Source organism: Zobellella iuensis, assembly GCF_016746085.1.
Classification (GTDB): Bacteria; Pseudomonadota; Gammaproteobacteria; order Enterobacterales; family Aeromonadaceae; genus Oceanimonas; species Oceanimonas iuensis.
In genome coordinates this window covers 454,069-510,754 of the sequence record NZ_JAERTZ010000025.1, presented here as the reverse complement: position 1 = coordinate 510,754, position 56,686 = coordinate 454,069, and the positions used below count along the sequence as shown (strand labels likewise).

General features: G+C 61.5%; 54 protein-coding genes, 2 tRNA genes and 1 other RNA gene (2 of these 57 running past the window's edge). 38 read left to right on the top strand and 19 right to left on the bottom strand.

All coding sequences use genetic code 11. The annotated features are described in order from the left end of the window. Nucleotides 1-1,246 carry the 3' portion of a replication-associated recombination protein A gene (locus JKV55_RS13260; protein ID WP_202086250.1) on the top strand. 104 nt of this gene lie to the left of the window's left edge, so only the last 1,246 of its 1,350 coding nucleotides appear in the window; its start codon lies off the left edge, out of view; its stop codon occupies nt 1,244-1,246. Between the two features lie 72 nt (nt 1,247-1,318). After that, a complete protein-coding gene (serS, locus tag JKV55_RS13255; protein ID WP_202086248.1) occupies nt 1,319-2,617 on the top strand; it encodes a serine--tRNA ligase in 1,299 nt (432 codons plus the stop codon). 45 nt (nt 2,618-2,662) lie between these two features. Here serS and JKV55_RS13250 read toward each other — a convergent pair whose 3' ends face one another. Then, nucleotides 2,663-2,890, bottom strand: a complete 228-nt coding sequence (locus tag JKV55_RS13250; protein ID WP_202086246.1) for a DUF2798 domain-containing protein — start codon at nt 2,888-2,890, stop codon at nt 2,663-2,665. A 330-nt stretch (nt 2,891-3,220) separates the two neighbouring features. On the opposite strand from JKV55_RS13250, the gene JKV55_RS13245 reads away from it, so the two are divergent. The 3 genes from JKV55_RS13245 to purF all read left to right on the top strand — a co-directional run bounded on the left by JKV55_RS13245 (nt 3,221) and on the right by purF (nt 7,017). Next, entirely contained in the window at nt 3,221-4,837 is a 1,617-nt protein-coding gene (locus JKV55_RS13245; protein ID WP_202086244.1) for an AbgT family transporter, read from the top strand. A gap of 153 nt (nt 4,838-4,990) precedes the next feature. Further along, nucleotides 4,991-5,476 (top strand): CvpA family protein, encoded by a 486-nt coding sequence (locus JKV55_RS13240; protein ID WP_202086909.1) that lies wholly within the window; start codon nt 4,991-4,993, stop codon nt 5,474-5,476. A 20-nt stretch (nt 5,477-5,496) separates the two neighbouring features. Beyond that, complete coding sequence (gene purF, locus JKV55_RS13235) at nt 5,497-7,017, top strand: amidophosphoribosyltransferase (protein WP_202086242.1); 1,521 nt, start codon at nt 5,497-5,499, stop codon at nt 7,015-7,017. A gap of 63 nt (nt 7,018-7,080) precedes the next feature. On the opposite strand, the gene JKV55_RS13230 is transcribed toward purF, so the two are convergent. From JKV55_RS13230 to JKV55_RS13215, 4 genes are all read right to left on the bottom strand, one after another. After that, on the bottom strand, nt 7,081-7,680 hold the full coding sequence (locus JKV55_RS13230; protein ID WP_202086241.1) for a Yip1 family protein: 600 nt from the start codon (nt 7,678-7,680) through the stop codon (nt 7,081-7,083). 265 nt (nt 7,681-7,945) lie between these two features. Further along, on the bottom strand, nt 7,946-8,593 hold the full coding sequence (locus JKV55_RS13225; RefSeq protein WP_202086239.1) for a hypothetical protein: 648 nt from the start codon (nt 8,591-8,593) through the stop codon (nt 7,946-7,948). Nucleotides 8,594-8,608: 15 nt separating this feature from the next. Continuing rightward, nucleotides 8,609-9,409 carry an alpha/beta fold hydrolase gene (locus JKV55_RS13220; protein WP_202086236.1) on the bottom strand — a complete coding sequence of 267 codons (801 nt, stop codon included), beginning with the start codon at nt 9,407-9,409 and terminating at the stop codon, nt 8,609-8,611. Beyond that, nucleotides 9,406-10,434 (bottom strand): DUF2817 domain-containing protein, encoded by a 1,029-nt coding sequence (locus JKV55_RS13215; protein WP_202086234.1) that lies wholly within the window; start codon nt 10,432-10,434, stop codon nt 9,406-9,408. Before JKV55_RS13215 ends, JKV55_RS13220 begins: the two co-directional genes overlap by 4 nt. A 323-nt stretch (nt 10,435-10,757) precedes the next feature. Here JKV55_RS13215 and JKV55_RS13210 point away from each other — a divergent pair, with 323 nt between their 5' ends. Continuing rightward, nucleotides 10,758-13,412, top strand: a complete 2,655-nt coding sequence (locus tag JKV55_RS13210; RefSeq protein ID WP_202086231.1) for an EAL domain-containing protein — start codon at nt 10,758-10,760, stop codon at nt 13,410-13,412. A gap of 63 nt (nt 13,413-13,475) precedes the next feature. Here the strand turns inward: JKV55_RS13210 and ssrA are convergent. Together ssrA and smpB are read right to left on the bottom strand one after the other, a co-directional pair. Then, nucleotides 13,476-13,834, bottom strand: a transfer-messenger RNA (tmRNA) gene (gene ssrA, locus JKV55_RS13205). Between the two features lie 45 nt (nt 13,835-13,879). After that, entirely contained in the window at nt 13,880-14,365 is a 486-nt protein-coding gene (gene smpB / locus JKV55_RS13200) for an SsrA-binding protein SmpB (RefSeq protein ID WP_202086226.1), read from the bottom strand. Between the two features lie 136 nt (nt 14,366-14,501). Here smpB and JKV55_RS13195 point away from each other — a divergent pair, with 136 nt between their 5' ends. Continuing rightward, a complete protein-coding gene (locus JKV55_RS13195) occupies nt 14,502-14,951 on the top strand; it encodes an SRPBCC family protein (RefSeq protein ID WP_202086219.1) in 450 nt (149 codons plus the stop codon). Continuing rightward, nucleotides 14,932-15,273, top strand: coding sequence for an RnfH family protein (locus JKV55_RS13190; protein ID WP_369409651.1), 342 nt, complete (start codon nt 14,932-14,934; stop codon nt 15,271-15,273). The genes JKV55_RS13195 and JKV55_RS13190 overlap by 20 nt, the downstream gene beginning before the upstream one ends. A 70-nt stretch (nt 15,274-15,343) precedes the next feature. Here the strand turns inward: JKV55_RS13190 and JKV55_RS13185 are convergent, their stop codons facing one another. After that, complete coding sequence (locus JKV55_RS13185; RefSeq protein ID WP_202086210.1) at nt 15,344-15,682, bottom strand: outer membrane protein assembly factor BamE; 339 nt, start codon at nt 15,680-15,682, stop codon at nt 15,344-15,346. 167 nt (nt 15,683-15,849) lie between these two features. Here JKV55_RS13185 and udp point away from each other — a divergent pair, with 167 nt between their 5' ends. Then, on the top strand, nt 15,850-16,608 hold the full coding sequence (udp, locus tag JKV55_RS13180) for a uridine phosphorylase (protein WP_202086208.1): 759 nt from the start codon (nt 15,850-15,852) through the stop codon (nt 16,606-16,608). Between the two features lie 38 nt (nt 16,609-16,646). Here the strand turns inward: udp and recN are convergent, their stop codons facing one another. Beyond that, the gene (recN, locus tag JKV55_RS13175) at nt 16,647-18,317 is read right to left on the bottom strand and encodes a DNA repair protein RecN (protein ID WP_202086206.1); all 1,671 of its coding nucleotides are present in this window, start codon (nt 18,315-18,317) and stop codon (nt 16,647-16,649) included. Between the two features lie 171 nt (nt 18,318-18,488). Continuing rightward, nucleotides 18,489-19,373, bottom strand: coding sequence for an NAD(+) kinase (gene nadK, locus JKV55_RS13170; protein WP_202086204.1), 885 nt, complete (start codon nt 19,371-19,373; stop codon nt 18,489-18,491). 187 nt (nt 19,374-19,560) lie between these two features. Between nadK and grpE the strand changes: the two genes are divergently transcribed. From grpE to greA, 4 genes are all read left to right on the top strand, one after another. After that, complete coding sequence (gene grpE, locus JKV55_RS13165) at nt 19,561-20,163, top strand: nucleotide exchange factor GrpE (protein WP_202086202.1); 603 nt, start codon at nt 19,561-19,563, stop codon at nt 20,161-20,163. A 124-nt stretch (nt 20,164-20,287) separates the two neighbouring features. Beyond that, the gene (gene dnaK / locus JKV55_RS13160) at nt 20,288-22,210 is read left to right on the top strand and encodes a molecular chaperone DnaK (RefSeq protein WP_202086200.1); all 1,923 of its coding nucleotides are present in this window, start codon (nt 20,288-20,290) and stop codon (nt 22,208-22,210) included. 92 nt (nt 22,211-22,302) lie between these two features. Further along, on the top strand, nt 22,303-23,436 hold the full coding sequence (gene dnaJ / locus JKV55_RS13155) for a molecular chaperone DnaJ (protein ID WP_202086192.1): 1,134 nt from the start codon (nt 22,303-22,305) through the stop codon (nt 23,434-23,436). Nucleotides 23,437-23,570: 134 nt separating this feature from the next. Continuing rightward, on the top strand, nt 23,571-24,047 hold the full coding sequence (greA, locus tag JKV55_RS13150; protein ID WP_202086190.1) for a transcription elongation factor GreA: 477 nt from the start codon (nt 23,571-23,573) through the stop codon (nt 24,045-24,047). Between the two features lie 35 nt (nt 24,048-24,082). Here greA and JKV55_RS13145 read toward each other — a convergent pair whose 3' ends face one another. After that, complete coding sequence (locus JKV55_RS13145) at nt 24,083-24,682, bottom strand: PilZ domain-containing protein (protein WP_202086188.1); 600 nt, start codon at nt 24,680-24,682, stop codon at nt 24,083-24,085. A 156-nt stretch (nt 24,683-24,838) separates the two neighbouring features. Continuing rightward, nucleotides 24,839-25,135: a ribosome assembly RNA-binding protein YhbY gene (gene yhbY, locus JKV55_RS13140; RefSeq protein WP_202086186.1), complete on the bottom strand. Its 297-nt coding sequence runs from the start codon at nt 25,133-25,135 to the stop codon at nt 24,839-24,841. Nucleotides 25,136-25,220: 85 nt separating this feature from the next. On the opposite strand from yhbY, the gene rlmE reads away from it, so the two are divergent. The 15 genes from rlmE (at nt 25,221) to pnp (ending at nt 40,866) form a co-directional block, all read left to right on the top strand. Next, nucleotides 25,221-25,850, top strand: a complete 630-nt coding sequence (gene rlmE, locus JKV55_RS13135; RefSeq protein ID WP_202086180.1) for a 23S rRNA (uridine(2552)-2'-O)-methyltransferase RlmE — start codon at nt 25,221-25,223, stop codon at nt 25,848-25,850. A 44-nt stretch (nt 25,851-25,894) separates the two neighbouring features. Continuing rightward, the gene (gene ftsH, locus JKV55_RS13130) at nt 25,895-27,844 is read left to right on the top strand and encodes an ATP-dependent zinc metalloprotease FtsH (protein ID WP_202086178.1); all 1,950 of its coding nucleotides are present in this window, start codon (nt 25,895-25,897) and stop codon (nt 27,842-27,844) included. 70 nt (nt 27,845-27,914) lie between these two features. Continuing rightward, a complete protein-coding gene (gene folP, locus JKV55_RS13125; RefSeq protein WP_202086170.1) occupies nt 27,915-28,748 on the top strand; it encodes a dihydropteroate synthase in 834 nt (277 codons plus the stop codon). A 5-nt stretch (nt 28,749-28,753) separates the two neighbouring features. Continuing rightward, nucleotides 28,754-30,079 (top strand): phosphoglucosamine mutase, encoded by a 1,326-nt coding sequence (glmM, locus tag JKV55_RS13120; protein ID WP_202086168.1) that lies wholly within the window; start codon nt 28,754-28,756, stop codon nt 30,077-30,079. Between the two features lie 316 nt (nt 30,080-30,395). Further along, entirely contained in the window at nt 30,396-30,731 is a 336-nt protein-coding gene (gene secG / locus JKV55_RS13115) for a preprotein translocase subunit SecG (RefSeq protein WP_202086166.1), read from the top strand. Nucleotides 30,732-30,738: 7 nt separating this feature from the next. Next, nucleotides 30,739-30,825 (top strand) — tRNA-Leu (locus tag JKV55_RS13110). A gap of 58 nt (nt 30,826-30,883) precedes the next feature. After that, nucleotides 30,884-30,960: transfer RNA gene (locus JKV55_RS13105), tRNA-Met, on the top strand. A gap of 177 nt (nt 30,961-31,137) precedes the next feature. After that, on the top strand, nt 31,138-31,596 hold the full coding sequence (gene rimP / locus JKV55_RS13100; RefSeq protein ID WP_202086164.1) for a ribosome maturation factor RimP: 459 nt from the start codon (nt 31,138-31,140) through the stop codon (nt 31,594-31,596). 14 nt (nt 31,597-31,610) lie between these two features. Beyond that, on the top strand, nt 31,611-33,113 hold the full coding sequence (nusA, locus tag JKV55_RS13095; RefSeq protein ID WP_202086162.1) for a transcription termination factor NusA: 1,503 nt from the start codon (nt 31,611-31,613) through the stop codon (nt 33,111-33,113). 19 nt (nt 33,114-33,132) lie between these two features. Next, a complete protein-coding gene (infB, locus tag JKV55_RS13090; RefSeq protein WP_202086160.1) occupies nt 33,133-35,826 on the top strand; it encodes a translation initiation factor IF-2 in 2,694 nt (897 codons plus the stop codon). 82 nt (nt 35,827-35,908) lie between these two features. Next, entirely contained in the window at nt 35,909-36,319 is a 411-nt protein-coding gene (gene rbfA, locus JKV55_RS13085; protein WP_202086158.1) for a 30S ribosome-binding factor RbfA, read from the top strand. Between the two features lie 2 nt (nt 36,320-36,321). Next, nucleotides 36,322-37,257 (top strand): tRNA pseudouridine(55) synthase TruB, encoded by a 936-nt coding sequence (truB, locus tag JKV55_RS13080; RefSeq protein WP_202086150.1) that lies wholly within the window; start codon nt 36,322-36,324, stop codon nt 37,255-37,257. A 116-nt stretch (nt 37,258-37,373) separates the two neighbouring features. Further along, nucleotides 37,374-37,643: a 30S ribosomal protein S15 gene (gene rpsO, locus JKV55_RS13075; protein WP_202086149.1), complete on the top strand. Its 270-nt coding sequence runs from the start codon at nt 37,374-37,376 to the stop codon at nt 37,641-37,643. A 202-nt stretch (nt 37,644-37,845) separates the two neighbouring features. Then, nucleotides 37,846-38,622, top strand: a complete 777-nt coding sequence (locus JKV55_RS13070; protein ID WP_202086145.1) for a dioxygenase family protein — start codon at nt 37,846-37,848, stop codon at nt 38,620-38,622. A gap of 96 nt (nt 38,623-38,718) precedes the next feature. After that, the gene (pnp, locus tag JKV55_RS13065; protein WP_202086143.1) at nt 38,719-40,866 is read left to right on the top strand and encodes a polyribonucleotide nucleotidyltransferase; all 2,148 of its coding nucleotides are present in this window, start codon (nt 38,719-38,721) and stop codon (nt 40,864-40,866) included. A gap of 134 nt (nt 40,867-41,000) precedes the next feature. On the opposite strand, the gene trhP is transcribed toward pnp, so the two are convergent. From trhP to JKV55_RS13030, 7 genes are all read right to left on the bottom strand, one after another. Next, complete coding sequence (trhP, locus tag JKV55_RS13060; RefSeq protein ID WP_202086141.1) at nt 41,001-42,374, bottom strand: prephenate-dependent tRNA uridine(34) hydroxylase TrhP; 1,374 nt, start codon at nt 42,372-42,374, stop codon at nt 41,001-41,003. A gap of 92 nt (nt 42,375-42,466) precedes the next feature. Further along, the gene (locus tag JKV55_RS13055; RefSeq protein WP_202086139.1) at nt 42,467-42,826 is read right to left on the bottom strand and encodes a YgiW/YdeI family stress tolerance OB fold protein; all 360 of its coding nucleotides are present in this window, start codon (nt 42,824-42,826) and stop codon (nt 42,467-42,469) included. Between the two features lie 59 nt (nt 42,827-42,885). Then, nucleotides 42,886-44,190 (bottom strand): ATP-binding protein, encoded by a 1,305-nt coding sequence (locus JKV55_RS13050; RefSeq protein WP_202086137.1) that lies wholly within the window; start codon nt 44,188-44,190, stop codon nt 42,886-42,888. Further along, nucleotides 44,187-44,843, bottom strand: coding sequence for a response regulator (locus tag JKV55_RS13045; RefSeq protein WP_202086132.1), 657 nt, complete (start codon nt 44,841-44,843; stop codon nt 44,187-44,189). The genes JKV55_RS13050 and JKV55_RS13045 overlap by 4 nt, the downstream gene beginning before the upstream one ends. Continuing rightward, the gene (locus tag JKV55_RS13040) at nt 44,824-45,681 is read right to left on the bottom strand and encodes an aldose epimerase family protein (protein ID WP_202086131.1); all 858 of its coding nucleotides are present in this window, start codon (nt 45,679-45,681) and stop codon (nt 44,824-44,826) included. Before JKV55_RS13040 ends, JKV55_RS13045 begins: the two co-directional genes overlap by 20 nt. A 75-nt stretch (nt 45,682-45,756) precedes the next feature. After that, on the bottom strand, nt 45,757-46,752 hold the full coding sequence (gene gapA / locus JKV55_RS13035) for a glyceraldehyde-3-phosphate dehydrogenase (RefSeq protein ID WP_202086130.1): 996 nt from the start codon (nt 46,750-46,752) through the stop codon (nt 45,757-45,759). Between the two features lie 261 nt (nt 46,753-47,013). Next, nucleotides 47,014-47,763 carry a DUF2989 domain-containing protein gene (locus JKV55_RS13030; protein ID WP_237332843.1) on the bottom strand — a complete coding sequence of 250 codons (750 nt, stop codon included), beginning with the start codon at nt 47,761-47,763 and terminating at the stop codon, nt 47,014-47,016. A gap of 189 nt (nt 47,764-47,952) precedes the next feature. Here JKV55_RS13030 and JKV55_RS13025 point away from each other — a divergent pair, with 189 nt between their 5' ends. The 10 genes from JKV55_RS13025 to JKV55_RS12980 all read left to right on the top strand — a co-directional run. Then, nucleotides 47,953-49,383: a glyceraldehyde-3-phosphate dehydrogenase gene (locus JKV55_RS13025; protein ID WP_202086128.1), complete on the top strand. Its 1,431-nt coding sequence runs from the start codon at nt 47,953-47,955 to the stop codon at nt 49,381-49,383. Between the two features lie 100 nt (nt 49,384-49,483). Further along, complete coding sequence (locus tag JKV55_RS13020) at nt 49,484-49,762, top strand: YeaC family protein (RefSeq protein ID WP_202086126.1); 279 nt, start codon at nt 49,484-49,486, stop codon at nt 49,760-49,762. 149 nt (nt 49,763-49,911) lie between these two features. After that, nucleotides 49,912-50,865, top strand: a complete 954-nt coding sequence (locus JKV55_RS13015; protein WP_202086124.1) for a YbgA family protein — start codon at nt 49,912-49,914, stop codon at nt 50,863-50,865. Beyond that, complete coding sequence (locus tag JKV55_RS13010; RefSeq protein ID WP_202086123.1) at nt 50,855-51,700, top strand: MerR family transcriptional regulator; 846 nt, start codon at nt 50,855-50,857, stop codon at nt 51,698-51,700. Before JKV55_RS13015 ends, JKV55_RS13010 begins: the two co-directional genes overlap by 11 nt. Continuing rightward, nucleotides 51,672-53,081: a deoxyribodipyrimidine photo-lyase gene (gene phrB, locus JKV55_RS13005; RefSeq protein WP_202086907.1), complete on the top strand. Its 1,410-nt coding sequence runs from the start codon at nt 51,672-51,674 to the stop codon at nt 53,079-53,081. The genes JKV55_RS13010 and phrB overlap by 29 nt, the downstream gene beginning before the upstream one ends. Further along, complete coding sequence (locus JKV55_RS13000) at nt 53,078-53,500, top strand: nuclear transport factor 2 family protein (protein ID WP_202086120.1); 423 nt, start codon at nt 53,078-53,080, stop codon at nt 53,498-53,500. The genes phrB and JKV55_RS13000 overlap by 4 nt, the downstream gene beginning before the upstream one ends. Further along, nucleotides 53,497-54,225, top strand: coding sequence for an SDR family NAD(P)-dependent oxidoreductase (locus JKV55_RS12995; RefSeq protein WP_202086118.1), 729 nt, complete (start codon nt 53,497-53,499; stop codon nt 54,223-54,225). Before JKV55_RS13000 ends, JKV55_RS12995 begins: the two co-directional genes overlap by 4 nt. After that, nucleotides 54,222-55,469 (top strand): NAD(P)/FAD-dependent oxidoreductase, encoded by a 1,248-nt coding sequence (locus tag JKV55_RS12990; RefSeq protein WP_202086113.1) that lies wholly within the window; start codon nt 54,222-54,224, stop codon nt 55,467-55,469. Before JKV55_RS12995 ends, JKV55_RS12990 begins: the two co-directional genes overlap by 4 nt. Then, nucleotides 55,466-56,185, top strand: a complete 720-nt coding sequence (locus tag JKV55_RS12985; protein ID WP_202086102.1) for a DUF1365 domain-containing protein — start codon at nt 55,466-55,468, stop codon at nt 56,183-56,185. The genes JKV55_RS12990 and JKV55_RS12985 overlap by 4 nt, the downstream gene beginning before the upstream one ends. Nucleotides 56,186-56,195: 10 nt before the next feature. After that, nucleotides 56,196-56,686 carry the beginning of an SAM-dependent methyltransferase gene (locus tag JKV55_RS12980; RefSeq protein ID WP_202086100.1) on the top strand. 763 nt of this gene lie beyond the right edge of the window, so the window shows 491 of its 1,254 coding nt (coding positions 1-491); its start codon is at nt 56,196-56,198; the stop codon falls past the right edge of the window.

Genomic DNA, 56,686 nt, shown 5'->3' with positions numbered 1-56,686 from the left:
GGGGCCGGGCAAGCCGCTGCGCCGGGCGCTGGAGGCGGGGCATTGCCATTCGATGATCCTCTGGGGGCCGCCGGGCACCGGCAAGACCACCCTGGCCGAACTGGTGGCCGCATACTGCGACGCCCAGGTGGAGCGGGTGTCGGCGGTTACCTCCGGGGTCAAGGAGATCCGTGCCGCCATCGAGCGGGCGCGGGAGCACAAGCTGGCCGGGCGACGCACCATCCTCTTCGTGGACGAGGTACACCGTTTCAACAAGTCCCAGCAGGACGCTTTCCTGCCCCATATCGAGGACGGCACCGTCACCTTTATCGGCGCTACCACCGAGAACCCCTCCTTCGAACTCAACAACGCCCTGCTGTCCCGGGCCCGGGTCTATCTGCTCAAACGGCTGGAAACGGCCGAGGTGGAGGCGATGATCGAACAGGCCCTGCACGATGAGCGGGGCCTGGGCGGCCAGGCCATCGAGCTGGCGCACGGCGTGCAGCGGGCCCTGGCCGAGCTGGTGGACGGGGACGGCCGCAAGGCACTCAACTACCTGGAGCTGCTGGCGGACATGGCCGAGGAGCGGGAGGGGCTGCGCCGGATAGACAAGGCGCTGCTGGCGGACGTCACCGGCGAGCGGCTGGCCCGCTTCGATAACCAGGGCGACCTCTATTACGATCTGATCTCGGCGGTGCACAAGTCGATCCGCGGCTCCAACCCGGATGCCGGCCTCTACTGGTACGCGCGCATGATCAGCGCCGGCTGTGATCCGCTCTATATCGCCCGCCGCTTGCTGGCCATCGCCTCGGAGGATGTCGGGTTAGCCGACCCCAGGGCCATGGAGGTGGCGCTGGCGGCCTGGGACTGCTTTACCCGGGTGGGTCCGGCGGAAGGGGAGCGGGCCATCGCCCAGGCCATCGTCTATCTCGCCTGCGCGCCCAAGAGCAATGCGCTCTATACCGCCTGGAAGGCGGCCTTGCAGGACGCGAGGGAACTGCCGGACTTCGAGGTGCCCATCCACCTGCGCAACGCCCCCACCAGGCTGATGAAGGAACTGGGCCACGGCGCCGAATACCGCTACGCCCACAACGAGCCCGGGGCCTATGCCGCCGGCGAGAGCTACCTGCCGGCGGCGCTGCAGGAACGGCGCTACTACCAGCCCAATGAACGGGGCTTCGAACAAAAGGTCAAGGCCAAGCTCGACTACCTCAAGGGCCTGGACGAACAGGCCGGCGGCCAGTTGGCCCCGGGCCGTCGAAGCTGATAAACTGAAGCCGACTTAGTGACTTCCGACCCTGCGTGTCATACGCATTACAAGCATCAAATAAGGTAACTCATGCTGGATCCCAAATACCTGCGCAGCGACATCGCCGACACGGCCGCGCGGCTGGCAAGCCGTGGTTTTACTCTGGACGTCGAGCTGTTCAACCGCCTCGAGGAAAAGCGGAAGTCTCTGCAATCCCGTACCCAGGAACTGCAGGCCGAACGCAATGCCCGCTCCAAGGCCATCGGCCAGGCGGCGCGCAGCGGCGAGGACATAGCCCCGCTGAAGGCGGCGGTGTCGCAAATCAACGATGAGCTGGATGTGTGCAAGGTCGAGCTGGACAAACTGCTGGCCGAGATCGAGGCTTTCTGTGCCGCCATTCCCAACCTGCCCCACGAATCGGTGCCGCCGGGCCGGGACGAAAATGACAACGTCATGGTACGCCACTGGGGCCAACCCTCCGAGCTCGGCTTCGAACCGAAAGACCATGTTGCCCTGGGCGAGGCCCTGGCCGGCCTGGACTTCAAGGGCGCGGTAAAGATTGCCGGCTCCCGCTTCGTGATCATGCAGGGGCAGATAGCCCGGCTGCACCGGGCCCTGGCCCAGTTCATGCTGGATCTGCACACCACCGAGCACGGCTACACCGAGTGCTATGTGCCTTACCTGGTGAACAGCGACAGCCTGTTCGGTACCGGCCAGTTGCCCAAGTTTTCCGCCGATCTCTTCCATACCGCCATCGAAGGCGAAGGGGACGAGGAAGGCAAGGTACGCCGTTTTTCCCTGATCCCCACCTCCGAAGTACCCTTGACCAACATCGGCCGGGACGAAATCTTCGAGGCGGATCAACTGCCGCTCAAATTCACCGCCCATACCCCCTGCTTCCGCTCCGAGGCGGGCTCCTACGGCCGGGATACCCGTGGCCTTATCCGCATGCACCAGTTCGACAAGGTGGAAATGGTACAACTGGTACATCCTGATACCTCCTGGGACGCGCTGGAAGAGATGGTGGGCCACGCCGAGAAGGTGCTGCAGAGCCTGTGCCTGCCCTATCGGGTGATGGCCCTGTGCACCGGTGACATGGGTTTCGGTGCCGCCAAGACCTACGATCTGGAAGTCTGGCTGCCCGCCCAGAACACCTACCGGGAGATTTCGTCCGTGTCCAACTGCGCCGATTTCCAGGCGCGCCGCATGCAGGCCCGGGTGCGCGGCACCGACGGCAAACCCCAGTTGCTGCATACCCTGAACGGCTCCGGCCTGGCGGTGGGCCGTACCCTGGTGGCGGTGCTGGAGAACTACCAGCAGGCCGACGGTCGCATCGCCGTACCCGAGGTGCTGCAGTCCTATATGGGCGGTCTGAAGTACATCGGCTGATCCCTTGACCGAGCCAATAAGCCGGGGCCATGGGCCCCGGTTTTTTTATTGGCGCACCAGGCGGCCGACCAGTTGCTGCAGCCGCGGAGCGCCCGCCAGGATCAGCATGAAGGCCACCGGCCAGGCGATATAGAAGGCCCGCCACCAGCGGGCGAGGAAGTCGCCGGCCAGGCCGGTGTTCACCCAGGTGATCACCCCGGTCATGATGCTCACCATGTAGAGGGACATCAGTACCGCGAACAGCAGTCGGGCATAGCGGGCAGGGAAAAGCATAAGGAGTCTCTTTATATTAGATTTTTCTTAATGTTGATTTTAACAGCTCGGCTCCCGGTTGGCATCCTCCCTGCCGGGCATCCCTGACCTCTTCCGGCATATTTACCCTTCTCTATCCTTTAAAAAATAGTTAATAAGTCTGAGAAAAATAAACATTTTGGCATCATATTTCGTTGATGACAGAAAATACCAGTGTATAATCCGTCGCCTGTTTGATTGGGTTTAGCATTTACGTTCAATTTTGGTGGCAAGACTGGTTTTTTTGTCTCGTTAATCCTTTATTTTCGGTTGCTTGACCTGTTTTACGACCATGCTGATGGAGAAAAAGACATGACGTCCCGTTCAACCGACTACAACGGCAGTCCATCCGGGAACGAAGCCCAGGAACCAAAAAAGGGCGCCTTCACCCGTTTCCTTGACACAGTGGAATGGCTGGGCAACCTGCTGCCCCATCCCATCACCCTGTTCGCCATCTTCTGTGGCGTCATCCTGGTGGCCTCCGGCATTGCCGGCTATTTCGAGGTCAGTGTGGCCGATCCCCGGCCCGAAGGCGCACCCGGCCGGGCCGCCGACGGCATGATCCAGGTGATAAGCCTGCTTAACGCCGAGGGCCTGTCCCGCATCGTCAGCAGCCTGGTGACCAATTTCACCGGCTTTGCCCCGCTTGGCACCGTGCTGGTGGCCCTGCTGGGGGTCGGTATCGCCGAGCACTCCGGGCTCTTGTCCGCCACCATGCGCGCCCTGGTGATGAACGCCTCCAAACGCATGGTTACCGTGACCATAGTGTTCGCCGGCATCGTCTCCAATACCGCCTCCGAGCTGGGCTACGTGGTGCTGATCCCGCTGGCGGCGATGATCTTCCACTCCCTGGGCCGCCATCCGCTGGCCGGCCTGGCCGCGGCGTTTGCCGGCGTGTCCGGCGGCTACAGCGCCAACCTGCTGCTGGGCACCGTGGATCCGCTGCTGTCGGGCATCACCCAGACCGCGGCCCGTATCATCGATCCCGACTATGTGGTGGGGCCCGAGGTCAACTGGTACTTCATGTTCGTCAGCACCTTCGTGATTTCGGCCCTGGGTGCCTTCGTCACCGAGAAAATCGTCGAGCCCAAGCTCGGCAAGTACCACAAGGACGATGCCGCCGTCGATCTCGATGCCGCCGATATGGGCAAGGTCACCGCGGCTGAAAAGCGGGCGCTGAAAGGGGCCGGCCTGGCCGCCCTGGTGGTCAGCGCCCTGCTAGCCCTGACCATAGTGCCGGAAAACGGCATACTGCGTCACCCGGTGACCGGCGCCGTGTCCGGCTCGCCCTTCCTGCAGGGTATAGTGGTGTTCATCTTCGTGTTCTTCGCCATCCCCGGTTATGTCTACGGCCGCATGATGGGCACCATGAAGAGCGATCGCGACGTGATCGATGCCATGTCCAAGAGCATGGGCTCCATGGGCATGTACATAGTGCTGGTGTTTTTCGCCGCCCAGTTCGTGGCCTTCTTCAGCTGGACCAACTTCGGTACCGTGATCGCGGTGCAGGGAGCTACCTTCCTGCAGAGCGTGGGCCTGACCGGGCCGGTACTGATGCTGTGCTTCATCCTGCTGTGCGGCTTCATCAACCTGATGATCGGCTCCGCCTCGGCCCAGTGGGCGGTGACGGCGCCCATCTTCGTGCCTATGCTGATGCTGGTGGGCTATGCTCCCGAGGCCATACAGGCGGCTTACCGTATCGGGGACTCGACCACCAATATCATCACGCCCATGATGAGCTACTTTGGCCTGATCATGGCGGTGGCGGCCCGTTACCAGAAGAACATGGGTATCGGCACCCTGATGGCGATGATGTTGCCGTACTCCATAGTGTTCATGGTCGGCTGGAGTGCACTCTTCTACCTCTGGGTATTCGTGTTCGGCCTGCCGGTCGGTCCGGGGGCGGCGACCTTCTATAGCGGTCTGTAACCCTTGCGGGGCCGGAGATGGAAATCCTCTCCGGCCCCTTGTCCATTCAGGGGATAGTTTGATATTGAATGAAATTTATCCGCTTTTTCTTCGCCTTTTGCCGGGCTCCTTTGGTAGAATGCGCGGCAATTAAGAGGTCCCCGGCAATAAATGATGGTTTGGATAGACTACGCAATTCTCGGCATTATCGGCCTGTCAGCACTCATCAGCCTGGTCAGGGGCTTTGTGAAGGAAGCGATGTCGCTGGCCACCTGGGTGGCGGCTTTTTTCATTGCCAGCCGATTCTATGCCGACCTGGCCGTTCACCTCGATATTTCCGACCCTTTATTCCGCAATGGTGCCGCCATTGCCATTCTGTTTGTGTTAACCCTGATCCTGGGGGCCCTGGTCAATTACATTGTCGGTGAGTTGGTCACCAAAACCGGCTTGTCCGGTACCGATCGGGTCCTTGGCGTATGTTTCGGAGCTGTGCGGGGCGTCTTTATCGTCGCTGCCATGCTGCTGTTTATCGATACCATGACCGCCTTCCCGCAAAGTGTGTGGTGGCGGGAGTCCCGGTTAATCCCGGAATTTGGTATAGTGATCCAGTGGTTTTTCAGCCTGGTGCAGAATTCATCCAGCTTTTTACCCAAGCCATAGCGAGTTGAGGAAATTAGGACATGTGTGGGATTGTCGGTATTCAAGGTACGACCCCGGTAAACCAGGCGCTGTATGACGCTCTGACGGTACTTCAGCACAGAGGTCAGGATGCAGCCGGCATCGTTACCATTTCGGGTGATACCTTCCGCCAACGCAAGGCCAATGGTCTGGTACGGGACGTATTTGAAGAACGCCATATGGAGCGGCTGATCGGTAACGTCGGCATCGGTCATGTACGTTACCCTACCGCCGGCAGCAGCAGCGTGGCCCAGGCCCAGCCGTTTTACGTGAACTCGCCCTTCGGCATCGCCCTGGCCCACAACGGTAACCTGACCAACGCCAAGGAGCTGAAGGAAGAGCAGTTCCGGGTGGCGCGCCGCCATATCAACACCACTTCCGACTCCGAAGTGCTGATCAACGTGCTGGCTCATGAGCTGGATCAGCAGACCCAGAAGCTGCATCTGGAGCCCGGTCATGTGTTTGCCGCGGTCAGCCGGGTGCATGAGCAGGTGAGGGGAGCTTACGCGACCGTGGCGGTGATTATCGGCCAAGGCATGCTGGCGTTTCGCGATCCCAACGGGATCCGTCCGCTGGTGCTGGGTAAGCGGGAAGCGGAAGAGGGGGGCGTCGAATATATGGTGGCCTCCGAAAGCGTGGCACTGGATGCGGTCGGCTTCAGCCTGATCCGCGACGTGGCACCGGGCGAGGCTGTCTATATCACCGAGCAGGGTGAACTCTTTACCCAGCAGTGCGCCGCCGAGCCTCAGCATCAGTCCTGCATCTTCGAATATGTTTATTTCGCCCGCCCCGACTCTTTTATCGACAAGGTGTCGGTCTATGGCGCCCGGGTACGGATGGGCCAGAAGCTGGGCGCCAAGATCGCCCGGGAATGGGAAGATCTGGACATCGACGTGGTGATTCCGATCCCGGAAACCTCCTGTGACATCGCCCTGGAGATCGCCCAGAACCTGAATATTCCCTACCGCCAGGGCTTCGTGAAAAACCGCTATATCGGCCGTACCTTCATCATGCCCGGTCAGCAGCAGCGCAAGCAGTCGGTGCGCCGCAAGCTGAACGCCATTCCTTCGGAATTTGCCGGCAAGAATGTATTGCTGGTGGATGACTCCATCGTCCGTGGCACCACCTCCGAGCAGATCATCCAGATGGCACGGGAGGCTGGCGCCAGGAAGGTGTATTTTGCCTCCGCCGCTCCGGAAATCCGTTTCCCCAACGTCTACGGTATCGACATGCCTTCCGCCAACGAGTTGATCGCCTATGGCCGTGAAGTCGAAGAGATATGCAAGCTGATCGGTGCCGATGGTTTGATTTTCCAGGATCTGGAGGACTTGGAGGACGCGGTGCGTCACTTCAACCCGGAGCTGCGCCGGTTCGAGACCTCGGTGTTCACCGGGGAATACGTGACTCAGGACGTGAACCAGGAATATCTGGATGACCTGAATGCTCAACGCAATGACGGTGCCAAGCAGAAGGACAGCATCGACAACAGTCACCTGGAAATCTACAACGAAGGCCAGTCTTGAGCGAAGCGTTCCGGACATCAAAAAGGGGTCGCAAGACCCCTTTTTCGTAGCTGTTATCTGCCCTTACTGGGTGTAGACGGGCCCCAGCCCCCAGCTCCAGACGATAACGGAGCCGACCATGATGCATACCAGCAGCACCAGGCCGCAGGTCACCACCGAGCTGGCGTAGATAAAGCCGCGCTCTTCGGGGATGTGCATGATGATGGGGACGCCGGAGTAGAGCAGATAGACCGAATAGGCCAGCCCCGCCAGGCCCACCAGCATCAGGAAGATGGGCTCGGGGTAGAGTACCGCCAGCCCGGTCATGAACAGCGGGGTGGCGGTGTAGGCCGCCAGTTCCATGCTCTGGGTAAAGTTAGGGCTGGCGCCGAAGGTCTTGGCCATCCAGAAGGTCAGGTAGGCCAGGGCGAACACCCCGGCGATCAGGGTGAAATACATGCCCACCGACATCATCAGGGCGCTCTGGGTGGTCAGCATGATGGTATTGCTGGTGCCGAAGCTCCAGCCGATCATGGTGGCGGAAATAAAGGTACAGACCGCCGGAATCAGCGCAATGAACGCGAGGTGGATCAGGCTGTAGTTCAAACTTTCGTGATGGTGGTCTATGGTATGCCACTCTTCTTTGGGGTGCGCATACAGGCCCCAGATATGGTTTAAAATCATAGCGTTATCCCCTTAACTATCGCTACCGACAAGCGGCTGGTCCAGGGTAAAAACCGTTTTCATCCGTTTTTACCTCTCCCTAAGTTTGGTCAGACTCCGCAGAGCGTCAAGCTCCGTTACGTATAAACCACAATTTTGCAACCTGGCTCAAATACCGGGGGGAAGCGGCCGTTGAGCCCGGTCATGATGCCGGCTCAGGTCAGGCGACTGGGCAGGCGGTAAGGATGGCAGTAGCGCCTTGGCGCGGGGAGCGATAAGGATTTGCTCAGCCCTGGTCGGCGGGCGCCAGCACCCGGAAGTGGCTCAGGGAAAAATCCGGGCCCGAACTCAGCATCTCCTGGCCGTCGGCCCGGTACCAGTGGTGCAGCATCAGCCGGGCATCCCGCTCCTGGCCGAGATCGGCGCTGCCCGGATGGATGGCCACGCCGAAGGCGACGGCGGGGGTATCGTCATCGAAGAAGTTCCGGCAGGCTTCTTCTCCGGCAAACAGCAGGGAAACCGGGCGCTGTTCTGTCCGCAGCAGTTGCTGCAACCGCTCCTTCTGGTCACCTTCCCGGGTGCGACGATTGGCCAGCAGCAGGCCGCAATGTTCATATAGAAAGTCGGCGAAGGCGAGGGGGCTGACGCCGCTCTCGGCCAGCCAGGCGGCGATGGCCCAGCCCCGCTGGGGACGGCCGCAGAGCAGGCTCAGCAGGGCCTCCATGCCGGGTTCCATTTTGGCCCAGTTTGCCACCAGCATGGCGACGTTGTCGGTTTCCCGGTAATAGGGGGTCAGGGCGTCCTTGCCGGTAACGGCCAGGCACTGGGTGCCCAGCCGCAGGGCATAGGGTGCCCTGGCCACCACCAGCCTGAGCCGCTCGGTATCGGGTTGCAGCCGAAACAGTCGGATAAAGGAGGATTGCCAGTCGTGCATGATTTTTCCGTCAGGTTAACAGGAGGTGACGGGATTGTAACTCATGTTACCCCCGTTTGGCTCCTCCTCCGCCAGCCAGTCGGCTATCTGGCGACATACCCACTCCGGCTCGTCCAGGGGCAGGTCATGGCCGGCATCCGGATGCCGGCGCAGCGGCAGTCGCCAGACCTCGGCCAGGGCTTGGCTGCAACGGGGGCTGACCAGCCGGTCCGCCAGGCCATTCAGCACCAGCGTGGGCACCGGAGGAGGTTGTGCGGGCGCTCGGTAGCGCAGGGCGGCGAGCAACTGGCACAGGGTGCTGCGCCGGCTGGCGGGCAGCTCTCGGGCATAGCCGGCCCAGCGAGCGAGGAGGTCCGGGTCGGTGGCGAAGCGCTCGCTGGTCAGACGCAATATGGTGGCTTCCTGGGCCTGCGGATCCCGCTGCCACAGCAGCCATGTCAGCAGGGGCCAGTAGGCGCGGGGCCTGAGCCGCTGGTAGAAGGGAGTCAGGCCGGCGAGGCTGGTGTTGAGCAGCACCAGGCCGGCAACCTGCCGTGGATGCCGGCTGGCCCAGTCGATGGCGACCATGCCGCCCAGGGACAGGGCCAGCAGGTGGACAGGTCCCTGCCGCAACCAGGGATGCCAGCGCAGCCGCAACCGCTCCGTGATGCCGACGATGGAGAGGGGGCCGGGTTCGCCATGCTCGGCGCCGAAACCGGGCAGATCCGCCAGGAGCAGCTCGTCTTGCGGAAAATGCTGCCGGAAGCGGTCGGGAAAGCCTTCCCAGTGGCGCCGTTCGCGCATCAGCCCCCGCAGCAGTATCCAGCGCCTGGTCATGGGCGTTGCTCCCCGTCGAACCAGAGCCGGCGCGCCTCCTGCCGGAGCCGATCCCGTTGCGGCGCGTCCGGCAGCCAGAGGGCGTGACTTTCCACCGCCCGGGCCAGAAAATCGATCAGGACAAGGTGGCGGCGCAGCACCCGCTGGTGGCGATGGGGCTTGACCGGATTGAACAGGCCGGTCAGGCGCAGCAGTTGCAGGGGGTTCTTGCGCACCCACAGCCAGGAGCCCATTTCCAGGGTGAAGGAGAGGAAGGTACCCGGGCTGTCCCTGTGTTGCAGGGTGAGATGATCCCAGAGGTCGCCATGGGTCATGTAGTGCAGCCACTGGGGCTCGATATCGTAGTAGTTGTGGTTGGGATAGGTGCTCAGGAACAGCTCCCGCAGGGCCATGGTTTCCGCCAGGCGGGGCGGTGCCGCCTTGCTGCCGGCAAAGGGAAACCAGAGCCTGTCCCGGTGGCCGTAGCCGGAGTGGCAGTCCAGCGCCAGGGCGAAGGGGCGACCGATCAGATGGCGCTCCACCGCCTGGCACAGGGCGGCGGCTTCCGGCTCCAGGGCTGAGCCCCGGTACCAGGGCAGCCGCCGGCTCAGGCGCTGGCCGCCCAGGGGCCAGGGGACCTTTTCACTGGCTTCGACCGGGCTGTTGCGCATCAGATCCACGCCATGGACGTTGGCCCGGGTGCCCCTCAGCATGCCGACCGGGTTCACGACCGGCATAAACACCAGGCTGACCCGCTCCAGCAGGCTGTGGGTCAGGCCGGACCAGCGCAGGCTGGCGACCAGGGAATGCAGGTAGGCCAGCACCACGGCGCTGCCGATCCGCTCTATGCCGTGGACACCGCCGAACAGCCCCAGGGCCGGCGCCTCGGCCGCACGGGTGCCGAGCCGGAGCAGTTGCAGCGGCAGTTGCTGGCCGGCGTATGGCAGCCAGGCCAAGGTTTCCAGTTGGGCCTGGGCACCGGCACGCCGGGCCAGCTCGGCCAATTGGTCGAGTTCGGGCAGCAGGAAAGGCGAGGGAGCCGGCATCTGGCCCTCCACAAAAGGGGACTCTCTCCAGTGTATGCAATAAAGCATGACGCTTTGAGGACAGGCGTTTTCTGATGGAGCCAATCCTGGCTCCCTGGGCCCTCGCCACCCTGGCCGGCAGCGTCGGTCTGGACCGGGTTCGGATCCGCCGAGCCTGGCCGGCAATATGCAGATTTCCATGACAAAACGATGTCACCATGTGCTTTGTATGGGAATTAAATGTTACACTACTACCGCTTTATTAGTAGCTGCTAACAATAACCAGCAGCCGTGTCACAGACCGGCTCCCGTCCACCTAGCTTGTTGCCCCTATTCCATCGCTCATGCTGACAGCCATTATCGAACAAGCCATCCTCCTCCTTGCCCTGGGCTGGTTGCTGACCCTCAATATTCGCCGGGGACTGCATTATCCCCGGCTGGTGATCCTGACTTCCGGCCTCTGGTTTGGCGCCCTCGCCATCGTCTGCATGCTGATGCCCTTTACGGTGACGCCAGGGGTGCTGCTGGATGCACGCAATACGGTGTTGTTCGTGGCCGGCCTCTTTGGCGGGCCGCTTTCCGGGGGAATGGCGCTGGTGATGGCCGGCGGTTTCCGGCTCTGGCTGGGCGGGGAAGGGGCCGTACCCGGGCTGTTCAACCTGGCGCTGGCACTGGTGCTGGGACTGGGAATGCGCCATGCCCTCAGGCGGGGCTGGGCCCGGCTCGAGCTCTGGCATCTGTTGCCGGTGGTGGTGCTGCTGCACCTGACCACGGTGGCCTTGATCTCCTGGCTGCTGTCACCCGCAGAGCGCACCCAGTTGCAGCCGCTGATCGGCCCCTTCCTGCTGGTGATGGTGCCCCTGACCCTGATGCTGGTATTTATCCTGAAGGATGCGGAGCAGCGCCGGCGGGAGCAGCTGGCCTTGCGTGCGAACGAATCCCGGCTCAGGGCCATTACCGGTGCCTTGCCGGATCTGTTGCTCGTGATGGACGAGGAGGGGCGTTGCCTGGAAGTGGCGGCGTCGGATCCGGGCCTGCTGTTTGCCGACGGACCGGTGATCGGCAAAAGGGTGGACGATCTGTTCGCGCCCGAGCTGGCCGGGCGCTTCCTCGATTTTATCCGCCAGACCCTGCGGCAGAAAACCGTGAACACCCTGGTGTACGCGCTCGAGACCCGCAGCGGGCCGCGTACCTTCGAGTGCCGGGGCCAGGCCCTGGACGGCCGCCTGGGCGGCAAGCCGGCGGTGGTGCTGCTGAGCCGGGACATCAGCGCCCGGGTCAGGCATGAAACCGAGCTGCGCATCGCGGCCGTGGCCTTCGAGAGCTTCCAGGGCATGCTGGTGACCGACGCCCACAACCGCATTCTCCGGGTGAACCGGGCCTTTACCGAAATCACCGGCTATAGCTCCGACGAGGTGATAGGCCGGACGCCCAACCTCTTCAGCTCCGGCAAGCACGGACCCGAATTCTACCGCCAGATGTGGCAGAGCATAGCGCGGCAGGGGCACTGGCAGGGGGAGATCCACAACAAGCGCAAGTCCGGCCATCTCTACCCCCAGTGGCTGTCCATCAGCGCAGTCAAGGATGGCGAGGGCAGGGTGAGCCATTATGTGGCCGCCCTCAGCGACATCACCGAGCGCAAGCGGGACGCCGAGAGGATCAATCACCTCGCCTTCTACGATGCCCTCACCGGCCTGCCCAACCGGCGCCTGCTGGCGGAGCGGATCAAGCAGGCCCAGGCGGTGAGCAGCCGCGGCGGCAAGCTGGGTGCCCTCATCTTCATCGATCTGGACAACTTCAAGGACATCAACGATCTCTGGGGACACCAGGTGGGGGATCAGCTGCTGCAGCAGGCGGCGCAACGGCTCAACAAGGTGGTCAGGGAAACGGATACCGTGGCCCGCCTCGGGGGCGACGAGTTCGTGGTATTGCTGGGCGATCTGGCCGAGGAGCCGGCCCTGGCCGCGACCCGGCTGGAGCAAGTCGGCCACAAGCTGCTGGAAGTGCTGGAGCAGCCCTATGTGCATGAGGCCCATGTTCTGCGTGGCAGTGCCTGCCTGGGCCTGGTGACCCTGGACGATCACCGCCAGTCTGCCGATGAGTTGCTGCAACAGGCGGAGTTGGCCATGTATGAGGCCAAGGCGGCCGGCAAGGGCCGGCTGCGCTTTTTCGATCCCGTCATGCAGGAGGCGATTGCCCGCCGGCTGCGACTGGAAGAAGAGATCCTCCGTGGACTGGAGGCACACCAGTTCTGCGTGTATTTCCAGCCCCAGTTCGATGAGCGGCGGAAGATGGTAGGCGCCGAAGCCCTGGTGCGCTGGCGCCATCCGGAGCGGGGTGTGCTGGCCCCGGGCGCCTTTATCGAGGTGGCCGATGCCGCCGGGCTGATGGAGCGCATCGATCGCATCGTGCTGTTGCGGGCCTGCGAACAGATGGTGCTGTGGGCCCGGCTGCCGGCGTTGAGCGGGGTGACGGTATCGGTCAACATCAGCGCCGCCCAGCTGTACCAGGACAGCTTTATCGAGGATGTGCTGCAGGTACTGGCGCAGACCGGAGCCGATCCGGCCAGGCTCAAGCTGGAACTGACCGAGTCCATGCTGATCACCGACATGCCGAGGGCGACGGAGCGGATGCGGACCCTCAAGCAGCATGGCATCCGTTTCGCCATCGACGACTTCGGCACCGGTTATTCTTCGCTGCATTACCTGCAGCAACTGCCCCTGGATCAGCTGAAGATCGATCAGTCCTTCGTCCGGGCCTTGCCTGACGACGCCAACAGCCTCGGCATCATCCGGGCGATCATCGCCATGGCCGGCAGCCTGGGTCTGGAAGTCATCGCCGAAGGGGTGGAGAACGACGCCCAGCGCGACCTGTTGCAGCAGGACGGCTGTCATCTCTACCAGGGCTACCTCTTCGCCCGCCCGGCCCCGGCGGAGGAGATAGCAGCGATGATGCCGTTGCACGAGGCGGAGCCTGAGGAAGTTGAACCGAGCGCCTGAGGCTGTATCCAACTGGCTGATTTTAAAATAAAAAAAGCCGCCTTGCGGCGGCTTTAGAGGGTTTGGTGGAGCTGGCGGGAGTTGAACCCGCGTCCGAAAAACCTACGTCGTCGGTACTACATGCTTAGTCAGTCATTAATTTCGCCAGCTGCTGCGGACAGACACGCCACAGAATGACTATCCTGAATTGGATTTAACGCTTCAACCGTCAGGCACGGCATCCACGCGATCCTGTGAAGGATGACCTTCCGATTCCCTAAGTCACAGGCAAGCTAGGGTAGAAGGGCTCTTGCAGGTTATTAAGCTGCTAGTGCGTAGTTTTCGTCGTTTGCGACTATTTTTTGCGATTGTTTAACGAGGCCTATCGCACCTCGGCATGCACCTTGGAGTTCGAGAGTCTCGTCGAATCCTGAATCAGCCCCAAGTTGTGCAACCATGATATTTCAATGGTTGCTAAATAACAAGCCCTAGCGTGCCTTGTGTTTCATCATCCGGTCTTTTTCCCGCTGCCAGTCGCGCTCTTTCACGTCCTGGCGCTTGTCGTGGGCCTTCTTGCCTTTTACCAGGCCAATCTCGGCCTTGACCCAGGACTTGGACCAGTACAGGGACAGCGGCACCAGGGTGTAGCCTTCCCGTTCAATAAGACCAGTGAGGCGGTCCAGCTGGCGCTTGTGCAGCAGCAGCTTGCGGGTGCGCAAGGGATCACAGACCACGTGGGTGGAGGCCATGTTGAGCGGGGTAATGGTGGCGGCAAACAGAAAGGCCTCGCCGTTTCGCATGAACACGTAGGCCTCGCCGATGTTGACCTTGCCGGCCCGCAGCGCTTTGACTTCCCATCCTAGCAACTCGACACCGGCTTCGAATTTTTCCTCGATGGAGTATTCGTGCCGTGCCTTGCGGTTAACGGCGATGGTGTTGGAGCCGGGTTTCTTCTTGGCTTTGTTTTTTGTCATAGTGGCGGCATTATACGGTGCCGATAGAAGCTTGGGAATTGGTGAAAGGGCAACCGTCGGTTTTTTGTACAGTGTTGGCGATGAGCCCGACCCGGATTGGTGTTAACATCAAGGGGTTTTGGTGGCAGGAGAGGTTATGCCCAGTATTACCCGCAGCGCACTGGTGATGTTCAGTGCGCAACAGATGTATGAGTTGGTTAACGACGTGGATGCCTACCCTCAATTTTTACCGGGTTGCGTGGCCAGTCGTATTGTGTCCGAGTCGGGCAACAGCATTACCGCAGCCTTGGATGTGGCCAAGGCCGGGATCCGCAAGACCTTTACCACCCGTAATCGACTGGAACCTCATCAGCGCATCGAGATGGAGTTGGTGGACGGTCCCTTTAAGTCGCTCAGTGGCGGCTGGACTTTCACCCCCCTGGACGTCGATGCCTGTAAGGTGGAGCTGAAGCTGCATTTCGAGTTTACCTCTCGCCTGGTGGAGCTGGCCTTCGGCGGGGTATTCAAGGAGCTGACCAATGCCATGGTGCATGCGTTCAGCGAACGGGCGAGGGAGGTCTACGGCAGTGAATCTTATCCGGGTTGAAGTGGTATATGCCCTGCCGCACCAGCAAACGGTGCTGAGTCTGAAGGTGCCCGCCGCCGATACGGTCAGGCAGGTGATCGAGCAGTCGGGTATTTTGCAGCAATATCCGGAGATCGATCTCGACACCGATATGGTCGGTGTATTCGGGCGTCAGGTGAAGCTTGGGCAGCCACTGCACGATGGCGACCGGATAGAAATCTACCGGCCTTTACTGGCTGATCCCAAAGAGATCCGTCGGCGCCGTGCCGAGCAGGCAAAAGAGGAAGGGCGGGCCGACAAGGTGACCGGCGGCAGGCCAGATCCGAAGAGAACCAGAAAATAAATTGACGGGGCCGGCGCGGGGTGACCCTCAAGGCCATGCGGGCATCAGTGACCTTCAGCCCGCCACTTCCTTACAGTCCCCGATGAAAATCCTCAGACACCGGGAAGTCGCCTTGAACCGATACCAGGGCATCGTTGCTGAAGTCCAGCGTCAGCTGCTTTTGTTCGATGTCGCCCCGGCCCGGCTTGAAGTAATAGAGATAGACCCACTTGTCATGATTGAAGCCATCCAGGCTCATGGGATTACCCAGCAAAAAACGCACCTGTTCCTTGGTCATGCCCTGGCGCAGCTGGGCTACCTGCTTTTCTTCGATGTAGTTGCCCTGGGGGATGTCCACCTTGTACACCAGGCCGCAGCCGGCCAGGGGAAGAGCTAAAAATAAAGGTAAAATCAAGGTTTTGAGTTGCATAGCTGGATAATATCCTGTGTGACCTGGGGGCATCATAGCCGTTGGTGCTTGGGTTGTAAAAGCTAGACCCGCAAACCATCAATTGGTTCAGTGAGCTGGGTCATGGTCATTTCTTTGCTGCTGGCCTAATATCTTCACCTCTAACTATACCTTTAAGGGGTGAGGCGATGACAAAGCATGTGTTTCATTTGGGTATTACTGATGCGGATCTGCAGGGGGCGAGGTTAGCCATTGTTCCGGGCGATCCGGAGCGGGTACAGCGTATTGCCGAGCAGTTGAGCAATCCCCGCCATCTGGCCAGCAAGCGCGAATTCACCTCCTGGCTCGGCGAACTGGATGGCAAGCCTGTCGTGGTGTGCTCTACCGGTATCGGCGGGCCTTCCACCTCTATCGCGGTGGAGGAATTGGCCCAATTGGGGGTGTCCACCTTCCTGCGCATCGGCACTACCGGGGCTATCCAGACTCATATCAATGTCGGTGACATGATTGTCACCATGGGCTCGGTGCGATTGGACGGCGCCAGCAGCCATTTTGCCCCCATGGAGTTTCCGGCGGTGGCCAACTTCGATTGTACCTGCGCTCTGGTGGATGCCGCCCGGGATATGGGCATCGCTCCGCATGTAGGGATCACCGCTTCTTCGGATACCTTCTACCCCGGCCAGGAGCGCTACGATACCCATTCCGCCCGGGTATTGCGCAAATTCCAGGGCAGTATGAAAGAGTGGCAGGCGATGGGGGTACTGAATTATGAAATGGAGTCTGCCACCCTCCTTACCATGTGTGCCAGCCAGGGGTTGCAAGCCGGTTGTGTGGCCGGGGTGATCGTCAACCGTACCCAGCAGGAAATTCCTGACGAAACCACCATGAAAAAAGCCGAGCAACAAGCCATCGACATCGTCATCGGTGCCGCCCGGCGCCTGGTGTAATCCTTGTTGGCCCGGCGCAGCCGGGCCCTTGATACGCTTCACGCCTCACCGCACACCAGCAGCTCCCTGGCATTGGCCAGGGTGTTGGGCGTGATTTTGTTGCCACCGAGCAGCCGGGCCAGTTCCTGCAAACGGCTGTGTTCGTCCAGCTCCTGCATCCGAGTCTGGGTGTCGTTGTCGGCACTGTTCTTACTGACAAAAAAGTGCTGGTGACCATGACCGGCCACTTGCGGCAGATGGGTAATGACCAGTACCTGGGTGGAATCGCCCAGCCGACGCAGCAACTTGCCCACCACGGCAGCGGTGGGGCCACTGACGCCCACGTCCACTTCATCAAAAATCAGCGTCGGGGTTTCCACCTTCTGGGCGGTGATCACCTGGATGGCCAGGCTGATGCGTGACAGTTCACCGCCGGAGGCCACCCGGGCCAGCGGACTGAGCGGTTGCCCCGGGTTGGTGCTGACCAAGAAATCAACCCGGTCGATACCGAGCGGTGAATAGCCGCCGTCGTCGGCGGTCACCTGAATTTCAAAGCGGCCATGCTCCATGCTGAGCTGGTGCATGCTCTGGGTTATCTGGCGGTCGAGAGAGCTGGCATAGCGTTGCCGACTCTGGCTGAGCCGCTCCGCTGCCTGCAGGAAGTCGTCCCGGGCCCGTTCCACTTCCTCATCCAGCCCCAGCAGACGGGAGTCGTTATGCTCCATTTCCTCCAGGCGGCTGCTTATTTCCCGATGAAAATCCAAGAGCTCTGCCGGTGGTACATGGTGCTTGCGGGCCAGCTCCATCACCTTGCCCAACCGGGCTTCCACCTCGTACAGGCGCTCCGGATCCAGCTCAAGCCGATCCAGGTAACGACTCAGTTCACTGTGGCCCTCTTCCAGCTGGATCAGGCTGCTTTCTATCATGTCCTGAACCGGACTGAGCCGGGCATCCATCTGGCTGAGTTCGATCAGGGTCTTCAAGCCCTGGCGCAGCAGCTGCAGGGCATTGGTTTCTTCACCATCCGCCAGCACATTGAGTACCAGCTGACAGTCGTTGAGCAGCTCGGCACCGTTGGCCAGGCGTTTGTGCTCCGCTTCTAGTTCGGGAAATTCGCCCTCGGCCAGGGCCAGTTCGTCCAGTTCGGCCACCTGGTACTCCAGCAACTGGCGCTGGGCCTGCCACTGGGCCTGCTCGCTTTGCAGTTGCTTGCGCTCATTACTGAGCTGGCGCCAGTGCTGATAGTGCCGGCCGACCAGTTGCAGCAACTGATGATGGCCGGCATAGGCGTCGAGCAGGCGACGCTGGTAGTCGTGCTTCTGCAGTTCCTGGTGGGCATGCTGGCCGTGGATGTTGATCAGCAGGCCGCCAAGGATCTTGAGCTGGGACAGGGGTACCGGAGTGCCGTTGATGTAGCCACGGGAGCGCCCTTCCTTGCTCAGGGTACGGCGCAGTATGCATTCGTCTTGTTCATCCAGTTCCTGCTCGCTCAGCCAGGCCTTTACCCTGGGGAGCTGGTCGACACGAAAACGCGCACTGATATCGGCCTTGTCGGCTCCGGGGCGGACCGAGTCGGCATCGGCCCGTTCCCCCAGGGCCAGGGCCAGGGCATCGATAGCGATGGATTTGCCGGCGCCGGTTTCGCCGGTGATGCTGGTCATACCCGGGCGCAAGTCCAGCTCAAGGAAGGAGACAATGGCAAAATTGCTGATGGTGAGCTGAAGCAGCATGGTGGACTCCTGCACAAAACAAGTCTGTATGAAAATACAGTATACTGTTGTTTTGTACAGTGGCAAGGTTCCGATGATGTCGGATTGAAGCTCTTGCGGAAAGAGCGTCAGGAGGAAAAATACACCGCCTCACGCCTCACGCCTCACGCCTCACGCCTCACGCCTCACGCCTCAGAACAGCTTACTGCCCCAGCCGAGCTTGCTGCGCAGCACTTCGAAGTAGTTATGGCCGCGCGGGTGCAGCAGCTTGAGTTTGTAGGGGCTCTTGTAGATATGAATTTCGTCGCCGGGTTGGACCGCCAGCGACACATGGCCATCGCAGCTGATCAGCATCTGTTCGGTCTTGTTGGTGGGAGCGACCACCAGCTTCACCTGGGCGTCGGCATCGATCACGATGGGCCGGCAGCTCAGGGTATGGGGGAACATGGGCACCAGGGTAATGGCGTTGAGGTTGGGGGTCAGGATGGGGCCGCCGGCAGACAGCGAATAGGCCGTCGAGCCGGTGGGGGTGGCGACAATCATGCCGTCGGCCCGCTGGCTGTACATGAAATGCCCGTTGATATAGACCTCGAACTCGATCATATGGGCTATCTTGCCCGGGTGCAGCACCGCCTCGTTCATGGCGGTATTGCTGGCCTTGAGCTGACCATGGCGATGCACCTGGGCTTCCAGCAGGAAGCGGTATTCGGCCTGGTAGTCGCCGGCCAGCAGGCGTTCGAGGGGATGCTCGAAACTGTCCGGTGACAAATCGGTCAAAAAGCCCAGGTTGCCCCGGTTGACGCCCACCACCGCCACATCGAAACGCGCCAGCACCCGGGCGGCGCCCAGCATATTGCCGTCGCCGCCCACCACTATGGCCAGGTCGGCCCGCTCGCCCAGTTCGACCATTTCCAGCAGCTCGGCCTGTTCCAGGCGGAGCTGCTCACCCACGCGTCGTTCGATCACCACCTTAAGACCCAGTTGAACAAGGTAGTGATAGAGTGCCACCAGGGTTTGGTTGGCTCCTTCGTGATCCGGTTTGCCGATAAGGGCAATGGTATTGAAGTCGGTTTCCATCGATATGTTGGCCTGGCGGTGTCAGCAATGCGGCGGCGCATTCCCTGGCTGAATAAGTGGCCTTATTCTAAATAACCCTGGGGTCCAACGCCACCCGGCTGAGCGGGCCGCTGCAAAAACCCTCTTGAAATTGTCCCGGCAGCCCCCATATTAGGCACAAAGTTGGTTAACACAGACGGGAGACAACATGAGCAGCAAACAACACCAGGTTGAGGCAGAGCAGTCCGCCGAGCAGGAGCCGCTGACGGTAGAAACCGACGCCACGGCGAATGCCGAGCCGAGCCCACCGGATGCGGCTTATGTAGCCGAGCTGGAACAAAAGCTGGCAGACGCCGAAGCTCATGTCCAGACCGAAAAAGAGAATACCCTGCGGGCGCTGGCCGAGATGGAAAATATCCGCCGCCGCGCGGCCCAGGACGTGGAAAAAGCCCAGAAATTCGCCCTGGAAAAATTTGCCGGTGAATTATTGCCGGTCATCGACAGCCTGGAGCGGGCGCTGGAGCACACCGACAAGGAAAACGACGCCTTCAAGGCGGTGTGCGAAGGGGTGGAGCTGACCCTGAAATCCCTGCTCAGCACGGTGGAAAAATTCGGCGTGGTGCAGATCGATCCCCTGGGCCAGCCCTTCGATCCCAACAGGCATCAGGCCATGAGCATGGTCGAGAGCAACGAAGTGGCGCCCAACTCGGTGCTGGCGGTGATGATGAAGGGCTATGAACTGAACGGCCGGGTGCTGCGTCCCGCCATGGTGATGGTGGCCAAGGGCCCGTCCATCGATACCCAGGCCTGAGTCGCCGGGGCCGCCAAAAAAATGTGATGCCTGTCTTGAAAGCCGATAGCGGCAACCACATATAGGCACTAAAGCAAAACACCAAACGCTTATTACCGTATTTAAGATATTGAGAGAGGATTTTATGGGTAGAATCATCGGCATCGATCTGGGTACCACCAACTCTTGCGTTGCCATCCTGGATGGGGATACCCCGCGGGTTATTGAAAACGCCGAGGGTACTCGTACTACTCCCTCCATCATCGCCTATACCGATGACGGCGAGACCCTGGTCGGCCAGCCGGCCAAGCGCCAGGCGGTCACCAACCCCAAAAATACCCTGTTTGCCATCAAACGCCTGATCGGCCGCCGCTTCGAAGACGAAGAAGTGCAGCGTGACATCAAGATCATGCCGTTCAGCATCGTCCGTGCCGACAACGGCGATGCCTGGGTGGCCGTCAAAGACAAGAAGATGGCTCCGCCGCAGATTTCTGCCGAAGTGCTGAAAAAAATGAAGAAAACCGCCGAAGACTACCTCGGCGAAGCGGTGACAGAAGCCGTTATCACAGTACCGGCCTATTTCAACGACGCCCAGCGTCAGGCCACCAAGGACGCTGGCCGTATTGCCGGCCTGGACGTGAAACGGATCATCAACGAGCCGACCGCGGCGGCCTTTGCCTACGGCGTGAACAAGGCCCAGGGCGATCGCAAGGTGGCGGTGTACGATCTGGGCGGTGGTACCTTCGATATCTCCATCATCGAAATCGATGATATGGACGGTGAGAAAACCTTTGAGGTACTGGCCACCAACGGTGACACCCACCTGGGGGGTGAGGACTTCGACAACCGCCTGATCACCTACCTGGTTGAGGAATTCAAGCGCGAGCAGGGCTTCGATCTGCGTAACGACATGCTGGCGTTGCAGCGGCTGAAGGAAGCCGCGGAGAAAGCCAAGTGCGAGCTGTCCTCCGCCCAGCAGACCGAAGTCAACCTGCCCTACATCACCGCCGATGCCACCGGGCCCAAGCACCTGAACATCAAGGTGACCCGTGCCAAGCTGGAATCGCTGGTGGAAGACATGGTCAAGAAGTCCCTGGAGCCGGTGCGTACCGCGCTGCAGGATGCCGGCCTGTCCGTATCCGATATCGACGACGTTATCCTGGTCGGTGGTCAGACCCGGATGCCGCTGGTACAGAAAGCGGTGAGCGACTTCTTCGGCAAGGAGCCGCGCAAGGACGTGAACCCGGATGAAGCCGTGGCCGTGGGCGCCGCCATTCAGGGCGCGGTACTGTCCGGCGACAAGAAAGACGTGCTGCTGCTCGACGTGACCCCGCTGTCGCTGGGTATCGAAACCATGGGCGGCGTGATGACCGCGCTGATCGAGAAGAACACCACCATCCCGACCAAAAAGTCCCAGGTGTTCTCCACCGCCGACGACAATCAGTCCGCGGTGACCATCCATGTGTTGCAGGGCGAACGCAAACGTGCCGGTGACAACAAGTCGCTGGGCCAGTTCAACCTGGAGGGTATTCGCCCGGCGCCGCGCGGCCTGCCGCAGATCGAAGTGACCTTCGACATCGATGCCGACGGCATACTGCACGTGTCCGCCAAGGACAAGGACACCGGCAAGGAGCAGAAGATCACCATCCAGGCCTCTTCCGGCCTGAGCGAGGCGGAGATCGAAGCCATGGTGCGTGCGGCCGAGGCCAACGCCGCGGAAGACAAGAAGTTCGAAGAGCTGGTTCAGGCCCGTAACCAGGCCGACGGCCTGGTGCATGCCACCCGCAAGCAGCTGGAGGAAGCCGGTGATGCCCTGGCCGCCAACGACAAGAGCGCCATCGAGTCGGCCCTGAGTGCCCTGGAAAGCGCCGTTCGCGGTGAGGAGAAGGCCGAGATCGAGGCCAAGCAACAGGCGTTGCTGGAGGTGTCCCAGAAGCTGATGGAGGCGGCTCAGGCCAAGGCCCAGGCTCAGGCGCACGATGCGGGCGGAGCCCAGGAAGGCGGCAACAAGGCCGATGACGACGTGGTTGACGCCGAGTTTGAAGAAGTGAAAGACGACAAGAAGTAATGGTCAACCCGGCGCATTGACGCTGACAGTGCGGGCGTTGGGACTCCAACGCCCGCCTTTGTGTAATTAGGACTCAGGTAAGCTAGTAGCCTATGTCGAAACGAGATTATTATGAAGTGCTCGGGGTTTCCAAGGGAGCCGATGAGCGCGAAATCAAGAAAGCCTACAAGCGGATGGCGATGAAATATCACCCGGATCGCAACAAAGAAGATGCGGATGCGGGCGACAAGTTCAAGGAAGCCACCGAGGCTTATGAAATACTGACCGACAGCCAGAAGCGGGCGGCCTATGATCAGTTCGGCCATGCCGGCGTGGACGGCCAGCAGGGCGGTCATGGTTTTGGCGGAGCCGGTGCCGATTTCAGTGATATTTTCGGCGATGTGTTCGGTGATATCTTCGGTGGCGGTCAGCGCCGGCAGCAGCGGGCGGCCCGTGGTGCCGATCTGCGCTACAACATGGAACTGACGCTGGAAGAAGCGGTGCGGGGCGTCACCAAAGAGATCAAGGTACCGACCCTGGTCGGTTGTGACGTCTGTGACGGCAGTGGCGCCAAGCCCGGCACCCAGGCCAAGACCTGTCCTACCTGCCATGGCCACGGCCAGGTACAGATGCGCCAGGGCTTTTTTACCGTGCAGCAGCCCTGTCCCCATTGTCGCGGCAAGGGCAAAATCATCACCGACCCCTGCCATAAGTGCCATGGCGAGGGCCGTTACCAGAAGACCAAGACCCTGTCGGTCAAGATCCCGTCCGGGGTGGATACCGGTGACCGTATCCGCCTGTCCGGTGAAGGGGAGGCGGGGGAGGCCGGTGCGCCTGCCGGTGATCTCTATGTCCAGGTGCATGTGCGTGAACACGATATCTTCGTGCGTGACGGCAACAACCTCTATTGCGAAGTGCCGATAAGCTATACCTCCGCGGCCCTGGGCGGCGAGGTGGAAGTGCCGACCCTGGACGGCCGGGTCAAGCTCAAGATCCCGGCGGAAACCCAGACCGGACGCATGTTCCGGCTCAAGGGCAAAGGGGTGCGCTCGGCCCGCAACGGCCTGCTGGGCGATCTGGTGTGCAAAGTCTATATTGAAACGCCCGTCAACCTGACCGATGAGCAGAAAGAGCTGTTGCGCCAGCTCGAGGACTCCTGTGGCGGCCTGGCGGCCAAGAAGCACAGACCCAAGTCGGAAGGCTTTTTCGAAGGCGTGAAACGCTTCTTCGATGATTTGACCCGCTGAGTCCACTGTATTAGTCTGGGCTGTTTGAAACAACAGCCCAGCGGCTGAAGCGGATTATATGATACGAGCCCTATGCCGTTTTCCGGTAGGGCTTTCGTTGTTTTATCGTTTGGTAAAGGAACCAGGTTTCCACTATGAAGCAAACACCGATGACCATCCGCGGTGCGCAGAGACTGCGTGAAGAACTGGACTACCTGAAGTCTGTGCGTCGCCCGCAAATTATCGAAGCCATTGCCGATGCCCGTGAGCATGGCGATCTGAAAGAAAACGCCGAATATCACGCCGCCCGTGAGCAGCAGGGATTCTGCGAAGGTCGTATCCAGGAAATTGAAGCCAAGTTGTCCAATGCCCAGATCATCGATATTACCAAGCTGCCCAACAGCGGCAAGGTGATCTTCGGGGCGACCGTGACCCTGTTCAAGGTGGACGACGAAAAGGAGATCACCTACCGGGTGGTGGGTGACGACGAATCGGATATCAAGGCCAACCTGATTTCCGTGAATTCCCCGATCGCCCGCGCCCTGATCGGCAAGGAAGAGGACGATGTGGCCATCGTCAAGACACCTTCCGGCGACGTGGAATACGAAATCCTCAAGGTAGAATATCTGTAACTTCGATCCCGACCCTCGACGAAAGAGACAGCCGGTTATTCCTGCTGTCTTTTGTTTATCTCCTGCAGAAAGCCTCTGAATACGAAGTCCGACAGGGCCATACGGTCGGCCATGGCCAGTTCAAACTGGACCGCCGTCAGCCAGAAATGTCGCCCCTTGTGCTGGCGCACCAGCTGCAGCCTGAGCGCCAGCACCTGCTCCTGGCCCAGTTTTAGCAGTACCTTCTTGCTTGGTTGCGATCTGAACAGGCAGCGGCGGGACAGCAGCCGCATGCCGTTGATCGACAGATCGCGGATTTCGGCGGCCAGGGGCCTGCCGTTGGCTTGGTACAGCTGCAGATCCTGCGGGCTGGGCAGACGCCAGGCGCGGGGGTGGAAGCCGTCGGTAATGATGCTGGGGGGGCTCAATTCCGCCTGCTCTTCGGTGGCCACCTGGTGTTTGAGGGTGACCGGAAAATGCAGCTTGACGTTTCCTAGCTCCAGTTTTAGCTCCAGGTGTGATGCCTGTTCGAGCAGGGGCCTGATATTGGCGTCGATGGCCATGGTCAGGCTGAGCAGGGCTTCCGGCTGATCCTGCTGATACAGTTCGTTCAGCAGTTGTAGCTCTTCATCGGTCAGGTATCTGTGGGCGGGCATGGCAATCACACCGTGGCTAAATGCTAATAGTATTATCCTCCAGCCTGCCGGATAACAGCTCGAAAGGGAAATAATTCAAAGGGGATAAGGAGATAGGGAGGCATGAGCGGAAACCTGGGCCAGCAAGACGGGCCGGATGAACCGACCCTGGGACACTCAGGCTTTGGGCAGGGTGATCTTCTTCTGCTCGCTGGGGCGGTACAGGGTCAGGATATGACCTATGGTCTGTACCTTGACCGCACCGGTTTCGCGCACGATGGCGTCCATGATCAGCGTTTTGACTTCCCTGTCTTCGGCGGCAACCTTGACCTTGATCAGTTCATGGAAATTCAGGGCCAGGTCGATTTCGGCCAGTACGCCTTCGGTCAGGCCATGCTGGCCAAGCAATACCACCGGCTTCAGGCTGTGGGCCAGTCCCTTGAGGTATTGTCTTTGCTTATTATTCAGGGTCATTGCAAAATGCTTCAGTTAAATAGGTTGAAAGGGGGCCATTGTACCCCCATCTAGGCTTCAATGGTAATAGCAGAGCGATAATTTAATGGGTAAGAAAAAACGCTCGGCCAGCTCAACGCGCTGGCTTAAAGAGCATTTTGACGATAAATATGTGCAACAGGCACAAAAAAAAGGCCTGCGCTCGCGTGCCGTGTTTAAACTTGAAGAATTACAGGGCCGGGATCGCCTGCTCAGACAGGGGATGACGGTGGTGGATCTGGGGGCCGCACCCGGTGGCTGGAGCCAGTATGCGGTGGAGCAGGTGGGCCAGCAGGGCAAGGTCATCGCCTGCGACATACTGCCGATGGATCCTATCGCCGGCGTCGATTTCCTGCAGGGCGACTTCCGCGAGGAAGCGGTGCTGGGTGCCCTGCTGGAGCGGGTGGGTGACGCCAAGGTGGATGTGGTGCTGTCGGACATGGCCCCCAACATGAGCGGCACACCCGAGGTGGACCAGCCCAGGTCCATGTATCTGGTGGAGCTGGCGCTGGATATGTGCCGACAGGTATTGGCCCCCCAGGGAAGTTTTGTGGTTAAAGTATTTCAGGGAGCCGGCTTCGATGAATTCCTTCTGGAAGTTCGCCGGTCTTTCGGTGTGGTCAAGGTGAGAAAGCCCGACTCGTCGCGGCCCCGCTCACGGGAAGTCTACATTGTGGCTACAGGTTTTAAACTGTAGTACCCTGTCCGAGTCATAAACTGTCAGCCGGTGAGGTTAGTAATTTGAGTGACATGGCGAAGAATTTGATCCTGTGGTTGGTCATAGCCGTGGTGTTAATGTCGGTTTTCCAGAGCTTTAGCCCGAGTGAGCCGAGCGGACGCCAGACGGACTATACCACCTTTGTGCAGGAAGTAGCCCAAGGGCAGATACGTGAAGTCCGTATGGATGGCAAGACCATCAACGGTGTCAAGCGCAGCGGTGATCGTTTCACCACCATCATGCCTTCGGAAGATCCTCAGCTGCTGAACGACCTGCTGAACAACAACGTCCGCGTGGTGGGTGAAAAACCCGAAGAGCCGAGCCTGCTGACGTCGATCTTTATTTCCTGGTTCCCCATGCTGCTGCTGATCGGGGTCTGGATTTTCTTCATGCGTCAGATGCAGGGCGGCGGCGGCAAGGGCGCCATGACCTTCGGTAAGAGCCGGGCGCGGCTGATGAGCGAAGATCAGGTCAAAACCACCTTTGCCGACGTGGCCGGCTGCGATGAGGCCAAAGAGGACGTGAAAGAACTGGTGGATTATCTGCGCGACCCCAGCCGCTTCCAGAAGCTGGGTGGCCGCATTCCTACCGGTATCTTGCTGGTGGGGCCTCCCGGTACCGGTAAAACCCTGCTGGCCAAAGCCATCGCCGGGGAAGCCAAGGTGCCCTTCTTCACCATTTCCGGCTCCGACTTTGTCGAAATGTTCGTGGGTGTGGGTGCCTCGCGGGTGCGTGACATGTTCGAACAGGCCAAGAAATCGGCGCCCTGTATCGTCTTTATCGATGAGATAGATGCCGTTGGTCGCCAGCGTGGTGCCGGTCTGGGCGGTGGTCATGACGAGCGGGAGCAGACCCTGAACCAGATGCTGGTGGAAATGGACGGTTTCGAAGGTAACGAGGGCGTTATCGTTATCGCCGCCACCAACCGACCCGACGTGCTGGATCCGGCCTTGCTGCGTCCCGGCCGGTTCGACCGCCAGGTGGTGGTGGGGCTGCCCGACGTACGCGGCCGGGAACAGATCCTCAAGGTACACATGCGTCGGGTGCCCCTGGCCGACGACGTCAATGCCAGCGTGATTGCCCGTGGTACTCCCGGCTTCAGCGGGGCCGACCTGGCCAACCTGGTCAACGAAGCGGCGCTGTTTGCGGCTCGTTCCGCCCGTCGCCTGGTGTCCATGGAAGAGTTCGAAAAGGCCAAGGACAAGATCATGATGGGCGCCGAGCGTCGTTCCATGGTGATGTCGGAGTCCGAGAAGGAGATGACCGCCTATCACGAAGCCGGCCATGCCATCGTCGGCCGCGTGGTGCCCGAGCACGATCCCGTGTACAAGGTGTCCATCATTCCCCGTGGCCGGGCCCTGGGGGTCACCATGTACCTGCCGGAGCAGGATCGCTTCAGCTACAGCAAACAACACCTGGAGTCGATGATCTCCAGCCTCTATGGCGGCCGCCTGGCGGAAGAGATCATCTACGGTTTCGACAAGGTCACCACCGGTGCTTCCAACGACATCGAGCGGGCCACCGAGATTGCCCACAAGATGGTGACCCAGTGGGGCCTGTCGGAGAAACTGGGTCCCTTGCTGTATGCGGATGAAGAAGGCGAAGTCTTCCTCGGGCGCACCGCGGCCAAGGTCAAGCACATGTCCGATGAAACCGCCAAGGCCATCGACGCCGAAGTGAAGGATGTGATCGAGCGCAACTTCCAGCGAGCCAAGCAGATCCTGATGGATAACATCGATGTCCTGCACGCCATGAAGGACGCACTGATGAAGTACGAAACCATCGATGCCAAACAGATTGATGATCTGATGGCGCGGCGGGAAGTGCGGGCTCCGGCAGATTGGAAAGACGAGCCGGATGACAAGCCGCAGGGACCCGCCGCCAGCTCCGATGACAAAAAAGGAGAGCCGGCGGATGAGACCAAGTCTGCCTCACCGGATCTGAATAAGCCTGGTGATGCCACCAGCAACTGAGTTTTTGTGATAAATTAAGCCCCGGACGTCACCAGTCCGGGGCTTTTTTATTTTTGGGAACCCGCTGTTTATGCTGTTATCAAGTTCATCCAGAAGCCTGGATTTATCGTCACCCCAGATCATGGGCATCCTCAATCTTACGCCCGACTCCTTCTCCGACGGTGGACGTTTCGTCGCCGAAGACGCGGCCCTGCGTCATGCCCGGCAGATGGTCGACGATGGCGCTACCATCATCGATGTGGGCGGCGAGTCGACGCGGCCGGGGGCCGACGCGGTTGCCGAGCAACAGGAGCTGGAGCGGGTGCTGCCGATCATCGAACGACTGCGGGCCGAGCTGGACTGCTGGATTTCGATCGATACCAGCAAGGCGGCGGTGATGCGTGCCGCGGTCGCGGCCGGCGCCGATCTGATCAACGACATCCGTGCCTTGCGTGAGCCGGGCGCCTTGCAGGTAGCGGCCGACAGCGGGGCTGCGGTGTGCCTGATGCATATGCAGGGGCAACCCAGGACCATGCAGCAGGCGCCCGACTACCGGGACGTGACCGCCGAGGTCGGCGCCTTTCTGCAGGAGCGGGTACAGGCCTGTGTGGCGGCGGGGATCCCGCGCTCAAGGCTTTGCCTGGATCCCGGTTACGGTTTTGGCAAGTCGCTCGAGCACAACTACGAACTGCTGGGGCGCCTCGGCCGGCTGCAGCAGTTGGCGCTGCCGTTGCTGGTGGGCATGTCGCGCAAGTCCATGTTGGGGCAATTGCTGGACCGGGCGCTGGATGAGCGGCTGGCCGGCGGCCTGGCGGCACACCTCTTCGCCATCGGCCAGGGCGCGCGCATAGTACGGGTGCACGATGTAAAAGCGATGGCCGATGCCGTACGGGTATGGCAACAGGCCGCACATTATCAGGGATAACATAGATGAGCAGAAAATATTTTGGCACCGACGGTATACGCGGCCGGGTAGGGGACTATCCCATTACCCCCGAGTTCGTGATGAAACTGGGCTGGGCGGCGGGAAAGGTGTTGTCGCAAACCGGCACCAGGAAGGTGCTGATCGGCAAGGACACCCGGGTTTCCGGTTACATGCTGGAATCGGCACTGGAAGCGGGGTTGTCCGCAGCGGGCCTGCAGGCCGCGCTGCTGGGCCCCATGCCGACGCCGGCCATCGCCTATCTGACCCGGACTTTCCGGGCCGAAGCCGGTATCGTGATCAGCGCCTCCCATAATCCCTATTACGATAACGGCATCAAGTTTTTCTCCCATGACGGCACCAAGCTGCCGGATGAGGTGGAGCTGGCCATCGAGGCTCTGCTTGAACAGCCGATGGACTGCGTGCCATCGGAGCAATTGGGCAAGGCCACGCGGATCAACGATGCCGCCGGGCGTTATATTGAATTCTGCAAGAGCACTTTCCCGTCCGAGATGCACCTGGACGGCCTGAAAGTGGTCATCGACTGTGCTCATGGCGCCACCTACCATATCGCCCCGGCGGTATTCGAAGAGCTGGGAGCACAGGTGATCCGTACCGGTGTTCAGCCCAACGGTTTCAACATCAACGACAAGGTCGGCTCCACCGCGCCCCAGGCGCTGATCGAAGCGGTACTGTCACACAAGGCCGATCTGGGCATCGCCTTCGATGGCGACGGTGACCGACTGATGATGGTGGATCATACCGGTGCCCTGGTCGATGGCGATGAAGTACTCTACATCATGGCGCGGGATGCCCACCAGCGGGGCACCCTGGGGGGCGGCGTGGTCGGGACCCTGATGAGCAACATGGCATTGGAGCTGGCTCTGGCCAAGCGGGGTATTCCTTTTGCCCGGGCCAAGGTGGGCGATCGCTATGTGCTGGAATTGTTGAAAGAGTACGGCTGGAAACTGGGGGGGGAAAATTCCGGCCATATTATCAGCCTGGATCACAATACCACCGGGGATGGCATCGTGGCCGCATTGCAGGTATTACGGGCCATGGTTGGCGATCGTCGTAGCCTGCAGGCGCTGCGCGGTGAGTTAATTCTGTTCCCCCAGGTACTGGTGAATGTGCGTTTTGACGCCGGCAGCGACCCTTTGGCCAGCAGCGAGGTGCAACGCCGGGTGGTCGAGGCCGAAGCCGAGCTGGCGGGAGCGGGGCGAGTCCTGTTACGCAAGTCTGGGACCGAGCCCTTGATACGGGTCATGGTGGAAGGGGCGGATCAGGCACAGGTGGGGCGATTGGCGCATTACATTGCCGAAGCGGTGGCCTGACCGGCTGCGCCGGAGCTGGACGTCGTAAGCTGGAAGCCGGAAGCAGCCCGGTGTTGTTTTTGGTATTTGTGCAGGCAGCCGTGTATCGCAGCCTGCATTCAAGTTCTTCGAACCACTGGGCGGCTGATCGCTTTCGGCTTCCAGCGTCCAGCTTGAGTAAAACGATTGTGTAATCATCGCTTTGTCGCCTTTTTATGCAGTTGAGCGATTTTTTGAAAATTGCGCTTGTATCCGGTCAGCAGGGTCGTTAGTATTAGCCCCGCTCCGGACAGCAGGGCTGGAAAGGGGCGGTAACGCCAAACGAAGGTAGGCTGAAATGTACGAAATTCTTTTGGTGGTGTATCTGATTATCGCGCTGGCTTTGATTGGCCTGGTGCTGATTCAGCAAGGGAAAGGCGCGGATATGGGCGCATCCTTCGGCGCAGGTGCATCGAACACGGTTTTTGGCTCCAGCGGGTCAGGTAACTTCCTGACCAGGGCGACAACGCTGCTGGCAGCGAGCTTCTTTGCGGTAAGTCTGGTGCTGGGCAATATGTCCGCACACAGTACCAAGCAGGGAAGTGAATGGGACGATCTTTCCATACCCGAAGTGGTGGAGAGTGTTGTCCCGGGTGATGTCCCCGCCAGTGGCGGTAACGACATACCCAACTAAAGGTTTTGCCGAGGTGGTGGAATTGGTAGACACGCTATCTTGAGGGGGTAGTGCCCGTATGGGCGTGCGGGTTCAAGTCCCGCTCTCGGCACCAAGTCATAGTTAGGTTGAGGTTCTTGCTCAAATTAACTATAATCTCGCACGATTTCGGACGCGGGGTGGAGCAGCCTGGTAGCTCGTCGGGCTCATAACCCGAAGGTCGTCGGTTCAAATCCGGCCCCCGCAACCAATTTCACGTTCATCGCCTGCTCGCGGTGAATGGTCGTCGCGAGGCGACAATCAGGGTCCAGGTGAATAGCCCCGATTTGAATATCGGGGCTTTTTGTTATCTGCACTTTGGTATCGGTACGACCGATGCGAATTCACTGGGCTGCGAGCCCTTTTTTTGTTTTCGGAGGGGGTAGCTTTGGCTACATTGGAACAACGACTGACCGACATGCTGACAGAGCCGGTAGCGGCCCTGGGCTTTGAATTGCTGGGGCTCGAATTTGTGCGCGCCGGCCGGCATTCGACCTTGCGTTTGTACATTGACCATGAAAACGGTATCGATGTAAATGACTGTGCCGAAGTCAGTCGGCAAGTCAGTGCCGTACTGGATGTGGAAGATCCCATTTCTACCGAATATGATCTGGAAGTCTCATCTCCAGGGCTCGCCCGACCCTTGTTCAAGCCGGCCCATTATCAGGCCATTATCGGTCAGGAAGCGGAATTGACGCTGCGCATGGCAGTGAACAACCGCCGTAAACTGAAAGGTAAGGTGATAGCGGTGGAAGACACCATGATCAGGCTGGAAGTAGAGGGGCAGGAATTCCCCATCGCTTTCGCCAATATCCAAAGAGCAAACCTGGTTCCGAACTTTGACTAACGAGGCTATCGGACATGAATAAAGAAATATTGCTGGTTGTTGATGCCGTTTCCAATGAGAAGGCGGTGCCTCGTGAAAAGATATTTGAGGCTCTGGAAACGGCCCTGGCCACGGCCACCAAGAAAAAATATGACGGCGATATCGAAGTACGGGTAGCCATCGATCGCAAGAGTGGCGATTTCGATACCTACCGTCGCTGGCAGGTGGTGGAGAGTCAGGAGCTGCTGACCAACCCCTACCGGGAAATCACCCTGGAAGCGGCACAAATCGATGAGCCGGAAATCCAGATCGGTGATTATGTGGAAGATCAGATAGACTCCATTACCTTCGATCGCATCACCACCCAGACCGCCAAGCAGGTTATCGTGCAGAAAGTGCGTGAAGCCGAGCGGATGCAGGTGGTGGAGCAATTCCAGGATCAGGAAGGCGAGATCATCACCGGGGTGGTCAAAAAGGCGACCCGTGACAACGTGATCCTGGATCTGGGCAATAATGCCGAGGCCGTGATCTTCCGTGAAGATCTGCTGCCGCGGGAGTCGTTCCGCGCCGGTGACCGTATTCGTGGCCTGCTGTATGCTGTGCGTCCCGAGGCCCGCGGAGCCCAGCTGTTCGTCAGCCGTACCCATCCGGACTTCCTGAAAGAGTTGTTCCGCATCGAGGTGCCGGAAATCGGCGAAGAGATCATCGAAATCATGGGCGCCGCCCGGGATCCCGGCAGCCGCGCCAAGATTGCGGTCAAAACCAACGATCGCCGTATCGATCCCATCGGTGCCTGTGTCGGCATGCGTGGCGCCCGGGTACAGGCGGTATCGGGTGAGCTCGGTGGCGAGCGGGTCGATATCGTGCTGTGGGATGACAATCCTGCCCAGTTCGTTATCAATGCCATGGCCCCGGCCGACGTGGCCTCCATCATAGTGGACGAAGATGCCCACGCCATGGATATCGCCGTGGAGTCCGGCAACCTGGCCCAGGCCATCGGCCGCAACGGTCAGAACGTGCGTCTTGCTTCTCAGCTCACCGGATGGGAGCTGAACGTGATGACGGTAGAAGATCTGCAGAACAAGCATCAGGTAGAAAGCGACAAGATCATGAACCTCTTTGTCCAGCATTTGGACATCGATGAAGATTTTGCCACCCTGCTGATGGAAGAAGGCTTTTCCACCCTGGAAGAGATTGCCTATGTGCCGGTCAGTGAACTGCTGAGCGTCGACGGCCTGGATGAAGACATGGTGGAGGAGCTGCGTAGCCGTGCCAAGGATGCCCTGACCACACGGGCACTGGCACAAGAAGAATCTTTCGAAGGGGTGGAGCCGGCAGCTGAACTGCTCGCACTGCCTTCCATGACCCGGGAACTGGCCTATCAGCTTGCCGCCCGTGGTATTGCGGATCTGGAAGAATTGGCAGAACAAGGTATTGATGACCTTGAGGGTATTGAAGGCTTGAGTGAGACCCTGGCTGGGGAACTCATCATGGCTGCCCGTAATATCTGCTGGTTCGGGGACCAGAACGAAGAATAAGATCAACGGAGGTAAATGAATGGCAGAAGTCTCATTAACGCAACTTGCCAGTGACATCGACACACCGGTTGATCGTCTTGTCCAGCAGTTTCGGGAAGCCGGCATGGAGAAATCCAGCGCCGACAACGTATCCGAAACCGAAAAGGCCGCCCTGCTTGCGTTTTTAAAAAAACAGCATGGCGCTAATGACGATAATGAACCCAAACGGATGACCCTGCAGCGTAAGACCATCAGCACCCTGAGTGTGCAGGGAGCCGGTGGTAAGAATAAAGCGGTACAGGTCGAGGTGCGCAAGACTCGCACCTACGTAAGACGCGACGCGCTCGACGAGCAGCAGCGTCAACAAGAAGCAGAAGAGCAAGCGCGTCTGGAAGCGGAAGCCCAGGCCCGTCGTGAGGCCGAAGAACAGGCCAAGCGCCAAGCCGAAGACAAGGCCAGGCGTGAGGCGGAAGAAAAAGCCCAGCGTGAAGCCGAAGAAAAGGCCCGCCAAGCTCAGCTGCAAGCTCCGAACACCACAGAGCAGGGCACCAAGCCCCAGAGCAAAGAGCAGAAGAAGGCGGACGACATGGCCAAGCGCGAAGCAGAAAACTTAAAACGTCAGCGTGAGGAAGAAGCCTTGCGTAAAGCCGAGCTGGAAGCCCAGCGTAAGGCCGAAGAAGTACGCAAGCTGGCGGAAGAAAACGAAAAACGCTGGGCCGAAGAAGCGGCGGCGAAAAAGCCGGAAGATGCTGACTACCATGTCACCACCAACCGTCATGCCCAGGAAGCGGAAGACGAAGCCGACCAGACCGAAGAGCAGAAGGCGCGTCGTACCGGCGGCAAGAAGCGCAAGGGTGGCAAGTCCAAGGAAGATCGTGAAGATCGTGAAAGTCGTTTTGAGCGTCAGAAAAAAGGCAAGCGTGCCAAGGTGATGACGCCGAAATCGATGAAGCACGGCTTCCAGAAGCCGGTACAGCCCGTTAACCGCGATGTGGAAATCGGCGAGACCATCACCGTGGCCGAACTGGCCAACAAGATGGCGGTAAAAGGTGCCGAAGTGATCAAGGCGATGATGAAGATGGGCGCCATGGTGACCATCAACCAGGTGATCGACCAGGAGACCGCCCAACTGGTGGCGGAAGAAATGGGTCACAAGGTCACCCTGCGCCGCGAAAACGAGCTGGAAGAGAAAGTGCTGTCCGATCGGGATACCGACGCCGCACGGGAAACCCGCGCGCCGGTGGTGACCATCATGGGTCACGTCGACCACGGCAAGACCTCTACCCTGGATTATATTCGTCGGGCCAAGGTGGCCGCGGGTGAAGCGGGGGGCATTACCCAGCATATCGGCGCCTACCATGTCGAAACCGAGAACGGCATGATCACCTTCCTGGATACCCCGGGACACGCGGCCTTTACCGCCATGCGTGCTCGTGGTGCCAGCGCCACCGATATCGTGATTCTGGTGGTGGCGGCCGATGACGGCGTGATGCCGCAGACCGTCGAGGCTATCCAGCATGCCAAGGCGGCCGGTGTGCCGCTGATCGTGGCGGTGAACAAGATGGACAAGCCCGACGCGGACATCGATCGGGTCAAGAGCGAACTGTCCCAGCACGGCGTCATGTCGGAAGACTGGGGTGGCGAGAACATGTTCGTCTACATCTCTGCCAAGACCGGCCAGGGTATCGACGAACTGCTCGAGGCCATTTTGCTGCAGGCGGAAGTGCTGGAGCTGAATGCGGTGCGTGAAGGCATGGCGTCCGGCGTGGTGATCGAGTCCCGCCTGGACAAGGGCCGTGGCCCGGTGGCGACAGTGCTGGTGCAGGAAGGTACCCTCAACCAGGGTGACATCGTGCTCTGTGGCCTGGAATATGGCCGGGTACGGGCGATGAAGGACGAACTGGGTCGTGAGATCAAATCCGCCGGCCCGTCCATTCCGGTGGAAATCCTGGGGCTGTCCGGGGTGCCGGCGGCGGGTGATGAAGCCACAGTGGTGCGTGACGAGAAGAAAGCCCGGGAAGTCGCCATGTATCGTCAGGGCAAGTTCCGCGAGGTCAAGCTGGCTCGTCAGCAGAAAGCCAAGCTGGAGAACATGTTCGCCAACATGAACGAAGGCGAAGTGGCCGAAGTCAACCTGGTGCTGAAAGCGGACGTTCAGGGTTCCATCGAGGCGATTTCCGACTCCTTGCAGAAACTGTCGACCGACGAAGTCAAGGTCAAGATCATCGGCTCCGGTGTTGGTGGTATCACCGAAACCGACGCCAGCCTGGCGGCGGCGTCCAACGCCATCATCCTGGGCTTCAACGTGCGTGCCGATGCGGCCGCGCGCAAGGTGATTGAGGCGGAAGACATCGATCTGCGCTACTACAGCGTGATTTATGAGCTGCTGGACGAGGTGAAGCAGGCCATGACCGGCATGCTGGCTCCCGAGTTCAAGCAGGAAATCATCGGCCTGGCCCAGGTGCGCGACGTATTCCGTTCGCCCAAGTTCGGTGCCATCGCCGGTTGTATGGTGACCGAAGGGACCGTCAAGCGCAGCAACCCGATCCGGGTACTGCGTGACAACGTGGTTATCTACGAAGGCGAGCTGGAATCCCTGCGTCGATTCAAGGACGATGTCAGCGAAGTGCGTAACGGCATGGAGTGCGGCATCGGCGTGAAGAACTACAATGATGTCAGAGTGGGTGACCAGATCGAGGTTTACCAAATCGTGGAAGTACAGCGTACCCTGTAACTGCGGGCTGTACCAGGAACCCCGGTTTCAGCACTGATATATAAATGGGGCCTCTGGCCCCTTTTGTCTTGGAAAGAGATTTATGGCTAGAGAATTCAGTCGTACCCGCCGTGTGGGACAGGAACTGCAGAAAGAGATCGCGATGATACTGCAGCGGGAAATCAAAGACGAACGTTTGGGCATGGTCACCGTGTCCGGGGTAGAGCTGTCGCGCGATCTCAACTACGCCAAGGTGTTCGTCACCTTCCTGGAAAACGATCCGGAAAAAATAGAAAAAGGCATGGCCGTGCTGAAAGATGCCGCCGGCTTTATCCGCAGCCTGGTCGGCAAGGCGATGCGCCTGCGGGTAACGCCCGAACTGCGTTTTGCTTATGACCAGAGTCTGGTCGAAGGCATGCGTATTTCTACCCTGGTGTCCAGCACCATCGCCGAAGACAAGCGGCGGATGCAGGAATCCCACCGTGATGAGCAAGACCAAGAGGAAAAGGACTGAAGATGGGGCGTCAGCGTCGATTTCGTGGCCGTGATGTAGACGGCATACTGTTGTTGGACAAACCCGCCGGTATTACTTCCAACGATGCCCTGCAACAGGTCAAGCGTATTTACGCCGCCGCCAAGGCGGGCCATACCGGTGCTCTGGATCCCCTGGCCACCGGCATGCTGCCTATCTGCCTGGGGGAGGCGACCAAGTTTTCCCAGTTTTTGCTGGAAGCGGACAAGCGCTACCGGGTCATCGCCAAGTTGGGCGAGCGCACCGATACCAGTGACGCGGACGGTGAAGTGGTCGAAACCCGGCCGGTCGCCGTTTCCACCGGCGAACTGATCGAAGCGCTGGATCATTTTCGCGGTGACATCGAGCAAATTCCCTCCATGTACTCGGCGCTCAAGTACCAGGGCAAACCCCTGTACCAGTATGCGCGCGAAGGCATTGAAGTCCCTCGGGAATCCCGGCCCATCACCGTATATGAACTCAAGCTGTTGCGGTTCGAGGGCGATGAGGTCGAACTCGAGATCCACGCGAGCAAGGGCACCTATATTCGCACCATCGTCGACGATCTGGGTGAGCGGCTGGGCTGTGGTGCCCACGTCACCATGCTGCGCCGCCTCCAGGTGGCCGCTTATCCCGCGGAGCGGATGCTGACCCTGGAACAGCTGCAGTGCATCCTCGACAATTGCAAGGCGCAGGATATTTCGCCCCGGCTGGAGCTGGATCCGCTGCTGCTGCCGATGGATACCGCCGTCGCGACCCTGCCGGAGGTGAACATGTCCGAGCTGGTGGCGGGATATATCGGTCAGGGCCAGGCGGTGCAGGTATCCGGCGCGCCCCTGAACGGCTTTGTACGCGTTACCGTCGGTCCCGAGCACCGCTTTGTCGGTGTCGGGGAAATCGACGATGATGGCAAGGTGGCGCCCCGCCGGCTGGTGCGGTGAAATTTGCATATTTTCCGGTTGCCAACCCTGGCCCAGCTGGTAGAATGCGCAGCTCTGTTTCCGGCTGAATTAGTGATCGGCTGGAAAAATCATTCATAGTCTTTGGAGTACACAAGATGTCACTAAGTGCTGAAACTAAAGCCCAGATCGTTGCTGACTTTGCCCGCGGTGAAGGCGACACCGGCTCTCCCGAAGTTCAGGTAGCCCTGCTGAGCGCCCAGATCAACCACCTGCAAGGTCACTTCAAGCAGCACATCCACGATCACCACAGCCGTCGTGGCCTGCTGCGCATGGTATCCCAGCGTCGCAGCCTGCTGGACTACCTGAAGCGCAAAGACGTTGAGCGCTATCGTGGACTGATCGAGAAACTGGGTCTGCGTCGTTAATCGACTCTCCCGGCCAGGAAAAAGGAGCTTCGGCTCCTTTTTTCGTTGCGGTGCCCGGGGCCATCATGTTCATGTATAAAACGGCATTTATTGCCTTATTCTTTCCTTTTAATAAATAATTCATTTCTTGCGCCCCGATTTATCGCTCCCCACAACCCCTTTAGAGTGAGCTGGTATCCTTATTGCCTCAGGAGTTGTGCTCATGACCTCCATGCCGGTCTTCTTTGTGTCCCACGGTGCCCCGACCTTTGCTGTCGAGCCCGGGCTGATTGGTCCTCTGCTGCGGCAAACCGCCGCCCGGCTGCCGGTCCCCGCCGCCATTCTGGTGGTTTCACCGCACTGGATCACCCCTGACCCCATGGTCACCGCATCGGCCCGTCCGGAGACGCTCCACGACTTCGGCGGTTTTCCGGAGCCGCTCTACCGGTTGCAATATCCGGCGCCGGGCCAGCCCGAACTGGCGCAACAGCTGGTAGCCCTGCTACGGGCGCAGGGCTACCGGGCGGCGACCGATGCGACAAGGGGACTCGACCATGGTGCCTGGGTACCGCTGCGTTACCTCTATCCGGAGGCGGATATTCCGGTGCTGCAATTGTCCATGCCCGCCTGGCTCGGGGCTCCGCAAGCCTGGACCCTGGGAGAGGCGTTGCAACCACTGCGGGAGCGGGGCGTGTTGATCCTGGCCTCCGGCAGCCTGACCCATAATCTGTACGAGTTCCGGGAGAATGCCGTTATCGATGCCGATTATGCCCTGGCGTTCGAGCGCTGGGCCCGGGCGGCGGTGATGCGTCATGACAGGGAGGCGCTGATCGATTACCTCAATGCCGCTCCCCATGGCCGGCGTGCCCATCCGACGCCGGATCATTATCTGCCCTTGCTGGTGGCTGCCGGTGCGGCAACGGCGGAAGCCAGGGTGACGGTACTGGAAGGCGACATGCGCTACGGCATGTTGTCGATGGAATCCTATCTGTTCGAGTGAGTCCGGGGTTTTTTCCGGTCCATTCTGTCCTTTAAGAGCGAATCAAGTATACTGTGCGGGCAAATCAGAGATCATAAATTTTAAGGAATCTAAAACGTGAATCCTATCGTCAAAACCTTCCAATATGGCCAGCATACCGTCACGCTTGAAACCGGTGTCATGGCTCGTCAAGCTACCGGTGCCGTGATGGCCAGCATGGATGATACCGCCGTGCTGGTTACCGTGGTCGGCAAGCGCGAAGCCGATGAAAGTCGCGACTTCTTCCCGCTGACCGTCAACTACCAGGAGCGGACCTATGCCGCCGGCCGTATTCCCGGTGGTTTCTTCAAACGGGAAGGTCGTCCGACGGAAGGTGAGACACTGACGGCGCGGTTGATCGACCGTCCTATCCGTCCGCTGTTTCCCGATGGGTTCAAGAATGAAGTCCAGGTGATCGCCACCGTGGTGTCGGCCAACCCCGATATCGCCCCCGACATTATCTCCATGCTGGGGACCTCGGCGGCGCTGGCCATTTCCGGCATTCCCTTCGCCGGCCCCATCGGTGCCGCTCGCGTCGGTTACATGAACGGTGAGTATGTACTCAACCCGACCATCGGCGAACTGGAAAACAGCCAGCTGGATCTGGTGGTGGCGGGTACCGCCAATGCGGTGCTGATGGTGGAGTCCGAAGCCAATATTCTGCCCGAAGAGGTGATGCTGGGTGCCGTGGTTTACGGCCACGAGCAGATGGCGACCGCCATCAACGCCATCAACGAGTTTGCCGCCGAAGTGGGCACTCAGCCTTGGGACTGGCAACCGGCCGTCGAAAATGAGGCGCTCAAGGCCAAGATTGCCGAACTGGCCAGCGCCGAGCTGGGCGAAGCCTACCGCATCACCGACAAGACCGCTCGCCGTGATGCGATCAGCGATATCAAGGCCAAGGTGCAGAGCGCCATCCTGACCGATGATCCTGAGCAAAACCTGAAAGAAGTGCAGGAGCAGCTGGGCAAGCTGGAGAAGCAGATTGTTCGTGGCCGGGTGGTCCGTGGCGAGCCGCGTATCGACGGTCGCGAGCCGGACATGATCCGGGCCCTGAATGTGGCCACCGGCCTGCTGCCCCGCACCCATGGCTCGGCCCTCTTTACCCGTGGTGAAACCCAGGCCCTGGTCGCCGCCACCCTGGGCACCGAGCGTGATGCCCAGTTGATCGACGAACTGACCGGTGCCCGTACCAACCGCTTCATGCTGCACTACAACTTCCCTCCGTACTGCGTGGGCGAGACCGGCATGGTCGGCAGCCCCAAGCGTCGCGAAATCGGCCACGGCCGTCTGGCCAAGCGTGGCGTGGCGGCGGTGATGCCGAGTGCGGAAGCCTTCCCCTATACCGTCCGGGTGGTATCCGAGATCACCGAGTCCAATGGTTCTTCCTCCATGGCCTCCGTTTGTGGTACCTCGCTGGCACTGATGGACGCCGGGGTGCCGATCAAGGCCTCTGTGGCCGGTATCGCCATGGGCCTGGTAAAAGAAGAAGCAGGCTTCGTGGTGCTGTCCGATATCCTCGGTGATGAAGATCACCTGGGCGACATGGACTTTAAAGTCGCCGGTACCACCGAAGGCGTCACCGCCCTGCAGATGGACATCAAGATTGAAGGCATCACCCGGGAAATCATGGAGGTGGCGCTCAAGCAGGCGCGCAACGCCCGCCTGCATATCCTGAAAGTGATGGATGAAGCCATGAATGCACCCCGTGCCGAGATCTCCGATTTCGCCCCGCGCATCCATACCATCAAGATCAATCCCGAGAAGATCCGTGATGTCATCGGCAAAGGCGGCGCCACCATCCGCGCCCTGACCGAAGAAACCGGCACCACCATCGAGCTGGACGATGACGGCACCGTAAAAATTGCCGCCGTCGACGGTGAAGCCGCCAAGCTGGCCATCCGCCGCATCGAGCAGCTGACTGCGGAAGTGGAAAGCGGCACCATCTATGACGGTGAAGTCGTCCGTCTGGCCGATTTCGGCGCCTTCGTCAACATCCTGCCCGGCAAGGATGGTCTGGTGCATATCTCCCAGATCACCGAAGAGCGGGTGAAAAATGTGTCCGATCACCTGAAGGTGGGCGACAAGGTCAAGGTCAAGGTACTGGAAGTGGATCGCCAGGGCCGTATCCGCCTGTCCATCAAGGAAGCCAACAGACCGGCAGAAGCCGAAGCCCCGGCGGTGGAAGAAGCCAAGGCGGAAGCACCGGCCGAAAACGCCGAATAAGCGAATCGCCTGACAGCACTAACGAAAAAGCCGGGAATCATCCCGGCTTTTTTATTTCCTGTGGGCGCTATTCTCCGCCTCTGATACTTGCTTCCGGCTTCCGGCTTCCGGCTTCCGGCTTCCGGCTTCCGGCGTCAGGCCTCGGCCGACTGGCCGTGGGGCTGGCGGGTGTTCTGCTCCTGCTCCAGATGGCGCAGCAGTATGCCGAATTCCACGTCCAGCTCGGCGGGCAGGGGTAGGTAGACCACATGGCCGTTGCCGGGCGCCACCTCCACGCGTTCACCCTTGCGGTTTTTCATGGCGTCCAGGGTAAAGCTGAGATTGCCCTTGGGGGTCATCAGCTCCAGCCGGTTGCCGACCAGGAACTTGTTCTTCACCGCCACTTCCACCCAGTCGCCATTGCGGCCGGTGATCTCGCCCACGAACTGCTGGCTGCTGGACACCGAGTAGCCGGTGTCGTAATTCTGGTAGTCGCTGTGGGCATGGCGCTTGAGAAAGCCCTCGGTATAGCCCCGGTGGGCCAGGTTTTCCAGGGTGCTCATCAGGGTGGCGTCGAAGGGGCGGCCGGCCACGGCGTCGTCGATGGCCTTGCGGTAGACCTGGGCGGTACGCGCCACATAATAGAAGGATTTGGTGCGGCCTTCGATCTTGAGCGAGTGCACGCCCATCTGGGTCAGGCGCTCCACATACTGCACCGCGCGCAGATCCTTGGAGTTCATGATGTAGGTGCCGTGCTCGTCCTCGAAGGCGGCCATGTACTCACCCGGGCGGTTGCCTTCCTCCAGCAGCACCAGCTGGTCGCTGGGCTGGCCTGCACCCAGGGTCGGCGCCACCGGCTGCACCAGGATCGGCTCCTGCCTGTGCACTATCTGGCCGGCGTCGTCTTCCTTCGCCTCATGCACCTTGTATTCCCAGCGGCAGGCGTTGGTGCAGGTGCCCTGGTTGGGATCGCGCTTGTTGATGTAGCCCGACAGCAGGCAACGGCCGGAATAGGCCATGCACAGGGCGCCGTGCACGAACACCTCCAGCTCGATCTCCGGACACTGGGAACGGATTTCTTCTATTTCCTCCAGCGACAGCTCGCGAGAGAGGATCACCCGTTCGATGCCGTAGTCCTGCCAGAATTTCACCGAGGCCCAGTTGACCGCGTTGGCCTGCACCGACAGGTGGATGGGCATGTGCGGGAAGTGCTGGCGCACCAGCATGATCAGGCCCGGATCGGACATGATAAGGGCGTCGGGGCCCATCTCCACCACCGGCTTCATGTCGCGCAGGAAGGTCTTGAGCTTGGCGTTGTGGGGCTGGATGTTGACCACCACGTAGAACTTCTTGCCCAGGGCATGGGCCTCGTCGATGCCGATTTTGAGGTTTTCGTGGTTGAATTCGTTGTTGCGTACCCGCAGCGAGTAGCGGGGCTGGCCGGCGTAGACCGCATCGGCGCCATAGGCGAAGGCGTAGCGCATGTTCTTGAGGGTGCCGGCGGGGGACAGCAGTTCGGGTGTAAACATGGAAGTTCTCGTCTGATCTCAGGTCAGCGGCCGCCACCAGATGGCGGCCGGGGCGGGCATTTTACTCCTCCCCGGCGAGAAATTCGAGGCGCTTACCGGGCCAGTTCGATGCGTTCCACGTCCAGCTCCACCTGGTTCCAATCCTTGTCGACTTCGCCCCAGAGGGTGACCCGGGTCTCGGGGGTGACTTCCAGTCCGCGCCATTCGTCGTCGTCGATTTCAACCACCAGGTTGCCGCTGTCGTCCTGGAAGCGGTACTTCTCGTCCCCCAGGGATTCGGTGATAAAGCCGCTCAGGCGGACCTGGGCGTCATCCGACAGCTCCAGGGCCTGGGCGACACTGACGGCCTCGGTGCGGTCCGGCCCCTGGAAGCCGCCTTGCTCGGTGGCGGCGAAGGCGGAGCCGGTAACGGTGCTGAGGCCGATAAGGGTGGCGATAAGGGTCTTGTTCATCATGGTACTCCGGTGTCGGTGAATAGCCGTTATCTTAGCCGCTAAAGCTTAACCCAACCTTAAGTCGGCAGCTCCAGCCGGACCCGCAGCCCCCTTTGTCCGTCGCGGCGGGCCAGAAAGCGCAGCCGTGCGCCGTGCGCCTGGGCTATCTGCTGGCAGATGGCCAGCCCCAGCCCCAGCCCTTCGCTCTTGCTGTCGAGGCGGGTGTGGCCGGCTTCCATGTGCTGGCGCAGCGCCGGGGGGATACCGGGACCATCATCCTCGACGTCCAGCACCCAGCCGCCGACGGCGGCCTGCAGGGACAGGCTGACCCCGGTGCCGGCCGGGCAGTGCCGCAGACAATTGCCGAGCAGGTTGTCGAGCAGGATACCGAGCAGGGTGGCCTCGCCCCGGCAGTGGGCCGGCGTCAGGTTGGCGTTCAGCTCGATGCCGCCGGCCTCGGCGCGGTGACGGCAGCGGGTCATCGCCTCCCGGCACAGCCGGTCGAGTTGCAGGGGGACAAAACGATGTTGCCAGCGGCCCTGATCCAGCCGGGCCAGGATCAGCAACTGCTCCACCACCCGGGCGATGCGATCGATTTCCGCCCGCACGACCGGCAGCTCCGGCTCGGGGCCGGCGAGCTCCAGCTTGAGGGTGGCCAGCGGTGTCCTGAGTTCATGGGCCAGATCGCTGGCGAAGCGCCGCTCCCGGCCGAGCACCTCGTCCACGTCCTTGATCAACTGGTTGAGGCTGTCGCCGAGCAGGGCTATCTCGCGCAGGGGAGTCTGCACCCGAAGCGGCGCCAGGCTGTCGGCCGAGCGCTGTTCCAGCTGCTTCACCAGCCGGGCGAGGGGCCAGAGCACCAGGCTGATCAAGAAGGCCAGCAGCAGCAGGTTGATGCCGTTGCCGAGCAGGGCCGGGGTGATGATGTCCTCGAGGATGTCTTCCTGCAGCTCCCGGTACAGATCGTCCCGGCGCAGCAGCTGCACCAGCAGTCGGCCGTGCCGGTGCTGGTGGCCGAACCAGGCATGACCGTCGAATTCGAGCCGGATCTCGGTGCTGTCGAGTCGCTGCGGCCAGGGCGGCTGGCCCAGGTTGCTGACCAACCGGCGTTGCTCGAGATCGATCACATTGACCAGCAGGCTGTCTTCGTCGTCTTCCCGGAAGCCGTCGCGCAGCAGTTGCTCCAGGCGGGCAGGAGAAAGGCTGCCGTCGGTGGCAGCCAGCAGGTGGGCCAGTACTCGGCTCTGTTGCTGCAGATCCTCCTCGATCAGCTCGCGAAACTCGGCCTCGGCCACCCGGTAGGTGCTGACGATGCCGAGCAGGCCGGCGAGCAGGGTGGACAGGGCCAGCAGCCAGGCCAGCCGGCTCAGACGAACCTTCATGGCGCCACCAGCCGATAGCCTTGGCCGCGCAGGGTCTGGATCCGCTCCTTGCCCAGTTGCCGGCGCAGGGCATGGATATGGACTTCCAGGGTGTTGGAGTCGGCACCGTTGCCGAGGCCGTAGAGCTGCTGGGTCAGCCGCTCCCGGCTGACCACCTTGCCGGCGGCCATGATCAGCACGGTGAGCAGCTGTTGCTCCTTGGGCGGCAGCTCCAGGGGCTGATCCGCCAGCAGGAACTGCCGGCGGTCGGGATAAAAGCAGAGTTCGCCCACCCGGATGACGGCACCGGCCCGGCCGGCCCGGCGGCGCAGCAGCACCCGGATCCGCGCCAGCAGCTCATCGGGCTCGAAAGGCTTGACCAGGTAGTCGTCGGCGCCGGTATCCAGGCCCTGGATGCGGTCGTCCAGCTGGTCCCGGGCGGAGAGGATCAGCACCGGCACCGGCTGCTCCGTATTGCGCAACTGCTGCAGCCAGCTCAGGCCGTCGCCGTCGGGCAGGCCCAGATCGAGCAGCACCAGATCGACCTCGGCGGCGGCAAAATGCGTCCTGGCGTCCCTCAGGGTACGTACCCAGTCGACCCGGTAGTGGCCCTGCAACAATTTCAGCAGGGCACGGCCCAGGGCCAGATCGTCCTCAACCAGCAGCAGATACAAGCTCGGACTCCAAGGGCTCGAAGCGGCAATGCAGCGCCAGGCTGGTGCTCTGGCCCGGCAATAGCAGAGGGCCCCGCAGACGGGCGCTTTCCACGCAGACGAAGCCCGCGGCGTCCGTCATGTCGGCCGGCAGCGCCGGGCCCGGGTTCCACAGCACCAGGCTGTCGTGTGCCTTATGCTCCAGCCGGATCACCCTGTCGCCGGCATGCAGCAGGGTGTCGCTCCGGGGGGCGGTATAGATGCGATCGAAGGGGGGCGTGAAGCGGCAGCGGTCGTCACCGCTGACGTGGCAGTCTTTCAGGCTGTCCCGGTAGTCCGGGCCCAGCCCCTCGATGCGGCAGTCCGCTACCCGGGGCACGGCGAAATAACTGTGCAGGGCCAGCTGGACCCTGGCCGCCTCGACACCCAGGTTGGTGGTGGTGGCCTCGACGGTCAGCGTCGAGCCCAACCGCAGTCGCTGGCGCAGTTGCAGAGCGCCATCCCGGAACAGGAGCGCCAGGGTGACGCCGTGCTCGTCTTCTTCCACCTGCTCCAGCTGCCAGTGCCCCAGGCGGGCCGTGCCGTGCTGGGGCCCCTGGTCCGACGCCTTGCCGAACCAGGGCCAGCACAGGGGAATGCCGCCGCGGATGGGTTTGCTGCCATCGAGCACGGCCTGCCCGCTCAGCCAGAGCAGCTCGGGCCGGCCGGCCGGCCGGTACTGCAACAGCTGGCCGCCCAGCAGGCTGAGCAGGGCCCGGGCCCTGGGGTGTTCGATACGGATAAACTCGAGACCGGCGGCATTTTTCATCAACCGGCAGCAAGGCGAGAGGGATCGCTGGGGAGTCAAGGACAGGGTCATGGGCGGTACTCGTCAGTAAAAACGAAAAAGCGGCCGAAAGGCCGCTTCTATCTTAACGGGTTATATCCCCGAATGTTACTTGGAGATGTGGGCGATCAGGTCCAGCACCTTGTTGGAGTAGCCGATCTCGTTGTCGTACCAGGACACCAGTTTGACGAAGTTGTCGTTCAGGGCGATACCGGCCTTGGCGTCGAACACCGAGGTGCACACTTCGCCGATGAAGTCGTTGGACACCACTTCGTCCTCGGTGTAGGCCAGGATACCTTTCAGTTCGCCTTCGGCGGCGGCCTTGACGGCGGCGCAGATGTCGGCGTAGGAGGCCGCTTTCTCCAGGCGCACGGTCAGGTCAACCACGGACACGTCCGGGGTGGGGACGCGGAAGGCCATGCCGGTCAGCTTGCCGTTCAGCTCGGGGATCACCTTGCCCACGGCCTTGGCGGCACCGGTGGAAGAGGGGATGATGTTCTGGCCGGCACCGCGGCCGCCGCGCCAGTCTTTGGCGGAGGGGCCGTCCACGGTTTTCTGGGTGGCGGTGGTGGCGTGTACTGTGGTCATCAGGCCTTCGGCGATGCCGAACTTGTCGTTGATGACCTTGGCCAGCGGCGCCAGGCAGTTGGTGGTGCAGGAGGCGTTGGAGACGATGTCCTGACCGGCATAGGCATTGTGGTTCACACCCATCACGAACATGGGGGTATCGTCCTTGGACGGACCGGTCAGCACCACTTTCTTGGCGCCGGCCTGGATGTGCTTGCGGGCGGTGTCGTCGGTCAGGAAGATACCGGTGGCTTCGGCCACCACGTCCACGCCCGCTTCATCCCATTTCAGGGCGGTGGGTTCGCGCTCGGCGGTGACCCGGATGACCTTGCCGTTGACGATAAGCTGGCCGCCTTCAACGGCCACGGTACCCTTGAAACGGCCGTGGGTGGAGTCGTACTGCAGCATGTACGCCATGTACTCCACATCCAGCAAATCGTTGATAGCCACTACTTCGATGTCATCGCGCTCGCAAGCCGCACGGAACACGAAGCGGCCGATACGACCGAAACCATTGATACCTACTTTGATAGTCATAAGTTCACCTGACTCTTTTTAAGTTGTGAAAAATTACGTTATGAAAAAATCTATTGGTTGTAAAATTACAAAAAAAAGCCGTGCCGTCAACCCAAAACCACGGCGGTTTTGTGCTGGATCATGATTTATTGAAATTTTATTTCGTTTTTGGATGGGTGAAGCGTCCGGATCGAACGGTTCCCGACCGGGGGCCGTATCCGGCCAAACACCGTAATCGGCTGTGTTTGGCCCTGAAGTCAGTATAGAAGAGGATCTGCGCTTTTATTGCCGGATATAAGTTCCATTCTTCAACCGGCGGACAATATTGTCGGCTTGTTGCTGCATTTGCTGCTGCTGCTCCGGACTGAAGCGCGCATAGGCATCCATGCGCGCCGGATTGAGCCCTTTACCGGAGGCGAACCCGCTCATCACCCGGGTCCAGACCCAGGCATCTTCAAAGCGTCTCTCCCCGACATACAGATTGATCAGGTCGGCGATAATAGCGCTGTCGATATCCTGGCCTTTGCCGTACAGGCCGAGCGCCCGGTGCAACGCCTGCTCGGCGGCCGGTTTGTCCCGGACTACCAGCAATGCCGCCAAGGCTTTTTGCAGTTCCGGTTGCTGCATCTCCGGCCGCTCGGCCTGGGCCATGAAACGGGTGCGGGCCTGCCGATCCCCATGGCGTTGCCAATGCCAGAGTTGAAGGTAGGGATAATCGGAATGACGGCTCTGCTGTTCCAGTTGTGCCAGTTCATCCCGGACCAGCACTACGGCCTCTACCTTGTCGTTTTTCCGTTCCTGGCGGTCGGTGTATTCTATGTCCATCAGGGGTTCCAGGCAGGTCCGGTAGGTCACCAGTGCGGTCATCAGGACATAATGACTGGCGTCACTGGGTTCGGTGTACTGTTGATAGCGGGCGCGGATCAGGTTGCTGCGCTCGAAGCGACACCAGCCGTCGGTATGCAGATTGGCACATAACTGAGGGTTGCTGTCACAAATTGCCTTAATGCGATCCCGCTCACAGCCTGTCAAGAAAATACTGCTGGCAAGCAGGATTAGCGATAGTTTTGTCCTCATACGAAGCTCTTCTGGCCTGTCCTTGGTCTGGTAATCATACCCCCTATCCACTAAAATGGGCGTGCTAAATAAAGTAGGTGCGGCATGTTTTTTTGCCCACCCTCGATACTAATGACGGTTACGTGAAATAAAAGGATCTGGTCGATGACCCACGAGAGTTACCTGTCCGCCTGGCAGCAGAGCCAGGAACTGGCAGAGTCCATGCAGCCCCTGATCGGCAAACTGTACCGCAACCAGGGGGTTGAGACCTGCGTCTATGCCCGCCCCCTGCTGAACGCCTCTACCATTGACATTCTCAAGGCTCACCGTGTGGTGCGTCGCCACGAAGGCCAGGTGCTGCCCGTCAGCCAGAGCTATCCGGTGCTGAAGGCGCTGAGCGAGCTGGAGCTGGCCCCGGCCAGCATCGATCTGGGCAAGCTGGCGGTGCGTTACTGGAAAGAACACCAGGATGAATCCGGCCTGGCCGATTTCCTGCGGCGCGAGCTGGCGCCGGCCATTGAAACCGAGCACAACGCCAAGCCCACCGACGTGGTGCTGTACGGCTTCGGCCGTATCGGTCGCCTGCTGGCGCGGTTGCTGATCGAGCGGGCCGGCAGCAATAACGGTTTGCGTTTGCGCGGCATCGTGGTGCGCGGCTCCGGCGACGATCTGGAGAAGCGGGCCAGCCTGCTGCGTCGTGACTCCGTGCATGGCCCTTTCAATGGCTCCATCGAAGTCGATGAAGAGAACAATGCCATTATCGCCAATGGCACCTACATCCAGGTGATCTACGCCAACAGCCCGGAAGAGATCGACTACACCCAGTACGGCATCCACGATGCCCTGGTGGTCGACAACACCGGCAAGTGGCGCGACGAAGCTGGTCTGGGCCTGCACCTCAAGGCCAAGGGGGCCGCCAAGGTGCTGCTGACCGCGCCGGGCAAGGGCGAGATCAAGAACATAGTGTTCGGGGTCAACGACGGCATGATTTTGCCGGAAGACCGCATCATGTCCGCCGCCTCCTGTACCACCAACGCCATCACCCCGGTACTGAAGGCGGTGAACGACGCCTACGGCGTGAAGAACGGCCACGTGGAAACCGTGCACTCCTACACCAACGACCAGAACCTGATCGACAACTACCACAAGGGGGATCGTCGTGGCCGCAGCGCGGCGCTGAACATGGTGCTGACCAGCACCGGTGCCGCCAAGGCGGTGGCCAAGGCGCTGCCCGAGCTGAAAGGCAAGCTGACCGGCAACGCCATCCGGGTGCCGACCCCCAACGTGTCCATGGCGGTGCTGAACCTGAACCTGGAGAAGGCGACCTCGGCCGAGGAGCTGAACGATTACCTGCGCAAGGTGTCTTTGGACTCGCCGCTGCACAACCAGATCGACTTCAGCACCAGCAGCGAGCTGGTGTCCAGCGACATGGTGGGTTCCCGCTTCGCCGGCATCGTCGATTCCCTGGCGACCATAGTGGAAGACGATCGGGCCGTGCTCTACGTCTGGTACGACAACGAGTTCGGCTACAGCTGCCAGGTGGTACGGGTGATGCAGAAGATGGCCGGTATCGAACTGATGGATCTGCCGGCTTAAGCCGCCGGTATGTGCTATCGATAAACCAGGGGTGGCCATCGGCTGCCCCTGTTGTATTCGGGGTGGTAGAGTGAAGGCCGCCAAACAGAGGAGAAATGCCATGTCGTCTTTTCAGCAAGCCATTGCCGCCATGCCGAAGGAGGTCTACGAACGCCTGAAAACGGCGGTGGAGCTCGGCAAGTGGCCCGATGGCTCGGTGCTTACCCCCGAGCAGAAGGACACCACCATGCAGGCGGTGCTGGCCTGGCAGGCGATGCACAACGACAACCCCGAGCACATGACCATCGGCAAGGGCGGAGAGATGGTGATGAAGAGCAAATCCGAGCTGCGCCGCCAGTTCCGCGACGAGGCCGAGATCACCCGCCAGAAGCTGAACTGAGTCTGGCGCCTTAATGCTGTTTTCCAAAAACCCGGGCCCGGCCCGGGTTTTTGCGTTTCCGGTCCTGGTCGGAATTTTTCTTGTACAATCTTGATCATCTTGTACAACTACCGCTATGGTATAGGTATGGTTGTACAAGAGAGCCACATATGTACAAGTTTGACCCCGGCGTGATCCGGATCGGCGTCAGCGGCTGCCTGGTCGGGCAGCGGGTGCGTTTCGACGGCGGCCACAAGCGCTCCGATTTCTGCACCGAAGAGCTGGCCCGTTTCGTCGAGTTTCTGCCCCTCTGCCCGGAAATGGCCATCGGCCTGGGCGCGCCCAGGCCCAGCATCCGCCTGGTCAACCAGGCGGGAGAGGTGCGGGCCCTGACCGCCCGGGGGGAGGATCTGAGCGAGCGACTGCAGGCCTATGGCCGCGACATGGCCGCCCGGCTCTCGGGCTTGAGCGGCTACATCCTCTGCGCCAAGTCGCCCAGCTGCGGCATGGCGCGGGTGCGGGTCTACCACGACGGCGGCAAGGGCAACGCCAAGGAAGGCATCGGCCTCTATGCCGCCGAGCTGATGCGGGCCCTGCCCCTGCTGCCCCTGGAGGAGGACGGCCGGCTCCAGGATCCCGTGCTGCGGGAAAACTTCGTGACCCGCATCTACGCCTTTCACGACTGGCAGTGCCTGCTGCACCGGGGGCTGACGCCGTCGCGGTTGATCGCCTTTCACAGCCGCTACAAGTACCTGCTGATGGCCCACCACCGCGACAGCTACCAGGCCTTGGGGCTGTTGCTGTCGGATCTGTCCGGCGGGGTCGGGCAGAAGGCCGACGCCTACATCGCCGGCATGATGACGGCCCTGGCCCGGCGGGCCAGCCGGCGCGGGCACACCAACGTGCTGCAGCACCTGCAGGGCTATTTCAAGCGCCAGCTCAGCTCCCGCCAGCGCCAGGCGCTGGCCCGCACCATCCATCAGTACCGGGAGGGTGAGCTGCCCCTGCTGGCGCCCATCACCCTGCTGCGCCACTACCTGGAAGAACATCCCAACGACTACCTGCGCCAGCAGGTCTACCTCAACCCCCATCCGGAGGCATTGCGGCTGCGCTATGGCATCTGAACCCAAGTATCCGATCCGGGAGGTGTCCCGCCTCACCGGCATCAACCCCGTTACCCTGCGCGCCTGGCAACGCCGTTACGGCCTGCTCAAGCCGGCGCGCACCGACAAGGGCCACCGGCTCTATTCCGAGGACGACATCGCCCTGATCCGCCAGATCCTGCACTGGCTGGAGCAGGGCGTCAGCATCGGCCAGGTCAAGGGGCTGCTGGCCAGCCCGGCGCCGGTGGCGGAAGGCTCCAACTGGGAGCAGGCCCAGGCCCGGCTGCTGGCCGCCGCCCAGGAACTCAACCTGGGCCGGCTGGAGGCCGAGCTGGTCGAGCTGACCAGCCTCTATCCGGCGGAGCTGCTGCTGCGCCGGGTGATAGAGCCCTGGTTGCAGACCCTGGCCGGCCAGGCGCGCCCGGACGCCGGCCTTATCGAGCAGAGCGCCCGCGCCCTGCTGCTGCGGCTTTGCTACCAGTTGCTGACCATCAAGACCGGGCCGCGCATCGCCCTGGCCCGGGCCGGGCAGGTGGGGGAGCTGCACGCCGCCCTGGCCCAGTTCGAGCTGCAGGGGCTGGAATGCCGCAGCCTGGATCTGGGCGTGCTCGATGCCCAGGCCCTGCCCCTGGCCATGGAGCGGCTGAAGAGCCCGGTGCTGGTGGTGCTGCTGGGGGCCGGTCTGACCCAGGGCTGGTTCCGGGAGGCCCAGGCGCACCTGCCCGAGGCGTGTTTTTTCGTGGGCGAGCTGGGGGAGCTTTACCGGCAACAGGGCTGGCTGGCGCGGCCCTATGCCGCGAGCCTGAGTGACATTGTGAGGAAGCATGATGCGGCATTTGGTCTGGTTCAGAACTGATCTGCGGCTGGCCGACAACCCGGCCCTGTACGAGGCGACGGCGGACGGCGCCCGGGTGGAGGCGGTCTATGTGGACTGCCCGGAGCAGTGGCGCCGGCATGGCAACGCTCCCATCCAGCGGGACTTTCTGCGCCGCAACCTGCAGCATCTGGCCGAGGGGCTGGCGGCGCTCGGCATTCCCTTTACCCTGCTGCGCACCGACCGCTTCGACCAGGTACCGGCGCTGTTGGCCGAGTGGACCGCCGCCCGGGGCATCGATGCCCTCTACGCCAACCGGGAAATCGGCATCAACGAGCGCCGGCGCGACCAGGCGGTACAGCAGGCCCTGGCCATCCCCTGCCGGGTGTTCAACGGCGACTGCGTGGTCAGCCACGGCAGCCTGACCACCCGGGGCGGCGACATGTACCGGGTCTTTACCCCCTTCGCCAAGGCTTGGCTGGGGCGGTTGCGCGGCAGCGGCTACCGGCTGCTGCCGGCGCCGCCTCGCCAGGGGGACGCATTGCCCCCGGCCGCCATCCAGTTGGAGGGCGAACTCGTTGCCAGCGAGGCCTGGCTGGCGGGGGAGGCGGCCGCTTCCCGCCGGCTCACCGCCTTTTGCCGCGAGCAGTTGCGCCATTATGGCGAGCGGCGCGACTACCCGGCCCTGGCGGCCACCAGCAGCCTGTCGCCTTACCTGGCCTTGGGGGTGCTGTCCCCCAACCAGTGCCTGGCTGCCATCGAGGCGGAGCTGGGTTTCCTGCCCCTGAGCCGGGGCGAGTGGGGCTTCAGCTGGCTGAACGAGCTGATCTGGCGCGAGTTCTACCGGCATCTGCTGGTGGTCTTTCCCGCCCTGTCCATGCATCGGGCCTTCAAGCCGGAAACCGAGGCCCTGCGGTGGGACAACGACGAACAGCGGTTCGGGCTCTGGTGCCGGGGGCAAACCGGCTACCCCATAGTGGACGCCGCCATGCGCTGCCTGCACGACACCGGCTGGATGCACAACCGGCTGCGCATGATAGTGGCGAGCTTCCTTACCAAAGATCTGCACATCGACTGGCGCTGGGGCGAGGCCTGGTTCATGTCCCGGCTGATCGACGGCGAGCTGGCCGCCAACAACGGCGGCTGGCAGTGGGCGGCGGGCACCGGCGCCGATGCCGCCCCCTATTTCCGGGTGTTCAACCCCACCACCCAGGGCGAGCGTTTCGACCCGGACGGCGACTTTATCCGCCGCTGGGTGCCGGAGCTGGCCGGGGTGCCCGCCGCCGCCATCCACGCGCCCCATGACTGGCTGGCGCGGCACCACCCCGGCCATGGCTATCCGCCGCCGGTGGTGGATCACGGCCGGGCCCGGCTGCGGGCCATCGCCATGTTCGACGCCCTCAAAGACCGGGAGGCGCCATGAGCCCGGCCCTGTCCGCTTTCTGCGAGCTCTATCGGCGGCTCGGCCCGGACGGGCTGGCGGGCCTGCGCCAGGTCTACGCCGAGGAGGTGCATTTTTGCGATCCGGCCCACGATCTCCACGGCCTGGAGGCCCTGGTCGATTATTTCGCCGGACTCTTTACCCATGTCGGCCAATGCCGGTTCGACATCGAACAGGTGATGGAGCAGCAGGGCGAGGCCTTCGTGCGCTGGCAGATGGTCTTCAGTCACCCCCGGCTGAACGGCGGCCGGGCCGTGCAGGTGCCCGGGGTCAGCCACCTGCGCTTCGGCGAGCGGGTGCATTACCACAGGGACTATTTCGATCTCGGCGCCCTGCTCTACGAGCAGCTGCCGGTGCTGGGCGCGCTGATCCGCGCCCTCAAGCGGAGACTTGCCTCATGAAACGCGTACTTATCACCGGGGCCGGCTCCGGCATCGGCCTGCAACTGGCCCGGGACTATGCCGCCGACGGCTGGCGGGTGCTGGCCTGTGGCCGGGACAGGAGCCGGCTGGAGCAGGCCCTGGAAGGCGTCGAGGCCGAGCTGTGCCTGTTCGACATGGAAAACCGGGAGCAGGCGGCGCGGGTGCTGTCCGCCCTGGCCGAACTGGATCTGGTCATCCTCAACGCCGGCGGCTGCGAGTACATCGACGATGCCCTGCATTTCGATGCCGCCCTGTTCGAGCGGGTGATCCGCACCAACCTCATCGGCACCGCCAACTGCCTGGCGCCCTTGCTGGCACGGATCAAGCCGGGCGGCAGGCTGGCCCTGATGAGTTCCTCGGTCACCTGGCTGCCCCTGACCCGGGCCGAGGCCTACGGCGCCTCCAAGGCGGGGCTGGATTACCTGGCCCGCAGCCTGGCCCTGGATCTGGCTCGCCACCAGATAGGGGTGAGCCTGATCCGCCCCGGCTTCGTCGACACCCCCCTGACCCGCAAGAATGACTTTCCCATGCCCGGACGCATCGAGGTGGGGCAGGCGAGCCGCGCCATCCGTCGCGGCCTGGCCCGGGGACGGGCCGAGATCGGTTTTCCCTTTTTCTTTGTGCAGGCCCTGCGCCTGCTGTCCTGGTTGCCGCGCGGACTCTGGCTGCGGCTGGCACGCCGAACCCCGAGGAGCACGACATGAGCAAGATGGCCATCATCGGCAGCGGCATTTCCGGCCTGACCTGCGCCTGGCTGTTGGGCCGGCGCCATGAGATCACCCTGTTCGAGGCCAACGACTATCTGGGCGGCCACACCGCCACCGTGGACGTGGAGCTGGGCGGTCGCCGGCATGCGGTGGATACCGGCTTTATCGTGTTCAACGACAGAACCTACCCCCGCTTCCGGCAACTGCTGGCGCAGACCGGGGTGCGGGCCAGGCCCACCGAGATGAGTTTCAGCGTGCACCAGGCCAGCACCGGGCTGGAGTACAACGGCCATAGCCTGAACACCCTGTTCGCCCAGCGCCGCAACCTGTTCAGCCCGCGCTTCCATGGCTTCCTGGCCGAGATAGTGCGCTTCAACCTGCTGTGCAAGCGGGCGCTGAAGGCCGGCACCCTGGACGACGAGCACAGCCTGGGCGATTTCCTGCAACGGCATGGCTTCTCCGACTTCTTCGCCGGCCACTATATCCTGCCCATGGTGGCGGCCATCTGGTCGTCTTCCCTGGCCGACAGCCGGGATTTCCCCCTGGTCTTTTTCCTGCGTTTTTTCAACCACCACGGCCTGCTCAATCTGGTGGACCGGCCCCAGTGGTATGTGATCGAGGGCGGCTCGCGCAGTTACATTCCGGCACTGACCGCCTCGCTCGGTGACATCCGCCTCAGCAGCCCGGTGCTGGGCATCCGGCGGCAGGCGGACGGGGTGCGCATCCACAGCCGGGCCGGGGAGGAAACATTCGACCAGGTGATCCTCGCCTGCCATGCGGATCAGGCCCTGGGGCTGCTGAGCGACGCCAGCGAGGCCGAACGGCAGGTGCTGGGCGGCCTGCCCTACCGGGACAACGAGGTGGTGCTGCACACCGACAGCCGGCTGCTGCCCCGGGAGCCGCGGGCCTGGGCCAGCTGGAACTACTGGCTGGACGGCGGCGAGGAGGCGCTGCCCTCGGTGACCTACAACATGAACATACTGCAGGGGCTGCAGGCGGCCGAAACCCTGTGCGTCACCCTTAACCGCAGCCGGGACATCGATCCCGCCCGTATCCTGCGCCGCTTTACCTACGCTCACCCGGTCTACCACCGGGAGGCCATCCGCGCCCAGGGACGACGCGGCGAGATCTGCGGCCGCGACCGCACCCATTTTTGCGGCGCCTACTGGTACAACGGCTTCCATGAAGACGGGGTGCGCAGCGCGCTGGACGTCTGCGCCCGCTTCGGGGAGGCGTTATGAGCCTGCACAGCGCCATCTACCAGGGCCTGGTGCGCCACCGTCGCTACCGCCCCAGCGAGCACGGTTTCAGTTACGGCCTGTACATGCTGGCGCTGGATCTGGACGAGCTGGAACGGCTCGACCGGGAGAGCCGGCTGTTCGGCTGCGAGCGCTTCGCCCCCCTGAGCTTTCGCCGCCGGGACTACCTGGGCGATCCGGCCGTGCCGCTGAAAGAGGCGGTGCTGATGGAAGTGGCCGGCCTGGGCGGCGATACCCTCGGGCTCGATCGGGTGGTGATGCTTGGCCAGGTACGCTGCTTCGGGCTGTATTTCAGCCCGGTCAACTTCTTCTTCTGTTATCGGGGCGGGCAGGCCCGCTACCTGCTGGCGGAGGTGCGCAACACCCCCTGGCGGGAACGCCATTGCTACCTGGTGGATCTGGCCCGGCCCGCGCCTTCCGACAAGGTGTTTCACGTCTCGCCCTTTATGGGCCTGGCGATGCAGTACCACTGGTGCATCCAGCCGCCCGGCCGGCGGGTATTGATCCATATCGAGAACCGGGACCCGGCCCTGTTGTTCGATGCCACCCTGGCCCTGCGCCGGCACCCTTTCGATGGCGCGGCCCTGAAGGCGGCACTGCGGCAATGGCCGATGGTGACGCTGACCATAGTGCGCGGCATTTACTGGCAGGCGCTGCGTCTGCTGGTGAAGCGCGTTCCCTATCATCCCCATCCCTGAAGGAAGCCTTATGGAAACGACCCTGAGCATATCGGAACCCCGTCGGCTGGAACGCTGGGCCCGCCGGCTGGCGTTTTCCCTGCTGTCCGGCCTGGAAGGGGGCGGACTGACCGTGCTGGATGGTGAGGACAGCTTCGAGTTTGGTGATCGCCATGCGGCGTTGCAGGCCTGCATCCGGGTATTCGATCCCCGTTTTTACCGCCGGCTGATGACGGGCGGCAGCATAGGGGCGGCGGAATCCTGGGTGGAGGGTGGCTGGCACAGCCCGGATCCGACCGCCTTGGTGCGCCTGTTCGCCCGCAACCTCCAGGTGCTCGACCGGCTGGAGCGGCGCCTGGGCTGGCTTACCGCGCCCTGGCAGCGGCTGCGGCACAGCCGCAACCGCAATTCCAGGAGCGGCAGCCGGGCCAATATCGCCGCCCACTACGATCTGGGCAACGACATGTACCAGCTGTTCCTGGATCCCCTGATGCAGTATTCCTCGGCGGTGTTTCCCGCGCC

Bases quoted from the DNA above. Each gene is read 5' to 3' on its own strand.
- nusA (WP_202086162.1), top strand. From the start codon at position 31,611: ATGAATAAAGAAATATTGCTGGTTGTTGATGCCGTTTCCAATGAGAAG.
- yhbY (WP_202086186.1), bottom strand. From the start codon at position 25,135: ATGACCCTGAATAATAAGCAAAGACAATACCTCAAGGGACTGGCCCAC.
- JKV55_RS13240 (WP_202086909.1), top strand. From the start codon at position 4,991: ATGGTTTGGATAGACTACGCAATTCTCGGCATTATCGGCCTGTCAGCA.
- infB (WP_202086160.1), top strand. From the start codon at position 33,133: ATGGCAGAAGTCTCATTAACGCAACTTGCCAGTGACATCGACACACCG.
- serS (WP_202086248.1), top strand. From the start codon at position 1,319: ATGCTGGATCCCAAATACCTGCGCAGCGACATCGCCGACACGGCCGCG.
- JKV55_RS13020 (WP_202086126.1), top strand. From the start codon at position 49,484: ATGTCGTCTTTTCAGCAAGCCATTGCCGCCATGCCGAAGGAGGTCTAC.
- gapA (WP_202086130.1), bottom strand. From the start codon at position 46,752: ATGACTATCAAAGTAGGTATCAATGGTTTCGGTCGTATCGGCCGCTTC.
- JKV55_RS13040 (WP_202086131.1), bottom strand. From the start codon at position 45,681: ATGACCCTGTCCTTGACTCCCCAGCGATCCCTCTCGCCTTGCTGCCGG.
- phrB (WP_202086907.1), top strand. From the start codon at position 51,672: ATGCGGCATTTGGTCTGGTTCAGAACTGATCTGCGGCTGGCCGACAAC.
- glmM (WP_202086168.1), top strand. From the start codon at position 28,754: ATGAGCAGAAAATATTTTGGCACCGACGGTATACGCGGCCGGGTAGGG.
- rbfA (WP_202086158.1), top strand. From the start codon at position 35,909: ATGGCTAGAGAATTCAGTCGTACCCGCCGTGTGGGACAGGAACTGCAG.
- JKV55_RS13220 (WP_202086236.1), bottom strand. From the start codon at position 9,409: ATGACCAGGCGCTGGATACTGCTGCGGGGGCTGATGCGCGAACGGCGC.
- truB (WP_202086150.1), top strand. From the start codon at position 36,322: ATGGGGCGTCAGCGTCGATTTCGTGGCCGTGATGTAGACGGCATACTG.
- smpB (WP_202086226.1), bottom strand. From the start codon at position 14,365: ATGACAAAAAACAAAGCCAAGAAGAAACCCGGCTCCAACACCATCGCC.
- dnaK (WP_202086200.1), top strand. From the start codon at position 20,288: ATGGGTAGAATCATCGGCATCGATCTGGGTACCACCAACTCTTGCGTT.
- greA (WP_202086190.1), top strand. From the start codon at position 23,571: ATGAAGCAAACACCGATGACCATCCGCGGTGCGCAGAGACTGCGTGAA.
- JKV55_RS13225 (WP_202086239.1), bottom strand. From the start codon at position 8,593: ATGCACGACTGGCAATCCTCCTTTATCCGACTGTTTCGGCTGCAACCC.
- rlmE (WP_202086180.1), top strand. From the start codon at position 25,221: ATGGGTAAGAAAAAACGCTCGGCCAGCTCAACGCGCTGGCTTAAAGAG.
- JKV55_RS13185 (WP_202086210.1), bottom strand. From the start codon at position 15,682: ATGCAACTCAAAACCTTGATTTTACCTTTATTTTTAGCTCTTCCCCTG.
- JKV55_RS13055 (WP_202086139.1), bottom strand. From the start codon at position 42,826: ATGAACAAGACCCTTATCGCCACCCTTATCGGCCTCAGCACCGTTACC.
- JKV55_RS12985 (WP_202086102.1), top strand. From the start codon at position 55,466: ATGAGCCTGCACAGCGCCATCTACCAGGGCCTGGTGCGCCACCGTCGC.
- JKV55_RS13245 (WP_202086244.1), top strand. From the start codon at position 3,221: ATGACGTCCCGTTCAACCGACTACAACGGCAGTCCATCCGGGAACGAA.
- JKV55_RS13215 (WP_202086234.1), bottom strand. From the start codon at position 10,434: ATGCCGGCTCCCTCGCCTTTCCTGCTGCCCGAACTCGACCAATTGGCC.
- JKV55_RS13010 (WP_202086123.1), top strand. From the start codon at position 50,855: ATGGCATCTGAACCCAAGTATCCGATCCGGGAGGTGTCCCGCCTCACC.
- JKV55_RS13230 (WP_202086241.1), bottom strand. From the start codon at position 7,680: ATGATTTTAAACCATATCTGGGGCCTGTATGCGCACCCCAAAGAAGAG.
- nadK (WP_202086204.1), bottom strand. From the start codon at position 19,373: ATGGAAACCGACTTCAATACCATTGCCCTTATCGGCAAACCGGATCAC.
- JKV55_RS13050 (WP_202086137.1), bottom strand. From the start codon at position 44,190: ATGAAGGTTCGTCTGAGCCGGCTGGCCTGGCTGCTGGCCCTGTCCACC.
- dnaJ (WP_202086192.1), top strand. From the start codon at position 22,303: ATGTCGAAACGAGATTATTATGAAGTGCTCGGGGTTTCCAAGGGAGCC.
- rpsO (WP_202086149.1), top strand. From the start codon at position 37,374: ATGTCACTAAGTGCTGAAACTAAAGCCCAGATCGTTGCTGACTTTGCC.
- udp (WP_202086208.1), top strand. From the start codon at position 15,850: ATGACAAAGCATGTGTTTCATTTGGGTATTACTGATGCGGATCTGCAG.
- JKV55_RS12990 (WP_202086113.1), top strand. From the start codon at position 54,222: ATGAGCAAGATGGCCATCATCGGCAGCGGCATTTCCGGCCTGACCTGC.
- JKV55_RS13070 (WP_202086145.1), top strand. From the start codon at position 37,846: ATGACCTCCATGCCGGTCTTCTTTGTGTCCCACGGTGCCCCGACCTTT.
- JKV55_RS13250 (WP_202086246.1), bottom strand. From the start codon at position 2,890: ATGCTTTTCCCTGCCCGCTATGCCCGACTGCTGTTCGCGGTACTGATG.
- grpE (WP_202086202.1), top strand. From the start codon at position 19,561: ATGAGCAGCAAACAACACCAGGTTGAGGCAGAGCAGTCCGCCGAGCAG.
- JKV55_RS13025 (WP_202086128.1), top strand. From the start codon at position 47,953: ATGACCCACGAGAGTTACCTGTCCGCCTGGCAGCAGAGCCAGGAACTG.
- JKV55_RS13000 (WP_202086120.1), top strand. From the start codon at position 53,078: ATGAGCCCGGCCCTGTCCGCTTTCTGCGAGCTCTATCGGCGGCTCGGC.
- trhP (WP_202086141.1), bottom strand. From the start codon at position 42,374: ATGTTTACACCCGAACTGCTGTCCCCCGCCGGCACCCTCAAGAACATG.
- folP (WP_202086170.1), top strand. From the start codon at position 27,915: ATGCTGTTATCAAGTTCATCCAGAAGCCTGGATTTATCGTCACCCCAG.
- purF (WP_202086242.1), top strand. From the start codon at position 5,497: ATGTGTGGGATTGTCGGTATTCAAGGTACGACCCCGGTAAACCAGGCG.
- JKV55_RS13195 (WP_202086219.1), top strand. From the start codon at position 14,502: ATGCCCAGTATTACCCGCAGCGCACTGGTGATGTTCAGTGCGCAACAG.
- recN (WP_202086206.1), bottom strand. From the start codon at position 18,317: ATGCTGCTTCAGCTCACCATCAGCAATTTTGCCATTGTCTCCTTCCTT.
- JKV55_RS13015 (WP_202086124.1), top strand. From the start codon at position 49,912: ATGTACAAGTTTGACCCCGGCGTGATCCGGATCGGCGTCAGCGGCTGC.
- JKV55_RS13210 (WP_202086231.1), top strand. From the start codon at position 10,758: ATGCTGACAGCCATTATCGAACAAGCCATCCTCCTCCTTGCCCTGGGC.
- secG (WP_202086166.1), top strand. From the start codon at position 30,396: ATGTACGAAATTCTTTTGGTGGTGTATCTGATTATCGCGCTGGCTTTG.
- JKV55_RS12995 (WP_202086118.1), top strand. From the start codon at position 53,497: ATGAAACGCGTACTTATCACCGGGGCCGGCTCCGGCATCGGCCTGCAA.
- JKV55_RS13145 (WP_202086188.1), bottom strand. From the start codon at position 24,682: ATGCCCGCCCACAGATACCTGACCGATGAAGAGCTACAACTGCTGAAC.